Origin of the sequence: Rathayibacter sp. AY2B3 (assembly GCF_002931755.1) — a bacterium.
Taxonomy (GTDB): Bacteria; Actinomycetota; Actinomycetes; order Actinomycetales; family Microbacteriaceae; genus Rathayibacter.
In genome coordinates, this window is sequence record NZ_PSUG01000002.1 from 55609 (window position 1) to 111387 (window position 55779).

Sequence of the window (55779 nt, forward strand, 5' to 3'; positions counted from 1 at the left end):
GGACCGCGACATCGTCATGTACATCAACTCGCCCGGTGGATCCTTCACCGCGATGACGGCGATCTACGACACGATGCAGTACATCCGCCCGCACATCCAGACGGTCGTGCTCGGCCAGGCCGCCTCGGCCGCCGCCGTGCTCACCGCCGCGGGAACGCCCGGCAAGCGCCTCGCGCTGCCGAACGCGCGCATCCTCATCCACCAGCCCGCCGTGCAGCAGGGCGGAGGCCAGGCCTCGGACATCGAGATCCAGGCCGCCGAGATCATGCGCATGCGCGAGTGGCTCGAGGAGACGCTGTCGCACCACTCGAACCGCTCGGTCGAGCAGGTCAAGAAGGACATCGACCGCGACAAGATCCTCGGCGCGAGCGACGCGCTCGAGTACGGGCTGATCGACCAGGTGCTCACCAGCCGCAAGAGCCTGCCGGCTCTCACGGCGTAGGTGGTCCGGGAGGGGCCGGGTGGCGGAGCGATCCGCCGCCCAGCCCCTCTCTGCGTCCGCGGTTCCCGTAGCAAAGCGCCACCCGAGGCGCAAGGCACGGCGAATCCGGCCCGCCTGCCGAGCCCCCGCGGCTCAGCGGCTAGGCTCGGAGCAGTGCCAGGGGGTTCGTCCCGCTCGCACTCGCCGGAGCCCCGGGTTCCGGAGCACGACCCGACCGACGCACGACAGACGCACGACAAGGAAGTGGGGCATCCCCGTGGCACGTATTGGCGAAAGCGCCGACCTGCTGAAGTGCTCCTTCTGCGGCAAGAGCCAGAAGCAGGTCCAGCAGCTCATCGCGGGACCGGGCGTCTACATCTGCGACGAGTGCGTCGAGCTCTGCAACGAGATCATCGAGGAGCGCCTCTCCGAGTCGAGCGAGGAGACGAGCCACGAGTTCGACCTCCCGAAGCCGAAGGAGATCTTCGGCTTCCTCGAGGAGTACGTGATCGGGCAGGAGCAGGCGAAGAAGACGCTCGCCGTCGCCGTGTACAACCACTACAAGCGCGTGCGCGCCCGCAACACCATCACCGCCGCCGATGCGATCCACGACGAGGTCGAGATCGCCAAGAGCAACATCCTGCTCATCGGCCCCACGGGCTGCGGGAAGACCTACCTCGCCCAGACCCTCGCGAAGCGCCTCAACGTGCCGTTCGCGGTCGCGGACGCCACGGCCCTCACCGAGGCGGGCTACGTCGGCGAGGACGTGGAGAACATCCTCCTCAAGCTGATCCAGGCCGCCGACTACGACGTCAAGCGGGCCGAGACCGGCATCATCTACATCGACGAGGTCGACAAGATCGCGCGGAAGGCCGAGAACCCCTCGATCACGCGCGACGTCTCGGGCGAGGGTGTGCAGCAGGCGCTGCTCAAGATCCTCGAGGGCACCGTCGCCTCCGTGCCCCCGCAGGGCGGGCGGAAGCACCCGCACCAGGAGTTCATCCAGATCGACACGACGAACGTCCTCTTCATCGTCGCCGGCGCCTTCGCCGGACTCGAGGACATCATCTCGTCCCGGGCGGGCAAGCGCGGCATCGGCTTCGGCGCCCCGCTGCACAACAAAGAGGACGAGATCAACATCTTCAGCGAGGTCCTCCCGGAGGACCTGCACAAGTTCGGGCTGATCCCCGAGTTCATCGGGCGCCTCCCCGTCGTCACGACGGTCACCCAGCTCGACCAGGACGCGCTCATGCAGATCCTCACCGAGCCGCGCAACGCGCTCGTGAAGCAGTACCAGCGGATGTTCGAGATCGACGGCGTCGAGCTCGAGTTCGACCGGGGCGCTCTCGAGGCGATCGCGGACCTGGCGGTCCTGCGTCAGACCGGCGCCCGCGGACTGCGCGCGATCCTCGAGGAGGTGCTCGGCCCGATCATGTTCGAGGTGCCCTCCTCGGACGAGGTGGCCCGCGTCGTGGTCACCCGCGCTGCGGTGCTCGACAACGCGGCTCCGACGATCGTGCCCCACGCCCCCCGTCGCCAGGAGAAGAGCGCCTAGTCGCTCCCCGCCCCGCCGCGCCAGTTCACCGCGATTGGCCCGGCGGATCGTCGGGCGGGCCGCTCCGGCTTCCCTAACCTGGCGGAGCGCGCCGACGGTGCGTCCGGTCGCCTCAGTGCCGGTCGATCCTCCGGGAGGCTCCGCCATCGTCCAGCCGCTGCTCGCCGGGATCGTCGCCGCCCTGACCGGCTTCTCGAGCTCGTTCGCGATCGTTCTCGCCGGGGTGGTCGCGGTGGGCGCCACGGACGCGCAGGCCGCCTCGGGCCTCCTCGCCGTCTGCGTCCTGCAGGGCGTCCTCTGCATCGCGCTGAGCATCCGCTACCGCGTGCCGATGACCTTCGCCTGGAGCACGCCGGGCGCCGCCCTGCTGGCCGCGACCGCGACTCTTCCCGGCGGCTTCGACCGCGCGGTCGGCGCGTTCCTGGTCGCTTCCGCTCTGCTGGTGGTCACCGGGCTGTGGCCGGCGCTCGGGAGGCTCGTGGCGCGCATCCCGCGGCCGCTCGCGAACGCCATGCTCGCGGGCATCCTGTTCCCGCTCGTGCTGGCGCCGGTACGCGCGGCGGTGGAGATCCCCGCGCTCGCGCTGCCGGTGATCCTGCTCTGGCTGCTGCTCCTGCGGCTCCTGCCCCGCTGGGCGGTGCCGGCCGCGATCGCCCTGGCGATCGTGCTGCTGATCGTGACGGACGGCGCGGCTCTCGCCGGTGCCCCGCTGCTCCCCGTGCCGCAGTTCGTCGCGCCCGTGTTCGAGATCGGAGCGATGGTCGGGATCGGCCTGCCGCTGTACGTGGTCACCATGGCGGGGCAGAACATCCCGGGCATCGCGGTGCTGTCGAGCTTCGGCTACGCGGCGCACTCGCGACCCGGGATCGTCTCGACGGGCGCTCTCTCCGGGATCTCGGCGGTCTTCGGCGGAGTGCCGATCAACTACGCCGCGCTCAGCGCCGCGCTGACCGCGGGTCCCGAGGCGTCTCCGCGGCCGGAGCAGCGCTGGGTCGCCTCGGTCTCGGCGGGCGCCTCGTACCTGGTGCTGGGCGTGTTCGCCGGAGCGGCCGCCGCACTGGTGTCCTCCGCGAGCCCGCTGCTGATCGAGGCGGTCGCCGGGCTGGCGCTGCTGGGCGTGTTCGTGTCGGCGGTGCAGGCCGCCGTCGAGGACGCGCGGCTGCGGCTGCCGGCGGCGGCGACGCTCCTGGTCACCGCCTCCGGCACGACCATCGCGGGGATCGGCTCGGCCTTCTGGGGCCTGGTCGTGGGACTCGTCCTCCTCGCCTGGCTCGTCCCCCGGCGCCGCTAGAGGAGGCCGCGGCGCGCCAGCAGCGGCTCGGTCCGCGCATCCCGCCCGCGGAACGCGCGGTAGGCGTCGAGCGGATCCCGGGAGCCGCCGAGCTCGAGCACCCCGCGGCGGAAGCACTCGCCCGCCGAGCGGTCCAGGCCGCCGTTCTCCTCGAACCACTCGACCGTGTCCGCGTCGAGGATCTCGCTCCAGATGTAGGAGTAGTAGCCCGCGGAGTAGCCGCCGGAGAAGACGTGCGCGAAGTACGTGCTGCGGTAGCGGGGCGGCACGGCGCGGAGGAGGAGGCCGGCGGCGTCGAGCACGTCGCGCTCGAAGGCGGCCGCGTCGCGCGGCTCGACCGGGGCCGGCAGGGAGTGCCAGGCGAGATCGAGCAGGGCGGACGCCAGGTACTCGCTCGTCGCGAAGCCCTCGCCCCACAGCGCGGACGCCTCGAGGCGCTCGACGGTCCCCGCGGGCAGCGCCTCGCCGGTCTCGACGTGGCGGGCGTACTCGGCGAGGAGCCCGGGGTGAAGCACCCATGTCTCGTTCACCTGGCTCGGGAACTCGACGAAGTCCCGGAACACCGCGGTACCGGCGAAGCGCGGGTACCGCGTGCTCGCGAACAGGCCGTGCAGGGCGTGGCCGAACTCGTGGAAGAGCGTCTCCACCTCGTCGAGGCTGAGAAGGGCGGGCTCGCCCGGGCCCGGAGCCGAGAGGTTCAGGTTGTTCACGACGACGGCGGAGTCGCCGAGCAGCGAGGTGCGGCTGGAGAGCGAGTTCATCCACGCCCCGCCGCGCTTCGAGTCGCGGGTGAAGGGATCGAGCAGGAACAGGCCCAGCGGCGTCCCGTCCTCCTCGTGCACCTCGAACACGCGCACGTGCTCGCTGTAGCCGGCCAGGTCGCTCCGCTCCGAGAAGCGGATGCCGTACAGACCGGTGGCGGCGGCGAAGACGCCGTGCCGGAGCACCCGCTCCAGCTCGAAGAAGGGACGGAGCGCGCTGGAGTCGACGGAGTAGCTCGCCGACCGCACGCGCTCCTCGTAGTAGGCGCGGTCCCACGCCTCGATCGTGAAGCGCGGCGATCCGGCGGCGTCCTGCTCGGCATCGGCGGAGGCCTGCATCCGCTCGAGCTCGATCCTCGCGTTCCGGGCGGCGGGAGCGGCGAGCTCGTGCAGCAGCGACAGGACGCGCTCCGGCGAGCCCGCGGTCTGGCCCGAGATCACGAACTCGGCGTGCGAGGCCGCTCCCAGCAGGGCTGCGCGCTCGGCCCGCAGCGCGACGATCCGCTGCAGAGTCGCGGTGGTGTCGTGCTGCCCGCCCTCCGCACCGCGGCCGGTGGAGGCGCGCAGCACGCGCTCGCGGACGCCGCGGTCGCGCAGACGCGCCAGCCAGGGGTGGCCGGAGTAGAGGGGCAGGGTGATCAGCCAGCCGTCGACCCCGCGGTCGGCGGCGGCGCGCGCGGCGGCCGAGACGTCGGACTCGTCGAGGCCGTCGAGGCCGGCGACGTCGTCGAGGAGGACGGCCCGATCGTTCGACTCGGCGAGCAGGTCCTTCTCGAAGCGCGTGGTCAGGGTGGAGAGCTGCTCGTTCAGCTCGCCGAGCCGTGCCTTCCCCGCGTCGTCGAGGAGCGCGCCGGAGCGCTCGAACCCCGTGATCCTGCGTTCGAGGAGGTAGGCCGTCTCGGCGTCGAGATCGAGCTCCGGCGACTGCTCGGCGAGGGCTCGGAGCCGGGCGAACAGGCGCGGGTCGAGGCTGATCGCGTCGCTGTGGGCGGAGAGCAGCGGAGCGAGCTCGCCCTCCAGAGCGTCGGTGAGCGGGGTGCGGTCGGAGGCGGCGACGGTGAAGAAGACGGCGCTCACCCGGCGCAGCTCGCGACCAGCCCGCTCGAGGGCGACGAGGGTGTTCTCGACGGTCGGCGGCTCGGAGGCGCCGGCGATCGCGTCGATCTCGGCGCGGTGCCGGCGGAGGGCCTCGAGGAACGCCGGGCGGTAGGCCTCGGGGTCGACGGCGGCGAAGTCGGGGAGCCCGTGGGGGAGTCCGCTCGGATCGAGCAGGACGGCGACGGGATCGGGAGCGCTCATCCTGCGAGCCTAGAGCGCGAGCAGGGGAGAGGACTCCGGCCGAGGACCGCAGGACGCGCGCGCCGGGCTCGGCGACTGCGCCGCGAAGGGTCGTCAGCCCCAGTCGTCGTCGTCCTCGCCTTCCACGCGGCCCTGCGGCTGCGTGATGTAGGCAGCGTCCTCCTCCGGACGGTAGGTGATCGTCGTGCCGTCGTCGAGCTCGAGGACCGGCTTGCCCTCGAGCCAGGTGAGCGTCCAGCGCCAGTCGGCGGTCGCCGTGCCGGAGCCGGCGAGCTCGCCCTCGACGTCGCCGATCGCGGTCACGACGATCTCGGGGAGGGTCTGCGGCGGCACCTGGCCGACCGCCCAGCGGGTTCCGAGCTGCATGGGAGGGGTCCTCTCGACGGTGGGGAGGGAGGCGGGACGGTTCCCGCCTCCCGGGAGCGGCTCTACGCCTCGGTCTCGAGCTCGATGCTCACGGCGAGGGCGTCGCCCTCGGCGAAGTCGAGCGCCGCGATCCTGCCGACGGCCGCGAGGTCTCCCGCGGCGAGCCGGAGAGACGCGACGAGCTCGGTGGGCGCCGTCACCAGGGCGGCGCGGGCCGGCGTCTTCTGCGAGGCCTTCGCATCGGTCTTCGCGCGTCGGATCGCCGTGAGCACGGAGCTCGCCGCGGCCAGGACGGCGGGGTCGCCCCCCAGGCCCTCGACGGCCGGCCAGGGGCGCAGGTGCACCGAGTCGTCGTGCGACCACGACCAGGTCTCCTCCGTCGCGAACGGCAGGAACGGCGCGAAGAGGCGCTGGAGGACGTCGAGCGCGCGGTGCAGGGCGGCCGCGGCGGACGCGCCGTCCTCGCTGTAGGCGCGCTCCTTCACCAGCTCCAGGTAGTCGTCGCAGAACGTCCAGAAGAACGCCTCGGTCGTCTCGAGGGCGCGGGCGTGGTCGTAGTTCTCGAGCGCCGTCGTAGAGTCGGCGACCACGGTGTCGAGGGTGGCCAGCATGCTGAGGTCGAGCGGGTCGGTGACCTCGGCGCCCTCGGCGAGCGGGAAGCCGTGGATGAACTTCGCCGCGTTGAGGATCTTGATCGCCAGTCGGCGGCCGATCTTGATCTGCGTCGGGTTCTGCGGGTCGAAGGCCGCGTCGGTGCCCAGGCGCGAGGAGGCGGCCCAGTAGCGGACCGCGTCCGAGCCGTGCTGCTCGAGCATCGCGGCGGGAGTGACCACGTTGCCCTTCGACTTCGACATCTTCTTGCGGTCGGGGTCGACGATGAAGCCGGAGACGGTCGCCGTGCTCCACGGGGCGCGGCCGTCCTCGAGCTGCGAGCGCAGGAGGGTCGAGAAGAGCCAGGTGCGGATGATGTCCTGGCCCTGCGGGCGCAGGTCGTAGGGAGCGACCAGCTGCCAGAGCTCGTCGTCGCGCTCCCAGCCGCCCGCGAGCTGCGGGGTCAGCGAGGAGGTCGCCCAGGTGTCCATCACGTCGAGCTCGCCCTGGAAGCCGCCCGCCGCTCCGCGCTGGTCCTCCGTGTAGCCGGGGGCCGGGTCGCTGGAGGGATCCACCGGCAGCGCCGCCTCGTCCGGCACGATCGGGGAGTCGAAGACGGGGTTGCCGTCGCCGTCGAGCGGGTACCACACCGGGATCGGCACGCCGAAGAAGCGCTGGCGCGAGATCAGCCAGTCGCCGGAGAGGCCGTTCACCCAGTTCTCGTAGCGGACGCGCATGAACTCCGGCACGAAGCGCACGTCGCGGCCGAGCTCCAGCAGGCGCTCCTTGAGCACCGCGTCGCGAGCGCCGTTGCCGATGTACCACTGGCGGGTCGACACGATCTCGAGCGGCTTGTCGCCCTTCTCGAAGAACTTGACCTGGTGCGTGATGGGGCGCGGGTCGCCGACCATCTCGCCGGACTCCTTCAGCAGCGCCACGACGGCCTGCTTCGCGGAGAAGACGGTCTTGCCGGCGAGCTGCTCGTAGGCGGCGCGGCCCGCATCGCTCGTGATCGCGGCGGGAGCCTCCGAAATCAGGCGGCCGTCGAAGCCGATGATCGCGCGGTTGGGCAGGTCGAGCTCGCGCCACCAGACCACGTCCGTGATGTCGCCGAAGGTGCAGATCATCGCGATGCCCGAGCCCTTGTCCTTCTGCGCGAGGTGGTGCGCGAGCACCGGGACCTCGACGTCGAAGAGCGGCGTGCGGACGGTGGTGCCGAACAGCGCCTGGTAGCGCTCGTCGTCGGGGTGCGCGACGAGGGCGACGCAGGCCGGCAGCAGCTCGGGACGGGTCGTCTCGATGAAGACGTCCTCGCCGCCGTCGCGGTGGAAGCCGAGGCGGTGGTAGGCGCCGGGCTGGTCCTTGTCCTCGAGCTCCGCCTGGGCGACGGCGGTCCGGAAGGTGATGTCCCAGAGCGTCGGGGCCTGCGCCTGGTAGGCCTCGCCGCGGGCGAGGTTGCGGAGGAAGGCGCGCTGCGAGGCGGCCTGAGACTCGTCGCCGATGGTCCGGTAGCTCTGCGACCAGTCGACGGACAGGCCCAGGGCCCGCCACACGTCCTCGAACTGCTTCTCGTCCTCGACGGTGAGCCGCTCGCACAGCTCGACGAAGTTGCGGCGCGAGATCGGCTTCTGGTCGGCGGCCTTGCTGCTCTTGTTGTCGCCGCCCTCGAACGGAGGCGTGAAGCCGGGCTCGTAGGGGAGCGTCGGGTCGCAGCGCACCCCGTAGTAGTTCTGCACGCGGCGCTCGGTGGGCAGGCCGTTGTCGTCCCAGCCCATCGGGTAGAAGACGCTCTTGCCGCGCATCCGCTGGAACCGCGCGACGACGTCGGTGTGCGTGTAGGAGAAGACGTGCCCGATGTGCAGCGACCCGGACGCGGTGGGCGGCGGGGTGTCGATCGAGTAGACGTCGGCGCGGGTGAGGCCCGTGCGGTCGAACCGGTAGGTTCCGTCGGTCTGCCAGCGGAGGCCCCACGTGCCCTCCAGGCCCTCGAGGGCGGGCTTCGCGGGGAGGCGGTCGGCGAGGGTCATGATGCTCCGGTTCGCTATGGGCGGCACCGTGTCGGTGGTGATGGTGCCTGGATGGGGGCTCCGGGGCGAGTCGCCCGCCGGCCGCGACTATTCTACCGGAGCAGCGGGAGCCGGGTCAGTCGACGACAGGGGCGAAGCCGGCGCGGACGGGCGCGAGCGCCTCGTCGAGGTAGGGCACGAGCTCGCCGCGGGTCGGACCTGCCGCGGCCCAGGCCTGCACGGCCGCCACCGCGGCTCCGACGCTCGCGTAGGCGATCGCGCGGGAGAGGTGCGAGGGCAGCGGGCGCGCGCTCCGCTCCTCCACGAAGCGGGCGATCACGGCCGCCTGCCGGGCGAGGCGGCCGAGGGCCGACGCCTGCAGCTCGTGGACGCTGCCGATCATCTCGGACTGGGTGAGCACCCACGGCACCGTCGCGGGTCCGAAGCCGGAGCCGATCGCGAGCAGCGCGGCGCCGAGCGCGTCCATCACCGGCGCCTCGGCAGACGTCTCGGCCAGTGCCGCCGGGAGCTCGGCCAGCCGGTCGTCGACCAGGACCCAGAAGACGTCGCTCTTGGACTCGAAGTAGTTGAAGAAGGTGTTGCGCGAGACGCCCGCACGCTGGGCGATCTGCTCGATCGTCGTGCCCGCGTAGCTCTGCTCCACGAAGAGGTCCAGTGCGGCGTCCTCGAGCATGGAGCGCGACGACGCGCGGGGCCGTCCGCGCTGCACTCCTCGCACCATGACCCGCTCCTGCTCCGCTTCCCCCGACGCGCTAGGATAGCGCCGGACGACTTCGACCCGGCCATCACCGGTGAGTCTCCGGAAGAACGGCGCCGGCTCCGGCCTGCGCCCAGTAGACCCGGACGGGTGCGGCCCGTGACAGCCGATCGAGTGGGAACGCGTCAGCGGGCACTCCTCCGGGAGCGACCGGCCGACCGGTCCAAGCGAGGTGGTACCGCGACCCGGCCCGGGGTCTGAGATCCGGGCGGGCCGTCCTCGTGCAGACCAGCAGCACTGCCAGGAGACCGCACGTGACCTACCCCCTGACCCCGCCCACCCCGCACGGAGCCGAGCCCGCCGAGGGCTCCGCGTTCGGCCGGGGCGTGTCCCCGTCGCCGCGCTTCCCCGAGATCGAGGAGCGCGTGCTCGCGTACTGGAAGGCGGACGACACCTTCCAGGAGTCGATCCGGCAGCGCGAGGGAGCGCCGGAGTGGGTCTTCTACGACGGCCCGCCGTTCGCCAACGGCCTGCCGCACTACGGGCACCTCCTCACCGGCTACGCCAAGGACGTCTTCCCCCGCTTCGAGACGATGCGCGGACGCCAGGTGCACCGCCGCTTCGGCTGGGACACCCACGGCCTGCCCGCCGAGCTCGAGGCGGAGCGGCAGCTCGGCATCACCGACAAGTCCCAGATCGAGGAGATGGGCGTCGCGGCCTTCAACGCCGCCGCGAAGGAGTCGGTGCTGCGCTACACCGGGGAGTGGCAGGACTACGTCACCCGCCAGGCGCGCTGGGTCGACTTCGATGACGACTACAAGACGCTCGACCCCACCTTCATGGAGTCCGTGATCTGGGCGTTCAAGCAGCTCTACGACAAGGGTCTCGCCTACGAGGGCCACCGCGTGCTGCCCTACTGCTGGCGCGACCAGACCCCGCTCTCGAACCACGAGCTGCGGATGGACGACGACGTCTACAAGATGCGCCAGGACCAGACGGTCACCGTCACCTTCCCGCTGGTCGGCGAGACGGCGGAGGCGCTGCAGCTGACGGCGGTCCGCGCTCTCGCGTGGACGACGACGCCGTGGACGCTGCCGACGAACCTCGCGCTCGCCGTCGGGCCGGACATCGAGTACGCGGTCGTCCCCGCCGGTCCGAACGGCGCGGCCGACGGCAAGGGCGAGCCCGAGGAGCGCGAGCTCTCGGCCGAGTACCTGCTCGCCGTCGACCAGGTCGGCGCCTACGCGAAGGACCTCGGCTACCCGGACGCGGAGTCGGCCCTGGCCGCCGTCTCGCGCACCCACCGCGGCTCGGAGCTCGAGGGGATCAGCTACGACCGCCTCTGGGACCACTACGCGGACACCGAGGCGTGGGGCACGCAGAACGCGTGGCGCATCCTCGTCGCCGACTACGTCACCACCAGCGAGGGCACCGGCATCGTGCACCAGGCGCCCGCCTACGGCGAGGACGACCAGAAGGTCTGCGAGGCGGCGGGCATCCCCGTCATCATCTCGGTCGACGACGGCGGCCGCTTCCTGCCGCAGATCAGCGAGGTCGCCGGCCTCCAGGTCTTCGACGCGAACAAGCCCCTCACGCAGCTCCTGCGCGCGAGCCACCGCCTGCTCCGCCAGGCGAGCTACGAGCACTCGTACCCGCACTGCTGGCGCTGCCGCAACCCGCTGATCTACAAGGCGGTCTCGAGCTGGTTCGTCCGCGTCACCGCGATCCGCGACCGCATGGAGGAGCTCAACCAGGAGATCACCTGGGTCCCCGAGAACGTCAAGGACGGCCAGTTCGGCAAGTGGCTCTCGGGCGCGCGCGACTGGTCCATCAGCCGCAACCGCTACTTCGGCTCGCCGATCCCGGTGTGGAAGAGCGACGACCCGGAGTTCCCGCGCATCGACGTCTACGGCTCGCTGGACGAGCTGGAGCGCGACTTCGGCGTGCGGCCGGACGACCTGCACCGCCCGTTCATCGACGAGCTGACCCGCCCGAACCCCGACGACCCGACCGGGCGCTCGACGATGCGCCGGATCAGCGACGTCCTCGACGTCTGGTTCGACTCCGGATCGATGCCCTTCGCCCAGGTGCACTACCCGTTCGAGAACGCGGACTGGTTCGACACCCACAACCCGGCGGACTTCATCGTCGAGTACATCGGGCAGACGCGCGGCTGGTTCTACACGCTGCACGTGCTCTCCACCGCGCTCTTCGACCGCCCCGCGTTCCGCAACGTGGTCAGCCACGGCATCGTGCTGGGCAACGACGGTCAGAAGATGTCCAAGTCGCTGCGCAACTACCCGGACGTGGCCGAGGTCTTCGACCGCGACGGCTCCGACGCCATGCGCTGGTTCCTGATGTCGAGCCCGGTCCTCCGGGGCGGCAACCTCGTCGTGACGGAGGAGGGCATCCGCGAGGGCGTCCGCCAGGTGCTGCTGCCGCTGTGGAGCACCTGGTACTTCTTCTCCCTCTACGCCAACGCCTCGGCGGGCGGCGGCTACGAGGCGACCAGGAGCACCGGCTCCGAGGACGTCCTGGACCGCTACCTGCTGGCCAAGACCCGCGATCTGGTCGAGACCGTGACCGGCCGCCTCGAGGCGCTGGACTCCACGCTCGCGGCCGCCGCGCTCCGCGACTTCTCCGACGTGCTCACCAACTGGTACGTGCGCCGCTCCCGCGACCGCTTCTGGCAGGGCGTCGGCGAGGACGGCCGCGGATCCGAGGCGTTCGACACGCTCTACACGGTCCTCGAGACCGTGTGCCGCGTCGCCGCGCCGCTCCTCCCGCTCGTCACGGAGCAGATCTGGCAGGGCCTGACCGGCGGCCGCAGCGTCCACCTCACCGACTGGCCGGAGGCGGACGAGTTCCCCGCCGACCCGGCGCTCGTGCACGCGATGGACGCGGTCCGCGGCATCTCGTCCACTGCGCTCTCCCTCCGGAAGCAGGCCGGGCTCCGCGTCCGCCTGCCGCTCGCGCGCCTGACCGTAGTGGTCGCGGACGCCGACGAGCTCGCGCCGTTCGAGGCGATCCTCCGCGACGAGCTGAACGTGAAGGAGGTGTCGCTGGTGCCGCTCGTCGACTCCAGCGCCGCCGACTACGGCGTCACCTCCCGTCTCGCGGTCAACGCGCGCGCCGCCGGACCCCGGCTCGGCAAGGGCGTGCAGACCGTGATCAGGGCCGCCAAGGCCGGCGACTGGAGCGAGACGGACGGCGTCGTCACCGCCGGCGGAGTCGAGCTGGTCGAGGGCGAGTACGAGCTCACGCTCGAGGTCGGCGGCTCAGCAGGCGACGACCGCGCCATCGCCCTGCTCCCGCGCGGGGGCTTCGTGCTCCTCGACACGGCGACCACGCCCGAGCTCGAGGCGGAGGGGCTCGCCCGCGACCTCATCCGCGCCGTGCAGGACGCCCGGAAGGCCGCCGGCCTCGAGGTCAGCGACCGGATCGTCCTGGAGGTCGTGCTCGACGAGCCGAGCCTGCAGGCGCTCGAGCCGCACGCCCTCTGGATCGCGGAGGAGACCCTCGCGACCGGCTGCGCGTTCACTCCGCTCACCACGGCGCTCGAGGGCGGCGAGGGCGCGATCGCCGTCGGCCCCGCGGGCACCGCCATCATCCGCGTCGAGAAGGTCGAGGCCGCCGATGTCTGATCCGTTCGAGCCGGACGAGGCCGACCGCGCAGCCGCCGACGCCGTCTACGCGGCGCTGCTGGAGCGCCTGGGCGAGGCGAGCATCCGCCCGCGCCTCGCTCCGACCCGCCGCGCCGTCGAGATCCTCGGCGACCCGCAGCGCGCCTACCCCGTGATCCAGATCGCCGGCACCAACGGCAAGACCTCGACCAGCCGGATGATCGAGAGCCTGCTGCGCGCGCACGGGCTGCGGGTGGGCCTGTTCACCAGTCCGCACCTCGAGCGCTTCAACGAGCGGATCGTCATCGACGGCGAGCCGATCTCGGACCGGAGCCTCGCCGACAACTGGCAGGACGTCGAGCCGTACCTGCGGATGACCGACGCCGAGCTCGCCGAGCAGGGCGAGGCGCCGCTGTCCTTCTTCGAGGCGATCACCGTCCTGGCCTACGCGGCCTTCGCCGACGCGCCGGTCGATGTGGCCGTCGTCGAGGTGGGGATGGGCGGCGAGTGGGACTCGACGAACGTCGCCGACGCGCAGGTCGCCGTGTTCACGCCGATCGCCCTCGACCACACCGACCGCCTCGGCTCGACCATCGAGGAGATCGCGCGCACCAAGTCCGGCATCGTCAAGCCGCTCGCCTCGGTGGTCTCCGCGAGGCAGGTCCCGGAGGCGGAGGCGGTGCTGCGGCACGCGGCCGAGGCCACGGAGTCGACGATCGTCGTCGAGGGGGCGGAGTTCGACGTCGAGTCGACGACCGTCGCCGTCGGCGGCCAGGTCGTCACCGTCCGGGGCCTCGTCACCACCTACGAGCAGCTGCTGCTGCCGTTCTTCGGCGACCACCAGGCCGAGAACGCGGCCGTGGCGGTCGCCGCGGTCGAGACCTTCCTGGGAGGCGGGACCCAGGAGCTCACCGGCGACGTCCTCGACGAGGGCTTCGCCGCCGCGACCTCCCCGGGCCGCCTGCAGCTCGTCGGACTCGCCCCGCGCACCCTCGTCGACGCGGCGCACAACCCGCACGGCGCCGCGTCGCTCGCCGCCGCGCTCGGCCGCTACTTCGACTTCGACCGCGTGACGGCCGTCCTCGGCGTGCTGGCCGAGAAGGACGCCGAGGGGATCCTCCGGGAGCTCCGCCCGGTGGTGGACGAGCTGATCGTGACCACGGCGCCGAGCGAACGGGCGATGCCCGCCGAGGAGCTCGCCGCACTCGCCCGCACCGTGTTCCCGGAGGAGGCCGTGCGCGTCGCCGACGACCCGCTGGGTGCTCTCACGGCCGGTCGCGTCCTCGCGGCGCGCACCGACAAGGGCGCTCTGCTGGTCACCGGCTCGATCACCCTCGTCGGCCGCACGATCACCGCGGCCCGCGACGAGAACTGGCTGGGCGCGTGAGGGCCGGACGCCCGCGCCGCTCGCGGTCCGTGCGGGAGAGCCTCGGCTCGATCGTGCTCGGCTTCGAGGCGGTCATCGTCTTCCTCGCCACGCTGGTGGCCTTCGGGCTGAAGGCGGCCGACCCCGTGGTCGTGCTGGTCGGGGGAGCGGTGGTCTGCCTCGCACTCGTCGCCACTCTGGGCCTGCTGAACCGGACGGTCGGCTTCCGCATCGGCTGGGTGCTCCAGTTCGTTATCGTGGCCTCGGGCCTGCTGGTCCCGATCATGTACGTGATCGGCGCCGCGTTCGTGGCGCTGTGGACCTACTGCATGGTGACCGGCACCCGCCTCGACGCTCAGACGCGCCGGGCGGCGGAGCCCACCGACCCCACCGAAGGAGACCGCTGAACCATGGCCACCCAGGAGACCCTCGTCCTCGTCAAGCCCGACGGCGTCGCCCGCAACCTCACCGGCGAGATCCTCCGCCGCATCGAGGCGAAGGGCTACTCCCTCGTCGACGTGAAGCTCGTCGAGGCCGACCGCGAGCTGCTCGCCGCCCACTACGCGGAGCACGAGGGCAAGCCCTTCTACGAGCCGCTCGTCGAGTTCATGGAGAGCGGCCCGATCGTCGCCCTGCGCATCGCGGGCGACCGCGTGATCGAGGGCTTCCGCGCCCTCGCCGGCACCACCGACCCGACCACGGCCGCTCCCGGCACCATCCGCGGCGACCTCGGCCGCGACTGGGGCCTCAAGGTCCAGCAGAACCTCGTGCACGGCTCCGACTCCGAGGAGTCGGCCGCGCGCGAGCTCGGCCTCTGGTTCGCCTGAGCCGCTCGCCCGCCTGCCTCTGACGACGTCCGTCAGAGGTAGGCGAGCACGTTCAGCCTCACCTGCGCGATCACCGCGATCAGCAGGTAGCAGAGCAGCGTGATGAACGGGACCCAGCCGTAGGCGGCGCCGGCGAAGCGGCGCACCCCGGCGGGAACGGGGAGCACGCCCTCGCGGAGGTTGCGGAGCGTCACCAGCCAGAAGCCCGGGATGACGACGGCCCAGGTGAGGATGCACCAGGGGCAGAGCGTCCCGAGGGCGAAGACGCTCGTCGCGATGAGCCAGCCCACGAACACGAGGGCCAGCAGGAATCCGACGTTGAAGGCCGCCCAGAACCAGCGGTCGAAGCGGGCGCCCGCGAGCAGGCCCAGCCCCACGACGATCGGCGCGATCCAGGCCGCGAGGCCGATGAGCGGGTTCGGGAAGCCGAAGACGGCCCCCTGCGCCGAGTTCAGGTTCGCACTGCACTGCACCAGCAGGCTGAAGTCGCAGCCGAGGCCCGCATCGGGGTTCTCGAGAGCGGCGAACTTGTCGTTCGTGAGGGCGAAGGCGGCGGTCCAGCCGATCACGCCGAGGACGATCAGCAGGACGGCGAAGAGGACGGGGCGCTGCTGGGTGGGGGCGTCGCGCACCCCGGGATCGCTGGACACCGGGGGATTATGGCACGGGCCGGATCGGCGCCTCTGGGAATGCGTGCGATAATCGGAGCCGTCGGTCCGGGGGATCCCGCATCGACGCGAAGAAGGTTTACCGGGCGAGTACCGGGCCACAGGAGATCGACAGCGTTCCGCGAATGGACGCGCCGGATCTCCGCTCCGTCGGGAGTCGACCGCAGGTCGCACCGCGGGGGAGCGCGTGTCGGATAGTCAGTTCCGAGAGTGCAGCTGCAACCGGAGTCCCGCGCCACGAGCGCGACGGGACCGGGGGAGCGGAAGGATTCGCGTCGGGCCGAGGCCCCTCGCACGAGAGAAGCATCCGGGAAGACGACGCGGCGGACGACCCGGCCGAGGAGTGCACCAGGAATGGTGGAAGACAACAGTACGAGCGGATCCGATCCGGACCGCGACGAGCCCCGCAGCGGGGCCAGGAAGATCAGCCGCCTCTTCGGTGGCCGCCGGGCGACCCGGCGGACCGAGTCGAGCGCGCCAGCGACAGGGGAGACGATCATCGACAGCAACGAGACCGACCGGACCGGAGCCGAGGGCACCGAGCTGCCCGAGACCGGGAGCACCGCCGAGGCGGCCGAGCCGTCGACGTCGACGGGCGCGGTGTTCTTCAACGCCCTCCCGCAGACTCCGGGCGCCGAGCAGGAGGAGCCGCGACGGCCCGCGCTGCCGAGCCCGTCGCTGCTGTTCCAGGCGCCGATCCTGCCCGACTACGTCGAGCTGGCTCCGCTGCCTCCCCGCGGTGCGCCGCTGGGGGTCCAGGAGGAGCGCGAGAGCCCGGCCGAGGAGCAGGGCAGCGTCCGCCGCCGCTCGCGACGCCGCAGCGGCGAGAGCGAGAGGTCCGGCTCCGACGACCCCGAGAACACCGTCGTCCGGGTCCGCCAGCCGCGCGAGCAGCGCGAGCCCCGCGAGCCCGAGCTCATCACCGAGCCGCAGCGCATCAAGGGCTCCACCCGGCTCGAGGCCAAGAAGCAGCGCCGCCGCGACGGCCGCGACGCCGGCCGGCGCCGGACCGTCGTCACCGAGTCCGAGTTCCTCGCCCGCCGGGAGGCCGTCGACCGCGTCATGGTCGTCCGCTCGAAGGAGGACAGCATCCGCATCGGCGTGCTGGAGGACGGCGTGCTCGCCGAGCACTACGTCGCCCGCTCGCAGGAGGCGTCGCTCATCGGCAACGTCTACCTCGGCCGCGTGCAGAACGTCCTGCCGAGCATGGAGGCCGCCTTCGTCGACATCGGACGCGGCCGCAACGCCGTGCTCTACTCCGGCGAGGTCGACTGGGACGCCGCGAACAACGCCGGCGGCCCCCGCCGGATCGAGCTCGCGCTCAAGCCCGGCGACCGGGTCCTCGTCCAGGTCACGAAGGACCCCGTCGGCCACAAGGGAGCCCGGCTCACGAGCCAGATCTCGCTCCCCGGCCGCTACCTCGTCTACGTGCCCAACGGCTCGATGAACGGCATCTCGCGCAAGCTCCCGGACACCGAGCGCGCGCGCCTGAAGAAGATCCTCAAGGAGGTGCTGCCCGAGAACGTGGGCGTCATCGTCCGCACCGCGGCCGAGGGCGCCACGGAGGAGCAGCTGACCGTCGACGTCGAGCGCCTGACCGCGCAGTGGACGGCTCTCAGCGCGAAGGCCGCGACCGGGCAGGCTCCCGCTCTCCTGCACAGCGAGCCGGACCTGCTGATCAAGATCGTCCGCGACGTCTTCAACGAGGACTTCGAGAAGATGGTCATCGCCGGCGACGACGCGCGGGAGACCATCGAGCTCTACCTCAGCCAGGTCGCCCCCGACCTGCTCGAGCGCGTCGAGGTCTACACCGGCGAGAAGGACGCGTTCGACGAGTTCCGCATCACGGAGCAGATCGAGAAGGCGCTGGAGCGCAAGGTCTGGCTGCCCAGCGGCGGCTCGCTCGTGATCGACCGCACCGAGGCGATGACGGTGGTCGATGTCAACACCGGCAAGTTCGTCGGCTCGGGGGGCAACCTCGAGGAGACGGTCACGAAGAACAACCTGGAGGCGGCCGAGGAGATCGTCCGCCAGCTGCGCCTGCGCGACATCGGCGGCATCATCGTCGTCGACTTCATCGACATGGTGCTCGAGTCCAACCGCGACCTCGTGCTCCGCCGCCTGGTCGAGTGCCTGAGCCGCGACCGGACCAAGCACCAGGTCGCCGAGGTCACCTCGCTCGGCCTCGTGCAGATGACCCGCAAGAAGCTGGGCCTGGGCCTGCTCGAGACCTTCAGCGAGAACTGCGAGATCTGCGCCGGGCGCGGCGTCATCGTCCACCACGACCCCGTGCTCAAGCACCGCTCGACCGCCGCTCCCCAGCAGGAGCAGCGCCGCCGGGGCAAGGGCGGCGAGCAGCAGCCCGCCGCCTCCGGCCGCTCGAACGGCGGGCAGAACGGGCCGGGGGCGCCGGCGGCCAAGCCGGTCAGCACCCACGCCATCACGGACGACGCGAAGAACGCGCTCGCGCAGATCGCGGCCAGCACCATCCACCCCCAGGCCGTGCGCCAGGCGGCGGAGGAAGCGGCCGCGCTCGTCGAGGACGCCGCCGAGACCGTCGAGGCCCAGGCGCCGGAGGAGGCCGACACGGCACCCGAGGAGCAGCCGTCCGAGCCGAGCCGTCGCGGCGAGCGTCCCGCCCGGGGCGAGCGCCGCCGTCGCAGCCGCGACCGCGAGCCGCGCCAGGAGGCCGTCGAGTCGGCGCCCGTCGAGTCGGCGCCCGTCGAGAGCCCGGTCGAGAAGGAGGCCGAGCCGGCCGCAGCCGCTCCGATCCTCGACATCCCGATCGCGCCGGTCACGCCTCCGCGCCGCGTCCGCAGCGAGGTCGCCGAGCACCTGCTCGACTCCGTGCTCGACGCCCTGCCGGCCCCGAAGCAGCCCGGCCAGGGCCGCGCGAAGAGCCGCCGCGTCACGACGGCGGCGCTCACCGGAGTGGCGGTCATCCCCGAGCAGACGCCGCGCCGCGCCGACCAGTAGCGCGACCGAGGTGTCAGGAGGGCCCGGTGCCCGGCGAGAGCCGGCGCCGGGCCCTCTCGGCGTCCCGGTCGCGTCCGCGGACGCGCAGACCGCTCCGTCTCAGCCGCTCGACCAGCTCCCGCGCGCCGACGGGGACCGCGCCCGCCGCGACCAGCTCGTCGATCCGCTCCTCGGGCACGTCGTAGTGGTCCAGGTCGAAGCCGCGCTCGGGCACGCCGAGGCGGCGCGCGAAGTCGTGGAGCTCCTCGAGCGAGACGTCGCTCACGAGGTGCGCCCAGAGCCGGCCGTGCGCCGGCCAGCGCGCGGCGTCGACGAGGATGGCCATTCCCCGATCGTAGGCGGCGCGCCGTCCGTCCACGCGCCTCCTCCTCGACTATCGTGACGGGGTCGCCGGTCGGGCGGACACGGCTTCGCGGTCGTGTGCGTTTGACCGTGGAGCGCGGATCCCGTACTCTTGACCGTTGGTGTGGCGCGATCCATGTGCTCACGCAGATTTCCGTTGTCGCTCCGCCCCTCACGGGGCGCGGGCCGCGGTGCCGGTTCCCTCGTGTCGTGAGGAGACGGGTACGAACCGGAAGACCGGGGCTCAGCCCCGTCCCTACAAGCCCCGGACGAGGCCTCCGCTCCGTCCAGACGAGAAACAGGTACGAGAAGTGGTTTACGCAGTTGTGCGCGCCGGCGGTCGGCAGGAGAAGGTCGAGGTCGGCACCATCGTGACGATGGACCGTGTCAAGGCCGACGAGAACGGCACCGTGCAGCTTCCTGCCGTGCTGCTCGTCGACGGTGAGTCGATCACCTGGGACGCGGCGACCCTCGCGGGCGTCACCGTCACCGCCGAGGTGCTCGAGGACCTCCGCGGTCCGAAGATCATCATCCAGAAGTTCAAGAACAAGACCGGTTACAAGAAGCGCCAGGGGCACCGTCAGGACCTCACGCGCGTCAAGGTCACTGGCATCAAGTAGTCCTGCAAAGGAATTGAGCTGACCTGCGGAGCGAGCCATCGCCCTGCAGGGCAACAGCACGGGGCTGCGGCCCCCCGGTCTCGAGGAGATGAGAAATGGCACACAAGAAGGGCGCGAGCTCCACTCGCAACGGTCGCGACTCGAACGCGCAGCGTCTCGGCGTCAAGCGCTTCGGCGGCCAGGTCGTGAACGCGGGCGAGATCATCGTCCGCCAGCGCGGCACGCACTTCCACCCCGGCGCGAACGTCGGCCGCGGTGGCGACGACACTCTGTTCGCCCTCTCGGCGGGCGCTGTCGAGTTCGGCAGCAAGGGCGGCCGCAAGGTCGTCAACATCGTGGCGGCCGCCCAGTAGGGTCGACCTCCTCGGCCGTACAGGCACAGGACGCAAGGGGCGGGCTTCGGCTCGCCCCTTGCGCGTTTACCGGGGCACAGCCCCCCGGCGCCGGCATCCCGGCGCCGCACGCACTCACGGACGGATTCACACCATGGTCACCTTCGTCGACAACGTCACGCTGCATCTGCGTGCCGGCCACGGCGGCAACGGCTGCGTCTCCGTCCGTCGCGAGAAGTTCAAGCCGCTCGCCGGCCCCGACGGCGGCAACGGCGGGCACGGGGGCGACATCGTCCTCGTCGCCGATCCGCAGACGACGACGCTGCTCGCCTACCACCGCCACCCGCACCGCAGCTCCGAGAACGGCGGTCCCGGCATGGGCGACCACCGCGCGGGCGGGAACGGCGAGCTCATGGAGCTCCCCGTCCCGGTCGGCACGGTCGTCAAGTCGCCCGACGGCGACCAGCTGATCGACATGGACGAGCCGGGCCTCCGCTTCGTCATCGCTCCGGGCGGCCAGGGCGGGCTCGGCAACGCCTCGCTCGCCACCACGAAGCGCAAGGCGCCCGGCTTCGCGCTGCTCGGCACGCCGGGCTGGGAGGGCGACGTCGTCCTCGAGCTGAAGACCGTCGCCGACGTCGCGCTCGTCGGGTTCCCCTCGGCCGGCAAGTCGAGCCTCGTCGCCGCGATCTCGGCGGCCAAGCCGAAGATCGCGGACTACCCGTTCACGACCCTCGCGCCCAACCTCGGCGTCGTGCAGGCGGGGGAGTCGCGGTTCACCGTCGCCGACGTCCCCGGTCTCATCGAGGGCGCGAGCGAGGGCAAGGGCCTGGGCCTGGAGTTCCTCCGCCACGTCGAGCGCTGCACCGCGCTCGTCCACGTGCTCGACTGCGCCACGCTCGAGCCCGGCCGCGACCCGCTGACCGACCTCGACATCATCCTCGGAGAGCTGGCGGCGTACCCCGTCGGCGACGGGCAGGTGCCTCTGATCGAGCGGCCGCAGCTGATCGCCCTGAACAAGGTCGACGTGCCCGAGGCCCAGGAGCTGGCGGACTTCGTCCGAGCCGACCTGGAAGGCCGCGGCTACCGCGTCTTCGAGATCTCGACGGTCAGCCACTCCGGACTGCGCCAGCTGACCTTCGCCCTCGCCGAGATCGTCGAGAAGCACCGCCTCGAGCTCGCCGCCGTGCCGCGGGTGGAGCGCATCACCATCCGCCCGCGCGCCGTGGACGAGAAGGACTTCGAGATCCGGGTCGAGGGCGGCTCGTACGGCAACGTCTACCGGGTCCTGGGCACCAAGCCCGTGCGCTGGGTCGCGCAGACCGACTTCACGAACGACGAGGCCGTCGGCTTCCTCGCCGACCGCCTGGCGAAGCTCGGCGTCGAGAACGGCCTGTTCTCGGCAGGGGCGATCGCCGGCTCCACCGTCGTCATCGGTCCGGGCGACGGCGTCGTCTTCGACTGGGAGCCGACCCTCACCTCGACGGCCGAGCTCATCACCGCACCCCGTGGAACGGACCTCCGCCTCGAGGACAACCGGCGCAAGACCCGCAACGAGCGTCGCGAGGACTACTTCGAGCGGATGGACGCCAAGGCGGAGGCCCGCGCGGAGCTCGAGCGCGAGCGCCAGGGCGGCGTCTGGCGGGTCGCCGACGAGGACGACGGCACGGAGGTCGGCGAGCAGGGCTGACTCCCGCCACCGGGGTCGTCTGCCTCTACACTGGCCGGATGCCGCAGACGACCCCCGACAGCAGTGCGCTGAACGCGCGTTTCGCCGCCTCCCGTGCCGCGTCGCGCTCCCTCCGCAGTGCGACCACCGACCTCAAGAACCGGGCTCTGCTCGCCATCGCCGACGCGGTGCGTTCGAGCGCCGAGCGGGTCGTCCCGGCGAACGAGGTCGATCTCCAGCGGGGTCGCGAGAGCGGGATGAGCGCGGGCCTGCAGGACCGCCTCCGCCTCGACGCGGCGCGCCTGGGGTCCCTCGCGGACGCCGTCGTCGCGGTCGTCGGGCTCACGGATCCGGTTGGGCAGACGGTGCGGGGATCGAATCTGCCCAACGGCGCGTCCCTCACCCAGGTGCGGGTCCCGTTCGGCGTGGTCGGAGCGATCTACGAGGCACGGCCCAACGTCACCATCGACATCGCGGCGCTCGCCCTCAAGAGCGGGAACGCCGTGATCCTGCGCGGAGGCACGGCCGCGGAGAACACGAACCGCGTCCTGGTGGAGCTGCTGCAGGAGGCCGTCGCCTCCGTCGGCCTTCCCGCCGAGCTGGTGCAGACGGTCGACGACCACGGCCGGGAGGGCGCGAAGGCCCTCATGCGAGCGCGCGGCTACGTCGACGTCCTGGTGCCGCGGGGGAGTGCAGGCCTCATCGAGTCGGTCGTGACGGAGTCGACGGTCCCCGTGATCGAGACGGGCGCCGGTGTCGTCCACGTCTTCCTCGACGCCAGTGCCGACGAGCAGTGGGCCGTGGACATCGTCCACAACGCCAAGGTGCAGCGTCCGAGCACCTGCAACGCCCTCGAGACCCTCCTGGTCCACCGCGATGCGGCCGAGCGCCTGCTCCCTCCCGTCCTCGGCCGGCTCGCGGCCGCGGGAGTGACCGTGCACGGCGACGAGCGCGTCACGGCGCTCTGGCCCGACGCGGTGCCCGCCACCGACGAGGACTGGTCCGCCGAGTACTACTCGCTCGACGTCGCCGTCGCGGTCGTCGACGACCTCGACGCCGCGATGGCCCACATCGACCGGTACTCCACCCACCACACCGAGTCGATCGTGACGAACGACCTCCGGAGCGCCGAGCGCTTCCTCGCCGAGGTCGACTCCGCGGTCGTGATGGTCAACGCCTCCACGCGCTTCACCGACGGCGGGGAGTTCGGATTCGGCGCCGAGGTCGGCATCTCGACGCAGAAGCTGCACGCTCGGGGTCCTATGGGCCTGCCCGAGCTGACCAGCACGAAGTGGCTGCTGCGCGGAGCGGGACAGGTCCGCGCCTAGCGCCCGGACCGGCGATCCGGCGTCGAGCGGCGTCCGGGTAGACTCGTCGGAGCCCCGCCGGGGCGACCACGACCTCCAAGGAGCACTGCATGTCCCTCGCGACGACCGTCCTCGCCGAAGCAGCGGCCCACACGGAGCTGCCGTTCCCCCCGATCGTCTTCGGCCTGATCGCCGCCGTCGCCTTCACGGCCCTCGGCTTCGTCACCTGGAGCTACCGCGACGTGGCGAACCGCCACTCGCACAAGACCGGCGCCGGCTCCCACGACCAGCACGGTCACGGACACTAGGCGGGGAGCCCAGCGATCGTGACGTCCGCCGCGAGCGGAGGCCCGCGGCGTCCGCGCATCGGCGTGATGGGCGGCACCTTCGATCCGATCCACCACGGTCACCTGGTCGCCGCCTCCGAGGTGGCCCAGTCGTTCGACCTGGACGAGGTCGTCTTCGTGCCCACCGGCCAGCCGTGGCACAAGAAGACCGTGACCTCGGCCGAGCACCGGTACCTGATGACGGTCATCGCGACGGCCTCGAATCCGCAGTTCACCGTGAGCCGCGTGGACGTCGACCGGATCGGGACGACCTACACGATCGACACCCTGCGGGACATCCACGCCGCGCACCCGGACGCCGAGCTGTTCTTCATCACCGGAGCGGACGCCGTCGCCCAGATCCTGAGCTGGAAGGACTACGACGAGCTGTGGGAGCTGGCCCACTTCGTCGCCGTCAGCCGGCCGGGGCACGTCCTCAACGTTTCGGGATTGCCGGCCCAGGACGTATCCTTGTTGGAGATTCCGGCACTGGCGATCTCCTCGACCGACTGTCGGAGCCGCGTCAACCGGGGTCATCCGGTCTGGTACCTGGTTCCCGACGGTGTCGTCCAGTACATCTCGAAGCACCACCTGTATCGGAGCACGCCATGACAGTTCAGCCCGAGGAGAAGCCGCTCACCCGGCGCGAGATCCGCGAGCGCGAGAGACGCGAGGCCGGTGCGGCCACGACCGCCGCCGTTCCGACGACGTCCCGCCGAGCTGCCACCGCGACCGCCACCACCGCCGGCGACATGCCCGTGCTGACCCCCACCCAGGCCCTGCGGATCACCCCCGTCGAGCCGAGCCCTGCGGGCGAGCCCGACCTGCGCACCTCCTCGATGGAGATCGTCGCCACCGAGAACGCCACGGGCCGCCAGCTGACCCGTCGGGAGCTGCGCGCACTGCTGGCGCAGCAGCAGGCGGAGAAGGTCGCCGCCGCCCCGGAGGCGGAGCCGCCCGCCGACGAGGAGCGGTCGGACGACGAGCGCTCCGACGACGTCGAGGGCGCCCTCGAGCGCGCCTCGGCGCTCCCGCCGACCGGGGCCGTCCCCGTGATCGAGGCGGCCGACGAGTCGCGCGATGCGGAGCCGGTGCCCGAGGAAGCTGCGGAGCAGGAGGCGGAGGGCGACGAGGACGTCGTCAGCGAGGACGCCCTCGAGGCGTCCGAGCAGGACGCGGACGAGTCCGCCGCCGATGCGAGCACGGACGCCGACGAGTCCGATGCGGCCGAGGTGCACGAGGCCGGGATCGAGAGCTCCTCCTCCGACGACGAGACGCCGTCCTCCGACGAGCGGAACGCGGACGACGAGCAGCCCGAGCAGCCGCATCTGAACACCGCGCTCTTCGCGTCGGTGGGCGGATCCCTCGACATCGCCGACGAGAAGGCCACCGAGATCACCGGGAGCTTCGAGCCGCCGATCGAGCACCTCGCCATCACCGAGGAGCTCGACAGCAAGTCGAAGGAGGAGGTGGACGCCTCGTTCGACTCCCTCATCGCGAGCGGAGTCGCCGCCACCGGTGCCGTCACCACCACCAACGCGCTGATCCTGCCGACCACGGGCCCCGGCGCGACCGTCGGCACCGACACGGGGGAGATCCTCGTCACCGGCTCGTTCGACCTCCCCCGCAGCCTCGGCTCCACGGGCCAGCACCCGAACCTCTACGACTCGCCCGATGTGGACCGCTACGTCGACCGCATCGACCGCGAGCAGCCCGCCGGCGAGTCCGAGCCGGTCCGGGCGTCCAGCGCCGTCTCCACGCACGCCGCCGGCACCTCGATGATCGCGCCCCAGAAGCGCGCCGGCGTGAGCGTCCCGGTGGTCCTCGCGATCACCGCGGCCGTCCTGCTGGTCGGCGCGATCGCGCTGTTCATCGGCGGCTTCGTGCTCAACATCTTCTGATCTCCACCACCGACACTGAAGGCTTCATGACTGCGACCGATTCCGCCCGCGCCCTGCTCCAGCTCGCGGCCACCGCCGCCGACTCCAAGGGCGGTGAAGACCTCGTCGCCCTCGACGTCTCGGGGCCGCTTCCGCTGGTCGACATCTTCCTCCTCGCCACCGGCCGCTCCGAGCGCAACGTGGTCGCGATCGCGAACGAGGTGGAGGACCGCCTGAACGACTCCGGCGCCAAGCTGCTGCGCCGCGAGGGCCGCGCGGAGGGCCGCTGGATCCTCCTCGACTTCGGCGACCTCGTCGTGCACGTCTTCCACGAGGAGGACCGCATGTACTACTCGCTCGAGCGCCTCTGGAAGGACTGCCCGACGGTGCCGTTCACCCTCGAGCAGCCGGTCGCCGTCGACTCGTCGACGTCCTCGAACTGACGAACACGCCCGGCGTGGGCGCTCGATTTCACTTCATGCGGTTCGTGTTGTAGTTTATTCGAGTTGCTTCCGCCGGGCGGAGGCAGAGCAAGACAGTACGACGCAAGGGTCCGTGGCGCAGCTGGTAGCGCACCTGCATGGCATGCAGGGGGTCAGGGGTTCGAATCCCCTCGGATCCACCGAACAGGTCCGCACTCCTCCGGGAGTGCGGACCTTCGTCGTTTCGGGCGCTGCAGGATCCGTCGCCGTCCTGACCGGCTCGGTCTTCTCCTGCTCGGGCCGGTCCGGCCCAGGCCTGTTCGTCTCAGGCCCGTCCTGCCCGTCCTTCCAGGCACGACCGTGCGAGTCCGGCCGCCGGGTCCCCAGGCTCGTCACGCACGGATCGGTCCGACCGGCTCGACATGGCCGCCGCACCCGGCGAGGAACCCGGAGAGCTCGCGCCACGCGTCCTCCTCGATCGTGGTGCCCGGGCGTCGTGCGAGATCGGCCAGGGCGTCCGTCAGCTCGTCGAGTCCCGTCATGATCCTCGTCCGCGCCGCTCCCGTCCCCTGCCATCCCGGCGCGTACGTCCTGACGTCGGGGTGGCTGTAGAGCACGGCCGTCTCGAACCACGGCGTCGGCAGACCCTGCAGGGCGAGGTGCTCCTTCAACCTCGCGGCCTGGATCCGGACCTGCCGGGCGGGGACGTGCTGCTCGACATGGGTGCGCACCGTCCACCGCGACGCCGTCCCCGGTGCGATCTGAACAGCGAAGGCCTCGGGCAGGGCGTCCTCGTCGACGAGGACGCCGTAGGAGGGGTGGACGGTACCGGGCCGCACGCCGTCGAAGACGACCCCCTGCCAGTACTTGGCCTCGATGATGAGCGCGCCGTATCGGGTGAGCAGCAGATGGTCGATCTGCGCGAGGAAGCGGCGCGTCGTGCGTGCCTCGACCGGTACGAAGACGACGTTCGTGGCGAGGACGCCGGACAATCCCGCCGAGGCGCACGCCTCCCGGATCAGAGTGTGCGAGACGGCCTCGCTCCTCCAGGTCCTGGCGAGCGCGTCCCGGGTCTGCTCGGCCTCCTCCTGCGCCGTCTCGAGCTCGGTCCGACCGAGGTCGCGCTCAGTCTCGTGCCTGCGCGTCAGTGCCTTCAGCGCCACCTCGTGGCTCCGGTCGCGCTCGGCGATCGTGCGCTGGTGCTCCTCCGAGGCCTCCTCCGCGGCCTGTTCCGCCGCCGCTCTCGCCGCGGCACGCCGTCGGCGGCCGGTGACGACAGTGATGAGGAGGGCCAGGAGCAGGGCGGCCGCGACGGCCCAGGGCAGGTGCTCGTTCATGGTCCCCAGGCAAGCACGGACCACCGACCGTGCGCCGCGACGGCTCCCGATCGCGCCGGTCCGGCAGACCGGCCGCGTGCCGACTTCCTCCACGCCGCGCGGTCTCGTCACCCGGTTCTCGATCGTGGACGCGCTGCTCGCCGGGCTCTTCGACGGAGTCGTGACCCGCCGCGAGGGGGATGCGCACGGCGATCTCGGACTCGGCTGCGGCGACCACACGGACGGCGAGCTCGTGATCCTCGACGGCGTGCACCGGCTCTTCCGGGGTGACGGCTCCGTGGCCGTCCTCGCGCCCGACGACGTCCTCGCCTTCGCGGAGGTCGCACGGTTCGAGCCCGACCACGTCCTCCCGGTCGAGGACCTCGTCTCCCTCGACGCTCTGCTGGCCGCGGTGCGCTCGCTCGTGCCCCGTCCGAACGTCTTCGTCGGCGTCCGCCTGCGCGAGCGGGCGGAGGCCCTGACTCTCCGCCGGCCGATCGCGCAGGCGAAGCCCTACCGCCGCCTGCGGACGCGATCCGCGATCAGCACGAGGTCCGCCTGACCGGCGTCGAGGGCACGCTGCTGGGCTTCGTCGGCCCGGAGCCGTTCCAGGGGATCAGTGTCGCCGGCCTGCACGCGCACGTCGTCGACACCACCGGCGGGATCGGCGGTCACGTGCTCGCCGTCTCCGGAGTCACCGGCCCTGCTCGAGATCGAGCAGTACGGCGGCACGACCGTCCGACTGCCCGAGTCGGTCGACTACCTGCGAGCCGACCTCGACACGGCGGCCGACGCCGACGCCGCGATCCGCGCCGTCGAGACCGACCCCCCGCGCTGAGCGGCCCTACCCTGGACGCATGCCCACACTGCGCGACGTCCACGCCGTCATCGACCGCCTCTGGCCCGAGGCGGCCGCCGAGAGCTGGGACGCGCCCGGCCTGGTCACCGGCGACCCCGACTCCGCGGTCGAGCGGATCCTGCTCACGGTCGACGTGGTCTCCGACACCGTCGCTGAGGCCGTCGACGGCGGATACCAGCTCCTGATCGCGCACCACCCGCTGCTGCTGCGCGGCGTCACCTCGATCGCCGAGGACGGCTACAAGGGCCGCCTGCTCGCGGACCTCATCCGGGGCGGCTGCGCACTGATCTCGGCCCACACGAACGCCGACATCGTGGCCGACGGGGTCTCGGACGTGATCGCCACCCGCCTGGGCCTGACCGGCACGACTCCGCTCGTCCCGGGCGCCGACGCGTCGGTCGGGCTCGGCCGGGTGGGCGACCTGCCCGAGGAGGTGACGCTCGGACGCCTGGCCGGAGCGGTGGCCGAGCTCCTGCCGGCCACCGCAGGGGGAGTGCGGGCCGCGGGCGGCTACGAGACGCCCGTGCGCCGCGTGTCGCTCTGCGGGGGAGCGGGGGACTCGCTCCTGGACGCCCCCGCGGTCCGCACGAGCGACGTCTTCATCACCGCCGACCTCCGGCACCACCCGGCGTCCGAGGCGCGCGAGAGAGCCCTGCACGGCACCGGGCCCGCCCTCATCGACGTCTCGCACTGGGCGAGCGAGTGGCTGTGGCTCGACGTCGCCGCGACCGCGCTGCGGGAGGCCCTGCCCACGGTCACCGTCGAGGTGAGCGAGACCCGCACCGACCCGTGGGATTTCGCGATCGTTCACTGACCCGCCGCGGGCGCGGGAGAATGGACGCGGCGCGCCCGTACTGCGTGCCGGGAACGAGGACCGCCACGTGAAAGCCAGCCCCGCACACCAGCGCGAACTCCTGACTCTGGCGAGTCTGGACACGAGGGGCGCGCAGCTGCGCCACGCCCTCGCGACGCTCCCGCAGATCGCGCGGATCCAGGCGATGCAGGCCCGCGACAACGAGACCCGCCGCTCCCTCGCCGAGCGCACCGGGCGCCTCGAGGACGTGCGCACCGAGCTCGGGCGCATCGAGTCCGACGTCAGCGTGGTCGAGAAGCGCCTCACCCGCGATCGCGACCGCCTGCAGACCGCGTCCGCGGCCAAGGACATCGCCGCGCTCGAGAGCGAGATCACGTCCCTCGTGAAGCGCCGGGGAGACCTCGAGGACATCGAGCTGACCCTGATGGAGCGGATCGAGGGCATCGAATCCGAAGTCGCCGCGGCCCAGGCCGAGCGCGACGAGGTCGTCGCCTCGCTCGGGACCCTCGCCGAGGAGCGCGACGCGCAGGCCGAGAAGCTCCGCGACAAGCAGGAGGCGCTAGGCCGGGACCGCGCCGATCTGGTGACGACCCTTCCGGAGGACCTGGTCGAGCTGTACGAGAAGCAGCGCGCCCGCTACGGGGTCGGTGCGGCCCTCCTCCGCGGGAAGGTGTCGGAGGGGAGCGGCGTGGCCCTCACCGAGTCGGACCTCTCCTGGATCCGCGCCTCCGCTCCGGACGAGGTCGTCCTCTGCCCCGACAGCGGCTGCATCCTGGTGCGCGGCGAGGAGTCCACCCTCGCCTGAGCCGTACACTGGACGGGCGAACGGGCCGGCAAGACGGTCGCGTCACCGCGGCGAGAGCCGTGGTGCCGAGGAACGTCCGGGCTCCGCAGAGCAGGGCGGTGGGCAACACCCACCCGGGGCGACCCGCGAGACAGTGCCACAGAGAACAGACCGCCGTCGGCTCCGGCCGGCGGTAAGGGTGAAACGGTGGTGTAAGAGACCACCAGGGGCCGGAGTGATCCGGTCCGCTCGGTAAACCTCGCCCGGAGCAAGGTCAGACAGAGGACGATGCGGCTGCTCGTCGGGTCCTCGGGTAGACCGCTGGAGGGTCACGGCGACGTGGCTCCGAGAGAGATGGCCGTCCAGCGCCCGCCGAGAGGCGCGGCGTGAACAGAACCCGGCGTATCAGCCGACCCCTTCGCCACGAGATGCCCCGCCCCGGCGGGGCATCTCGCGTCTCCGCCCGCCGCAGTCCTCGCGCTCCCGTCCGCGCTGGCAGCGCGACGGCGGGGCGCGGCGGCTCCGGGGTCTCGACACGCCGCTCCGCGGCTCCTCGACCAGCACGACGCGGCCGACGTCTCGCCCTGCACGGGCGGACGCAGGGGCTCCTCCAACGGCGCCCGGTAGGCGCCGGTCCGGCGGAGAGGTCTCCCTCAGCCGCTGTTCGGCTACTCGACCAGCACGGCCCCGGACGTGCGCGCCGCACCCCGTCGTCGCTGATCACTGAGACACGACCACTGAGCCTGCGCAGTCCGCCCACGTCCCTGCACCGCCGCGCCGCTCGCAAGGCGAACCGGTGGAACGCGTACCAGCGTTTCGCCGTAGCCGTCCGCACCCCGCTCCCCGGAACCCGCCACCTCCCTCAGCCGACCGCGCCGCGGCGGGCGGGGACCGCCGCGGAGAAGACTCAGTCCCGCCCTGCGAGCGCGGCCGCGCCGAGGATGCCGGCGTTGTTCCGGAGCGCCGCCGGGATGATCGGGGTGCGCAGGTCGAGCAGCGGCAGGAACTCGTCGTGGTGCTTGGAGATGCCGCCGCCGACGATGAAGAGGTCCGGCCAGAGCAGCGCCTCGAGGTGGGAGTAGTAGCGCTGCAGGCGCTTGGCCCAGTGCTTGTAGTCGAGGTCGTCGCGCTCCTTGGCGGCGAACGAGGCCTTCTTCTCGTAGTCGCCGCCGTGGATCTCGAGGTGGCCGAGCTCGGCGTTGGGGATGAGGATACCGTCGTGGATCTGCGCCGTCCCGATGCCGGTGCCGAGCGTGGTCATGATGACCAGGCCCTTCGTGTCCTTCGCCGCTCCGAAGCGCGACTCGGCGTAGCCCGCCGCGTCGGCGTCGTTGACGAAGAAGATGTTCCGGCCGATCGCGTCCTCGAACAGCTTCTCGGCCTCGAGGCCGATCCACTCGTCGGACACGTTCGCCGCCGACATCGTGCGCCCGTGGACGACGACGGCGGGGAAGCAGATGCCGACCGGGGTGTCCGAGGGCAGGTCCGGGATCTTCTCGAGGATCTGCTGGACGGTGGCGACGATGTCCTTCGGCGTGCCGCCCGGGGGAGTGGCGAGCTTCATCCGGTCGCTGAGCAGAGTGCCCGCGGCCAGGTCCACCGAGGCCCCCTTGATGCCCGTTCCCCCGATGTCGATCCCGATGGCGGTCGCCGCAGCAGTCATAGCGGCCATGCTAGCGAAGGGCGAGGGGTGCGGACCGACGCGGGCTGCGGCGTAGGATCGCGGCATGGCTGACGGCGACGCGAACTCCTGGTGGTACAACCTCAAGGCCGGCACGGTGGAGCAGGGATTCGTGTCCCCCTCCGTCGACCGGGTCGGGCCCTTCTCCTCGCGCGAGGAGGCGGAGCACGCCCTCGAGCGGCTGCACGAGAACAGCCGCAAGTGGGCCGAGGAGGACGCCGCCGAGGACCGCTGAGCCCAGCTACTCGTAGCTGTGCTCCGCGCCGGGGTAGGCGCCGGACTCGACGTCGTCCCGGTACGCGGTGACCGCTCCGGTGAGCACGCCGCGGAGGTCTGCGTACTGCTTCACGAAGCGGGGGATCCGGCCGGTGGTGAATCCGGCGAAGTCCGTCCACACGAGCAGCTGTCCGTCGACGTGCGGTCCCGCTCCGACTCCGATCGTGGGGATGCGCAGCTCCGCCGTCACCTGACGTGCCGCGTCGGCGGGCACCATCTCGAGGACGACGGCGAAGGCGCCGGCCTCCTGGACGGCGCGCGCGTCGGCGAGCAGCTGCTCGATCCCCTCGCCGCGTCCCTGGACCATGTGGCCGCCGAGCCCGTGCTCGCTCTGCGGCGTGAAGCCGATGTGCGCCATCACGGGGATGCCCGCCTCGACGATGCGCCGGATCTGCTCGGCGGAGCGGACTCCGCCCTCGAGCTTCACCGCGTGGGCGTGCGTCTCCTTCATGAAGCGGAACGCCGTGTGGAGCGCGTCGTCGGGGCCCGACTCGTAGGAGCCGAAGGGCATGTCCGCGACGACGAAAGCGCGATCGACGGCCCCGGCGACGGCCCGCGCCAGCGGGATGAGCTCGTCGACGGTGACGGGCAGAGTGGTGTCGTAGCCCAGCACCGTGTTGCCGGCCGAGTCGCCCACGAGGAGGAAGTCGATCCCGGCGTCGTCGAAGATCTTCGCCGTCAGCTGGTCGTAGCTGGTCAGCCCGGTGATGCGGACACCGGAGTCCTTCGCGTTCTGGAAGTGGCGGGTTCGAACGCGTTTCACGGGCTGCGCTGACATGGGCGCCAGTCTACGGCGCGCCTCGGGCGCCCCGCGGGCTCCGGCCGGAGGCAGTAGCCTGAGGGTCGAAACAGGAGGGGTCTGGATGGACAAGCAACGGGACTTCGTTCTTCGCACCATTGAAGAGCGAGGGATCAAATTCGTTCGCCTCTGGTTCACCGACGTCGTCGGCACGCTGAAGTCGGTCGCGATCGCGCCGGCCGAGGTCGAGGGCGCGTTCGCGGAGGGGCTCGGCTTCGACGGCTCCGCCATCGAGGGCCTCACCCGCTCCTTCGAGGCCGACGTCCTCGCCCACCCGGATCCGTCGACCTTCCAGATCCTCCCGTGGCGCGGGGAGATCGATCCGACGGCGCGGATGTTCTGCGACATCACCACGCCGGACGGCCAGCCCGCCGTCGCCGATCCCCGCAACGTCCTCAAGCGCACGCTGGCGAAGGCGGCCGAGCGGGGCTTCACCTTCTACACGCACCCGGAGATCGAGTTCTACCTCCTCAAGTCGTCGTCCTTCGGCGCCGAGGGTCCGGAGCCGGTCGACTCCGCCGGGTACTTCGACAACGTCCCCGGAGGCACGGCGCACGACTTCCGCCGCCGCTCCGTGCGCATGCTGGAGGATCTCGGCATCTCGGTGGAGTTCAGCCACCACGAGGCGGGCCCCGGCCAGAACGAGATCGACCTCCGCTACGCGGACGCGCTCACCACGGCCGATAACATCATGACCTTCCGCACCGTGATCAAGGAGGTGGCGATCGAGCAGGGCGTCTACGCGACGTTCATGCCGAAGCCGCTCTCCGGGCACCCCGGCTCGGGCATGCACACGCACCTCTCGCTCTTCGAGGGCGACGTCAACGTGTTCTACGAGCAGGGCGCCCAGTACCAGCTCTCGAAGCTCGGCCGCCAGTTCATCGCGGGCCTGCTCAAGCACGCGCCCGAGATCACCGCCGTGACGAACCAGTTCGTCAACTCCTACAAGCGGCTCTGGGGCGGCGACGAGGCGCCCAGCTACGTCTCGTGGGGCCACAACAACCGCTCCGCCCTCGTGCGCGTTCCGCTCTACAAGCCCAACAAGGGGCAGTCCTCGCGGATCGAGTACCGGGCGCTGGACTCCGCGGCGAACCCCTACCTGGCGTACTCGCTGCTCCTGGCGGCCGGGCTCAAGGGCATCGAGGAGGGCTACGAGCTCCCCGCCGAGGCCGAGGACAACGTCTGGGCGCTCTCGGACGCGGAGCGCCGGGCGCTCGGCTACGGCGCTCTGCCCGCCAGCCTCGACCGCGCCATCTCGCTGATGGAGGAGTCGGAGCTCGTCGCCGAGACGCTGGGCGAGCAGGTGTTCAACTTCGTGCTGCTGAACAAGCGCAAGGACTGGGCCGAGTACCGCGCCCAGGTCACGCCGTACGAGTTGCGCAGCAACCTCGAGATGCTCTGACCCTTCGGCCATGCCCCGCGAACGCTCCCTCCGCGATGTCGCACGCCTCGGCTTCGCCGCGCTCGGCGAGACCGGGTCGCGGTTGGCCGAGGCGGAGGAGCTGGCCGGGCGGCAGCTCGAGTCGGTGCTGCCCTCCTTCGCCCGCGTGGCGGACCCGGACGAGGCGCTGCTCGCTCTGATCGACCTGCTTCGGCGGCACCGCGACCGGATGGACGCGGTCCTCGCCGACGACGACGCCCTGACCCGGCTGCTGCTGGTGGTGGGGGCCTCGTCCGGCCTCGCCGACTTCCTGCAGCGCCGGCCGGACGAGCTGGCCAGCGTCCTCGAACCCGTCCGCACCCTCCCGGGGCGCGCCGAGATGAAGGCGGAGCTCCTCGAGTCGGTCGGCGCCGTCGACGGCTTCTCGTCGCTCCGGGAGGAGGCGGGCTGGACGGCGCTGCGCGTGCGGTACCGCCGCCTCCTCACCAGGATCGTCGTCCACGACCTGAGCCAGGCCGACCCCGTTGCGGCGATCGACCGGGTGACGAGGGCGCTGGCCGACCTCGCCGGAGCCGCGCTGGAGGCGTCCCTCGCCGTGGCGCGGACCGAGCTGGTCGAAGGCACGGGCCGCTTCGGCCGGGACGAGGTCGCCGCCACCCGCTTCGCCGTCATCGGCATGGGCAAGGCGGGAGCGTCCGAGCTCAACTACGTCAGCGACGTCGACGTGATCTTCGTCGCGGAGGGCGACCCGGAGAAGGAGCTGACGAACGCCCGCGCGATCGACGTCGCCACCCGGCTCGCCGTGCTCCTCATGCGCGGGACGTCCGCGCTGGCGATGGAACCGGAGCTCTGGGAGGTCGACCCGAACCTGCGCCCGGAGGGCAAGCAGGGTGCGCTCGTGCGCACTCTCGAGTCGCACATCACCTACTACGACCGGTGGGCGAAGAGCTGGGAGTTCCAGGCGCTCCTGAAGGCGCGTCCGCTCGCGGGCGACCCCGAGCTCGGGCGGGCGTACGTCGACGCGGTGGCGCCGAAGGTGTGGTCGAGCGCGTCCCGCGAGAACTTCGTCGAGTCGGTGCAGCGGATGCGGGAGCGGGTCACCGAGAACATCCCGCAGAACGACGTCCACTACCAGATCAAGCTCGGGCCCGGCGGTTTGCGCGACATCGAGTTCACCGTCCAGCTGCTCCAGCTCGTGCATGGGCAGACCGACGACGAGATCCACATGCCCGGTACGCTCCTCGCTCTGGGCGCCCTCGCCGACCGCGGGTACATCGGGCGCTCCGCTGCGGAGGAGTTCGCGCAGGACTACCGCGCGCTGCGGCTGCTCGAGCACCGCCTGCAGCTGCGACGCCTGCGCCGCACGCACCTGATGCCGCGGGACGAGCACGAGCTGCGCACCCTCGCCCGCTCCAGCGGCCTCGCCCGCACGGCGGAGGAGCTGCTGACGGTGTGGAACAGCATCAAGCACCGCGTCCGCGGTCTGCACGAGCGCCTGTTCTACCGGCCGCTGCTGTCCGCCGTCGCCGCGCTGTCCGACGGCGGCGCCGAGCTCTCGACCGGTCAGGCGGAGGCGCGCCTGGCCGCCATCGGCTTCGCCGACGCACGCGGGGCGCTCGGCCACATCGCGGCGATGACCTCCGGCGTCTCGCGGCGCGCGAGCATCCAACGCCATCTCGTGCCGGTGATGCTGCAGTGGTTCGCCGACGGTCCGGACCCCGACTACGGACTCCTCGCCTTCCGGCGGCTGAGCGACGCGCTCGGCGGGACGCCCTGGTTCCTGCGGATGCTCCGTGACTCCTCCGGCGCTGCGAAGCGGCTCACGACGGTGCTCTCGGGCTCGCGCTTCGTGGGCGAGCTGCTCGACCGCATCCCGGAGTCGGCGGCCTGGCTCGAGGACGACGACGCTCTCCGGCCCCGGAGCGCGGCGCAGCTCGCCGAGGAGGTCCGCGCCGTGCTCGCGCGGCACGAGACGTCTGACGCGGTCGCCTCGGTCCTCCGCTCGATGCGCCGGCGCGAGGTGCTGCGGACCGCCATGGGAGGCGTGCTCGGTCTCAGCTCGATCGAGGAGATCGCGACCAGCCTCACCGACATCATCAGCGCGCTGCTGGGCGGCGTGCTCGCCGCCGTCCGGCGCGGCAGTGCGACGCGGCCCGGCGCCGACGCGGAGTTCGCGATCATCGGCATGGGCCGCTACGGAGGGGCGGAGCTGGGCTTCGGGTCCGACGCCGACGTGATGTACGTCCAGCGCCCCGGCACGGCCGAGCCGCACCAGGCCCAGCTCTACTCGCAGTTCGTCGTCGCCGAGCTGGTCCGGCTCACGGAGGACTCCCGCCTGCCGCTCGACCTCGACGCCGACCTGCGGCCCGAGGGCAAGAACGGGCCGCTCGTGCGCTCCCTCGACTCCTACCGCGCCTACTACGCCCGCTGGTCCCTGACCTGGGAGGCGCAGGCGCTGCTCCGGGCGCGGGGAGTGGCGGGGGACCGGTCGCTCATCGAGGACTTCGAGGAGTTGGCCGACGGGGTCCGCTATCCGGGAGCGGTCTCCGACCGCGACATCCGCGAGGTGAAGCGGATCAAGGCACGGGTCGAGAGCGAGCGTCTGCCGCAGGGCGCCGACCCCCGCCGTCACCTCAAGCTCGGCCGTGGATCGCTGAGCGACGTCGAGTGGCTGGTGCAGCTCCTCCAGCTGCAGCACGCGCGGCGGACCGCGGCGCTGCGGACCACCTCGACCCTCACCGCCCTCGCGGTCGCGGAGGAGGAGGGCATGGTCGGCCCGCAGGACGCGGAGCGGCTGCGTGCCGCGTGGATCCTCGCCTCCCGTGTCCGCTCGGGCACCACGCTCTGGGGCAACCGCACCAGCGACGTCCTCCCGACCGACCGCCGGCAGCTCGAGGGCGTCGCGCGCCTGCTGGAGTACCCGGCCGGGTCCGCGACGGCGCTCGAGGACGACTACCTCGGCGTGACCCGCCGCTCCCGCGCGGTCTTCGAGCGCCTGTTCTACGGGCCGGCCGCGGGAGACGCTCCCTCCTACCGCTGACGCCCGCGCTCCGGGGACGGCGAAGGGCCGCCCCTCCGAGGAGGAACGGCCCTTCGGCAGTGCTGCGGGATCAGACCCCGTAGTACAGCTCGAACTTTCCACCGGTGGTTGAGGGTCGTGGTCTGATGTCGTGATTGGCGCCATTCCGGCGATCTGGTGGTGGTGGATGGTTGGCCGTCAGGGGGTGGAATCGGTGCTCTTGCGGACTGGCTGCGGACCGAGGGTGTGGATCCGATCCACCCCCTCAGTGAAGCTCTCCGCTCCGGGGGGGCAGCCGGAGACGCAAGGGTGTCGGTAGTGCCGACGCCCTTCTCGAGAGCACCTGTTGCAGCTGCAACACCTGGCGTATCTACGCCACCTGACACGGATGCCTCACCTGGCTAGTCCTGGCCACCTGTCGGGATTCCGACAGCTGTCCCATTTGGGACGCCCGCTTACTGACCACTTCTGGTCAGTACCGCTCAGCGCCCCTCTCGCGCGGTGGCCCCTCCGACCGTCCGGGAGTGCCTAGGCGCTGCGGAAGGCCGGGAGCGGCTCTGTCACCGGCTCCTGGCGTGCGTTGTAGTTCATGGCGCCCGGACGGCACGGGTTCGCGACGATCTTCCGGCGCAACCACTCGGTCAGGACGTCCTCTTCGATCTCCACGCGGTGCGTGCCGAGCCGACGATGAGGCATCCCCTCGCGCAGCCAGTTCTGAACCGTCGTTCGGGTCCGCTTCACCCGCCGAGCAGCTCCACGGACCGAGTACGCGGTCACGCTGCTCGCTCCCCGAAGCGCGACGCCCGCTGGTTCGTGATCTTCGTCCGCAGCCACAGCGTCAGGTCGTCCTCCCGTATCCGCACGTCGTACTCCGAGAGGCGCTCGTGAGGGAGTCCCTCGCGCAGCCACCGCTGGACCGTGACGCGATCGCGCTTGATGCGCCTCGCCGCCTGCCGGACGTTGAACACAGAAGAAGCCTCGACCATGCAGTGATTCTGCACGATCGAGGCCCCCCTCTGAAGGACTGCTACCCGATAGGACCCTACCAGCGGCCGCGACCCGCGTCCTGGTCCCGCCACTCGTTGCTGCTGCCGATCCGCCGGTCGGAGACATCCGCCATCCGCGCCTCGTGGTACTCGGCAGTCCACGGGTTCTGCACGTAGATCGCTGGCGGAGTGGCCGACTGCTGCGCGAGCTGCATCTGCATCTGCAGAGACGCGGCCAAATGCCGGTTGAGGAGTCCTGTGTCGACGACACTTTCAGCGCGGCCGGCTTCAGCGACGCGGACCACGGTGCCGCCTTCGCGGGGGTTGATCGTCGCGCCGTCGGCGAGCTCCGGAATGCCCGGGATCGAGATGTTGAGGCCGATCGCGGAGAGGCCGGAGAGCGCCGAGTTGATGCCGCTGATGCCCGAGTTCACGAAGCTGATGGCGGAGTTCACAAAGTCCCGCACGTTCGCCATCCCGTCGCCGACCATGCCGGCGAAGCCGTCGACGATGTCGCGGACGGTCTGCCCGAACTGCTGGCCGGCATCGAATGCGAACTGCATGAAGTCCCCGAACGGCCCGCCCACGGACTTGATGAAGCCCTGCAGATCGTTGAACGCGGTCGGGTCGCCGAGGACCTTCAGGAGCGCCGTCCACATGCCGATCCCGAACTCGACAACGTCGATGAGGAAGTCGAGCACAGGCTTCAGCTCGGAGACCGCGCGGATGACGTCGACGATCACGGGGACCGCGGCGATGAACAGGTCGACGAGCTTGGGCAGGAGTTCCGAGATGAGGGGAAGCACGACCGGAGCGAGGTCGCGGATGGCCTCGGTGAGGCCGTCTGCCAGGACGGGCAGAAGGGGCTGCACAGCGGTCAGGATGTCGGTGAAGAGCGGGGCGAGAACGGTGAGCAGCTCGCCGAGCAGAGGGCCGACGTTCGATGCGAGCTCACCCGCGAAGGACCCGAACGCGCCGAGGGCCTCCGCGACAGCGGGGAGCGCTGGGGCGATGCCGTCGATGCCGGCGAGCAGCCCGTCGAAGAACTCCGTCAGGCCGGTCGTGAACACCGGCTGCGAGAGCGCTTCTGCGACTTGCGAGAAGAGGCCGCCGATGCCAGCGCCGGCGCCGCTCATGATGTCCGCGAGGACCGGTGCGAGGACGCCGAAGAGGGACGCGATCGGGCCGAGGGCCGTCGCGAGACCGGTGGCACCCTCTGCCGCGCCGCCGAACAAGGTGCTCAGCGCCTCCTGAGCGCCCGAGGATGCGACAGCCTCAGCGATGCCGGCGAGGCCGCTTGCGAGGGTCGCCAGGCCGCCGCCACCGGCTGCCTGCGCGGCGTCAGCGATCGAGGAGATGATCGACCCGGCCGAGAACAGGACCGAGCCGAGCTCCTTCGCGGCCGTGATGCCGCCGTCGATCCAGCCCTTCAGACTCCCGTCCGCGGCGGCCGCGCCGACGAACTCGCCGAATCGGGTGGTGAGATCCGAGATCCACTGCGCGAGGCGCGGGAGGTAGTCAGAGCCGACGAGGCCCAGATCCACGAGGGCCGAGGTGAAAGCTCCCGTGCCGCCCGAGGCGATCGCGATGCTCTCGTTCAGCCGCCCGAACAGCTGCTCAAGGGCGGCGCCAGAGAGGGCGGACTGGAAGCCCTCCGCGAGCGAGGCAGTCCAGGATCCGAGAGCCGAGGCGGTGCCTTCGAGGCCGTCCCGGATGCCGGGGAAGATCGAGTCGGAGAGCTCGCGGAGAGGCTGCGCGGCCTGGTCCCAGAACCCGTCTCCGATGACGTCGCCGAGACCCTTCCAGCGTTCGATGACGTCGCCGAGCCTGTCGCCCATCTGCGACAGCGCGACCGCGAGGACAGCCACGGAGACGCCGGCGCCGACGATGAGGGCCGGCGCGAGGGCCGACACCGCGAGGATGGACGACAGGCTCGCTGCGAGGGTCGCGAGACCCCCGCCCGCGGAGATGCCCACGGCGGCGAGAGACGCGATCGACGACGCGACGGCCGCGATCTTCGGAAGCGCCCGGTCGAGGTTCGCCAGGCGCTCCCCGATGCCCTTGAAGAGGTCAGCGCCGAGACGAGCGCCGGACAGCGCTGCGAGAGCGGATCCGATCTTCGCGACCGATGTCGGCGCCAGCGAAGCGGTGACCGAGATGTTCCGAGGCCGGGTGAGAACCGCCATGCGAGTCGACGCGACGCCCGCGTCGACTGCGGCGTTCATCGTGATCGTCTGACCGTCCCAGTGGTCGATGAACCGCTTGATCGTCCTCTCGGCGGGACGCATGTCCGCGTCGACGTTGATCTTCAGGTGCGCCATCCGCTCGATGCGCTCGAGGGTCTTCTTCAGGTCTTCCCGGAAGCGTGATGCGTCCGGCAGGACCCGAATCGTGACGCGACCGACTGACTTGCTGCCTCCGAGCGCCATCAGCCGGCCACCTCCGACAGCTGGCGCTCGAGCCGCATCACCGCGAGATCCTCGCGAGCAGCCTCCCGCCACTCCTCCGCCGTGGGCAGCTGACTGCGCACTTCCGGGTAGTGCGGCCGGAGGACGTCGTACACCTGGCAGAGCGCGTCCGCCATCACGCCGGCCGCGTCGATCGCCGCCAGCGCCGCCTCCGCCTCCGAAAGCCCGAGCTCGTCGACCACCGCGGCGACGTCACGCACCCGCTGCATCGGAGTCGGGTCGGCGGCTAGGAGGGCGTACCGCACCATGTTGGCCGCGAGGGAGCGGCGGTCGAGGGTGGCTTCAGTCAAGGTCTTCTCCGTCGTCGGGGGTGGTCTGCGCTGTCGGCATGGCGGGCGTGAGCGAGCTACGCAGCTCGGCGACCGACGCGAGGAAGGCGCGGCGCCCCGCCACAGCCAGTGAGAGACGCGCTCCCGCGTCAGGACGCCACCGAGCGAGGTCTTCCCGGACGAAGGCAAGCGAACGCTCCACATCGCGACGCAGCGCGGCGAACTCGACGGCCACGCGGTCCTCGTCGACGCGCGTCCTGTTCACGACCAGCTCGATCGCCTTTCTCGACGGGTGAAGAGTCGGCCGGAGGACGAAACCGCCGATCAGGTGCTGCCGGGGGGTGAACCGGAACAGGTCAGTGGTGCCCGACACGGGAACGGTGACGGTGACAGCGAAGCCCGGAAGCGGCCCCTCCGGCGAGGCCATCCGCTGCTCGGCGACGGCGAAGCCCGGGACGTCCCAGTCCACGGCCGGCACGTCGAGCTCGGACAGCGCCAGCACCTTGGCCGCCTCGACCTCGAACGCTCGAGCCGACAGACGGGCGGCTTTGGCGAGGCCCTCGGTCAAGCGAGCGTCGAGCACGCCCGGGAGGGACGGGCCCGCGAAGAGCGGTGATCCAGGCATTCGCGGAACCCTTCAAAAGTGGTCGATTTCGTGTTCGGCGGAGCGGTCCCGGGACGACCCGAATCCGCGGGATTCCGGGGCAGAACAGCCCACGGGACCCCCTGAGAAAAAAACCCCCAGACTCATGCGCACCGCGTCCAGCAGAACGCGAAGCGGTCGGTCATGGACCGGGCCGGGGAGGGGTGGAGGCCCCCCTGTCGAGTGGAGGGTGACGGCCGCCGAGGCCAACGTGGAGAGAAGGAGGAGACACATGTACTGCGGCGGCCGTCGTGCTCGGCGCGTGTCGCAGCCGAGCGGTGGGGCGGGCACAGCAGGAGCGGCTGCCGTGCCCGAGCTTCTACTTGACCGAGCTGATCTTGACGATCGAGGTCGGGTCGGGGAACGCGAACGCGATGCGCATGATGGCGCGGATCGCGACCTTGTCGAACTCCAAGAATCGGGAGCGGTCGACCACGTAGTCGATGTTGGTGCGGATGATCGTGTAGCTGCGATCACTCGGGATGCCCCAGACGACGCCGGCCTCGACGCGGCTGGACACGTACAGCGGGATGCCGAGCACCTGGCGCTGGATCCCGTTGGTCGCGCCGGTCCCGAACAGAGGCAGCGCAGAGTCCTCGGAGACGGTGAGCTTCGCGAGCTGCGACGCGATCGCCGGGGTCGTGACCCACGCGGAGACGGTGGCGCCCTTCGACTCGGCGATCGCGAGCGCGTCGATGAACGGGGCGAGTCCCTCGGGTGCGGCGCCGAGCCACGAGTACTGGACGGACTCGAGGCCACGGGCGATGGGGCTGCCGTTCGCGGGCGCGTCGGGGGCGAAGAACGCGGCGTCTACCTTCTTCGCCATGTCGCGGGCGAGGCCCTGCTGGATGAGCTCGGCGGCCTCCGGGCTGGTGTCGTCGGCGAGCTCGGACGAGATGATCGACAGGCCGGCGAGCTTCGTAGGCGTGACGGTGATCGAGTCGGCGGCGGCCTGCGACGTGGGGATCTCTCCGCCCTCGGCGACCCACGCGGCGGTGGGGTCCTCGGTGATGAGGGGGAAGGTGTACGACGAGCCGGCGGTCGAGACGAGGGTCGTCAGCGCGAGCGCGAGGGACTCCTGCGCGAGGGGGCGGACAATGAGCGCGCCGGTCGCGGACTGGTCGAACTGGTGAAGGGTGGGGGAATCGGTAACCACGGTGTGCTCCAGGGGATGAGAGTGCCATCAACCGGACGAGCTGCTGCTACGAGTCCGGGCGGCCCCCTGGGCCAGTCGTGTCGGTGCTCCCGGGTTCCAGACCATGCGGAAAGCCCCGACCCGTCCAGTATCGCATGGACGAGCCGGGGCCGGGAGGGTGTGTGCTAGGTCGACGAGACCGACGCGGCGCCCTTCTCGCGCGACTCCTGCATCAGGCTCGTCAGCGGGTTCGACGCGTGGCTGTCCTGCGGGTGCTGCATCCGGCTGAGAACCGCCATCACCGGATTGAACGGCGCGGGCGGGCTGGACGCTGCGAACAGATACCCGCGCTCCCCGTGCAGCGCCAAAAGGGCGGCGGTGACCTTCTCCGCGTCGACGGCGCCCTCATCGGTCAGGAACTCGGCCAGGTCGTGGCCGGCGCTCCACACGTCCTCAGGGCGGTGAAGGGCGTGAAGCTGCATCGACTCCGGCCGGATCGTCGAGGGCGTGCTGGCGAGGCGTTCGACCTCCGCACGCTGCAACGCCGTGACGGTGCCCCTGAGCGTCTCCGTCTCCGCCTCCGCGTCACGGACACGCTGGCGCAGCTTCGCGAACTCCGACCGCGGCTCCTCCGGCGTCTCGGGCTCCTCGGCGGGCTCCTCCTGGTCCTCCTCGGCGAGATGCTCCGCGGACTGGTGCAGCGCCTCGTCGAGAGTCGCGAAACCCTCCGGCGTCTCCTCAGTGGTCTCGGTCTCGGGCTCCATCAGTGGTCCTCCTCGTTCTGGTCGGTCAGCGGGATGATCGGATCCACCAGGCTGTTGAACTGCATGTCAGTCCGGATCGCTCCGATGTCGTTCTCACTCCACGGGCCGTTGGGAGTGAGCGCCGATGCGAGGGTCAGGCCGACCAGGTACAGGGTGTCGACGATCCCCTGCCCGTTCAGTCCCCGCTCGTTCACGATCCGGATCGCGCTCTGCCGGCGCTTGAGGTTGTCGATGGTCGCGAGGTACTCAGCGATGATCTCGTCGGCGGCCTCGTTGATCCGTTCGAGGTAGTCGCGCTGGTCCTGCTCGGACCACTCGGGCTGTTTGCTCATAGTGTCTTCCTCTCGTCCTGGCTGCTCTTCTGTAGGTCTACGAGAGCGGCGCCTGTAGGTGGTCTCTTCTGAATCTCGAAGAGGGAATCGGACGCCCGCTTCCGGCAGGAAGTGGGCTTGGTATCTATGTCTCTGGTTACTTCGTGGTCTCTTACTGGTAGTAGGCAACGGTTTCCGGTTCGGACGGAAATGGTTTCCGGTTCGATCTGCACCAGTTGCACCTGGTCACGCAGCAGTTGCACACGGTGGACCGCGAACCGGAAACCGTTGCCTGTTCTCAGTGGTGCTCCAACCACGCATCGTCGGCGTCCCGCAGCTCATCCGGCACGGCCAGGATGTAGACGTTCCGGTACCACTTGCCGGATGAGCTGCGGCGCTTACCCACCGTGATGAGGTCCGCTAGCTCGAGCGTCTTGATGTGGGTGCTGACCGACCGGACGGTCTGCATCGTCTCCTCGGCGATCGTCTCCCGCGACGGGTACGCCCACCCTTCGCGGACGTTCTCCATGTCGCCGAGGAACAACAGGATCAGCTTCTCGCCAGGGAGTAGCCGGCGGCGCTCGCCCAGGTCCCACAGCTCCTTGACTGACCACGCCCACTTGCGTCCGGACAGGCTCATCCATCGCCGTCCCTCGAGTTCAAGCGCCGTGCCTCGTCGGCCGCGGCCGCCAGTGCGACCGACAGCGCTGCGGCCTCGTCGCCGATGTACTCGTCTTCGGCCAGGAGCTCGACGATCCACTCCGGCTCGTCATCCGCGCGCAGTACCTGCACCCGCCAGCGGTCGTCCTCGAGCTTGAGCGCGGTGTGCTGGTGCCACGGGCTGCCGTCCTCGTCGATGACGTGCGCGCCGCGGTAGTTCACGCACGCCGGCTCGCGGCACGGGATCAGGAGTCCGCCGAACGGCTTGGCGGAGAGCGTGACCACTCGGCGCCCGTCCGCGAGGTCGACCCACGGGAGGCGGGCGTACATGCCCCCGCGCACCTGCCGGAGGGTGAGCTGCATCTGCTGCAGGTCTCCGACGGTGGAGCCGGCGAACATCCGGATGATGAACCGCTTCGCGGCTGCGTCCTCGACGAGCCGGCCAGCGAACCGGTAGCCGTCCGCCTCGTAGACGGGCCGGGCTAACAACCGCACAACGGTCGCCCACCCTTCGAAGCGGGAGGCGTAGTCGACTTCCAGCGGGTTGAGCGGGGTGCGGTCGTCGATCACGGTCGTCCCGCTTGACGAAGCGGGAGGGGTGGGCGCTACTGTGGAAACGGACATGAGGTCTTCTTCTCCTTCGGGACGAGGTTGGTTCCGTAGCCCCTGGCATCAGTGATGCGGCGCCAGGGGCTTTTTCCTTGCCTGGGTGGTGTTGCGGGCCGTGAGCCGGACGATCGGGCCGCAGGCGGGCTCACAGCGGCTTGCCCTTCGCGGGGTGGTCCTCCCGGCTGCGCATCCGCTCGAGGGTCTCGGTGAGATCTCGGACGAGCGCCGGGAGGAGCTGTAATAAGGCCGCGGCGGTGATCGCCTTGTTGCGGGTCAACGCGACCGCCGAGACGGCCGTCGTGGAGCCCTCGATGACGAGCTGCACGCGCACTTCCCCGAGCTTCGCGCCGGCCACCTAGGACGCCTCCTGCTCGAACGCGGCCTCGATGAACGCCGCCACGTCGGACGCCCTCCACATCCGGCGGCCGCCAATAAGGGCAGAGCGCGGGGCGGTACCTCGGTGAAGCATCCACCGGAGCTGCGCTTCGGACTTACGCAGCTGCGCTGCGGTCTCCGGGAGCGTGAGCAGCGAGCTCACGTTCGCGGTCGGGTCTGGCGACATCAGGATTCCTTCCAAGTAGAGCGACTTGCGTTGCAAGGAACATACGGGCACCGCCGTTGTAAGTCAACTACTCTCGTCGTATGTCAACCGATCCCCGACCGAAGCAACGCGGCAACGATGTCGGCGCAACCGGCTTCGAGGTCGCCAGAAACCTCAAGCGGATCCGCCTCTACGCGGGCCTGACTCAAGCGGACGTGTCCGGCATGCTCGGGCGCATGGGCCGCCCGGTGCCGGTCGCGAGCATCGGCAAGATGGAGTCAGGCGATCGGCGCGTGGAGGTCGACGACCTTGTCGCCTTGGCCGTAGTCTTCGGCGTCACTCCACTCGCGCTCCTGATGCCCCACACGCGCTCGTCGAACGAAACGGTAGAGATCACCGGACACCGCGGGTCGGCGTTCGAAGCCTGGCACTGGGCAATCGGTGAGCTGCCGTTGAACCTCTCGACTGACTACGAAGATGCCGAGACGGACGTAGGCGTCTTCGTGCACGCTTCGCTCCCATGGTGGCTCCGAGTGCGTTCGGAAGAACGTGACGGCGAGATGGCTAAGCGGTTCGGTGAGCGGGCCTTCGACGAGGAAGCCGAGCACACGGCGGAGATCGGCGACTAGCGATGGCCAGCATCCAGAAGCGCCCTAACGGCACGTGGCGCGCGCGTTACCGCGACGCGGACGGCAAGGAGCACGCCCGCCACTTCCCGTTCAAAAACAACCCGAAGGCACCGGCGGAGTCCGCGCAGCACTGGCTCGACTCCGTGACGGCTTCCGTCGTCCGCGGCGACTACCTCGACCCCGAGACGGCTCGCATGACGGTGGGGGAGTGGTGTGAACGCTGGCTCGCCGGCTACGCGACGAAGCGCCCGTCGACGGTCCGCCAGGCGCGCACTCACCTGAAGCACATCCGCGCCGCGTTCGGCCCGCGGCCGCTGGCGAGCGTTCGGCCGTCCGAGGTGAAGATGTGGACCGCGGCGCTGAAGGAGCAGGGCCTCGCGGACTCGACGGTGTACGCCCTGCACGCTCGCCTGTCGCACCTGTTCTCGGATGCCGTGCACGACGGACTCGTACCGCGCTCCCCGGTCTCGAGGCGGACGTCTCCGGGCGCAGGGAAGCAGCGGCCCTACGTGGCGACGACCGAGCAGATCTGGGCGCTCTACGACGCGATGCCGGAGGGAATGAAGCCGGTCATCCTGCTCGGCGCGTTCGCGGGCCTGCGGGTCGCCGAGATCGCCGCGCTGCGGACCGTCGACGTCGACTTCATGCGCGGCATCATCACTCCGGCGATCCAGTACCCGGCCGAGCCGCTCAAGACGGAGATGTCGCGCACCCCGATCCCGATCCCGACCGAGCTCGCCCTCGAGCTGAACCGGGTGCCGGCGAAGTGGGGGAGCAGCACGCTCGTCGTCGGCGCCTACGGCCGGCCGGTCGCTCCGTACACGATCGAGACTCAGTTCCGAGCCGCGCGCGAGACGATCGACGGGCTGCCCGAGGGCTTCCGGATTCACGACTGCCGCCACTACTTCGCCTCGCTGCTGATCGCCTCGGGCCTCGACGTGAAGGTCGTGCAGGCCCGCCTGCGGCACTCGTCCGCGAAGACGACGCTCGACACGTACGGGCACATGTGGCCAGACAAAGACGAGTCCGCACGAGCGGCCGTTGCACAGGTGCTGGCCGCTCGTGCGGACTCGTTGCGGACTGACTCCGCTACTTCCGCGGGATCTAGCTAGACCCCGTAGTACAGCTCGAACTCGAACGGGTGAGGACGCTGCGCGAGGGGCTTGATCTCCTTCTCGCGCTTGTACTCGATCCAGGTGTCGATGAGCTCCTGAGTGAACACGCCGCCCTGGAGGAGGAAGTCGTGGTCGGCCTCGAGGGCGTCGAGCGCCTCGCCGAGGGTCGCGGGGACCTGCGGGATGAGCTTCGCCTCCTCGGGGGGCAGCTCGTAGAGGTCCTTGTCGACCGGCTCGTGCGGCTCGATGCGGTTCTTGATGCCGTCGAGGCCCGCCATCAGCTGCGCGGCGAACGCGAGGTACGGGTTGCCGGAGGCGTCGGGCGCGCGGAACTCGATGCGCTTGGCCTTCGGGTTGGTGCCCGTGATCGGGATGCGGATGGACGCGGAGCGGTTGCCGGCCGAGTACACCAGGTTGACCGGCGCCTCGAAGCCCGGGATCAGGCGGTGGTAGGAGTTGACCGTCGGGTTCGTGAACGCGAGGACGGCGGGGGCGTGCTTGAGCAGGCCGCCGATGTACCAGCGCGCGAGGTCCGAGAGACCGCCGTAGCCGTTCTCGTCGTAGAACAGCGGCGTGCCGTCGTTCCACAGCGACTGGTGGGTGTGCATGCCCGAGCCGTTGTCGCCGAAGAGCGGCTTCGGCATGAACGTGGCGGTCTTGCCCCACTGCTCCGCCGTGTTCTTGACGATGTACTTGAACTTCAGGATGTCGTCCGCCGCGTGGACCATCGTGTCGAAGCGGTAGTTGATCTCGGCCTGGCCGCCGGTGCCCACCTCGTGGTGGGAGCGCTCGAGGATGAGGCCGGCGTCGATCAGCTTGAGGCAGATGTCGTCGCGGAGGTCGGCCTGCTTGTCGACCGGGCTGACGGGGAAGTAGCCGCCCTTGTAGGGAGTCTTGTTGCCGAGGTTGCCGCCCTCCTCGACGCGTCCGGAGTTCCAGGCGCCCTCGACCGAGTCGACGGAGTGGAACGCGGAGTTCTGCGTGACCTCGTAGCGGACGTCGTCGAAGATGTAGAACTCCGCCTCGGGGGCGAAGAACGCGGTGTCGGCGATACCGGTCGACGCGAGGTACTTCTCGGCCTTCTTCGCGACCTGGCGGGGGTCCTTCGAGTAGATCTCGCCGTTGCGCGGGTTGTAGATGTCGAAGACGAGGATCAGCGTGCGCTCGACGCGGAACGGGTCCACGTAGGCGGTGGTCACGTCAGGGATCAGCTGCATGTCCGATTCGTGGATGTTCGCGAATCCGCGGATCGAGGACCCGTCGAAGAGCTGGCCGACGGAGAAGAACTCCTCGTCGACTGTCGAGGCGGGGATGTTGAAGTGCTGCTGGACACCGGGGAGATCGGTGAACCGGATGTCGAGGAACTTGACGTCCGTGTCCTTGATGAACGTGAGCACCTCGGAAGAATCTTTAAACATGCAAAGGTCTCCAATGGCGTAACGGGGTGCTGCAGAGCGCAGCCGTTCCAGGGTAGTGACGGGGGGTTTCCCCACCGTGTCCCTGTTGTTTCCGACATGTTACGGGGCCCGTCCGGGGTCGGGCTCCACGTCGCGGGCCGGACCGGCCGCACCTCGGGCCGCTCCGAGACGCCGCGGATAGGATCGGAGGATGCCAGCCGCCGACCGCAGGACCTTCGCCGACGCCGCCCCGAGCTCGTACCCGGGGGAGCGCCTCGGCCTCCCTCGAGAAGGCCGCCTCTCGGTCGGACGGTCCGGCCGCCGCATCGCCGCCCTGGCCGTCGACTTCGCCGTCGCCGCCCTCCTGTCGCTCGCGTTCTTCGACTACGACCGCTGGGCGAGCCTGCTGCTGTTCGTCCTGCTGCAGGTCGTCTTCATCCCCACCATCGGCGGCAGCATCGGGCACCGCCTGCTCGGGATGCGCGTCATCCGGCTCGGCGGTGGCTGGGTCGGCGTGTGGCGCCCGATCGTGCGCTCGGTGCTGCTGGCCGTGCTGGTGCCGGCGCTCGTCTGGGACTCGGATCAGCGCGGCTTCCACGACAAGGTGGCCGGGACGGTGCTCGTCCGCTACTGACGGTGACGCAGACGGAGCAGGCCGGTCGGGAGCGATCCCGACCGGCCTGTCGTGTCGTGCGTCAGCGCGAGCGCTGCGGGCGCACCTTGAAGGGGTCGACGCCCTTCGGGATGGGCAGCGACGTGTTGAGCGAGGAGAGCCGGTTCTTCACCGCGAGGACCTCGGCCTTGGTGAGGACCTTCTTCGTCTTCGAGAGGCGGCTCGGCACCTTGTGCAGCGGAGTCGCGTCCGCGTCGGAGCCGACGTGCACGAAGGTGACGGGGACGTTCGGCAGGATCCGCGACACCTTGCGCCGCTCGTCCTCGAGCATGCGCTTGGTGCGGGAGGCGGGGCCCTCCGCGATCAGCACGACGCCTCCGCGGCCGACAGCACGGTAGACCGCGTCCTGGGTCTTGCCGTTGACGGCGACGGGCATCTCCCCGCCGGTCCAGGTGCCGCGCAGGCCGCTGCGCAGAACGGCGCCGACCGCGCCGGGCTGCCCGGCGATCTGGCCGTAGGCGGCGCGCTCGGCGCGACGCGAGAGCACGGCGAGTCCGGCGACGAGTCCGGCCATCACGCCCACGACGATCCACAGCGCGATCACGAAGCCGTTGCCGTTGCCGAGCAGGACGCCGAGGAGCACGCCGAGCAGGATCGGGAGCAGGAGCGCGAGGAGGATGATCCAGACGGCGCTGCTGTCGTAGCGGCGGGTCATCTGGAACACCTGCCACATCTGCTTGAGACGTCCGGGTTCCTTGACCGCCTTCGTCGACGGTTCCGTGCTGCGTGCCATGACGTCAAGGATACCGAGCGGGAGCGCGGCGGCGGACCCCGGACGCGGATCCGGCTCCTCCACAGAGGGCGCGTGCGCCGATCCCTCCACTGATCAGGATCGGCGCGCGTCCTCCGCCGCGGTCCGCGGTCAGGCTCCCCTCATGACGAGCAGCGGGACGGTCCAGAGCCGGAGGAGCGGCGGAGTGCGGATGGGGAGGCGGCGGACGCCTGAGCCGGACGCCTCACCGGCGGTCGAGAGGACGATGCGGCCCCGGGACGGCGAGGCGCTGCAGGCCTCGCCGGTGGCTCGTCTCGCCGAGCACCGCCACCGCGAGCGCATCGTCCGAGTGGAGTCGTCTCCGAGGAGGTGCGTCGTCTCGACCGCTCCTCCCGTCGTCGCCACGCTCGAGAGGTTCCTGCGGGTCGAGCGGGGGATCGGACTCGGCGCCGCGGTCACCCTGCTCGCCCCCGTGGTCGGAGCCGTCCGCTCGGCCGCACTCGAGGGAGCCTGGCTGGGTCCGACGACGGACGACATCGGCCTGACGGAGGAGGGCCGGCCCCTGCTGCTGCTGACGACGTCCGCCGTCGACACCCCGCGTGCGGCGCGCGACGCGCTGCAGCGGGTCCTGGAGCGCCTCGGGATGCTCTGTCCGGAGCTGCCGGTCGCCGCACTCGCGCGGCACTGCGACCTGCTGGCGCTGGAGGGCGGCCTCTACGGACTCGCGGATCCGCAGGGGATCGGCGAGGCGGTCCGGGCGCTGCCGACGTCCGGAGCGGATGCACCTGGTCGGGAGGCGGTGCTCACTCCTGCTGCCCGGCATCGGCGCGTCCATCCGCTCGACGGATGGCAGGACCGCCTCCGGGTGTTCGTCGTCCGGCGTCGGGGACCGCTGTCCGTCGGGACGGCGATCGTGCTGGGAGCGGTGCTCGCCGGTTCGCTCGCGGGCGGGCCCGGTCGGCAGGTGCAGGACGCGGAGGCGTCCACCGGAGCCGCGCCCGTCCCGACACGGTCGACTCCGCGGGCGGAGGCGACGACCGCGGCATCGCCGGCTCCGGTCGCGTCGGCCTCGCTCGACGCCGAGCAGGCGGCGGAGGTGCTGATCGACGCGGTGCGCCTGTGCGGTGACCGGGAGTGCGCCCGCGGGCTGGTCACGGCGGACTCGCCGCTCGACGACGCGGCTGGCGGCCCCGCCTCCGCTGTCCCGACGACGGGAGAGGTCTCGGCGGTCCTCGTCGACGTGTACGGGGCGTCGGCCGTGGTGCACCTCCGGACGGCCCCGGGAACGACAGCGGCCTCCGTCCTGATCATCAGGACGGAGGCCGGCTGGCTCATCCGCGACGTCTACGCCGGAGCACCCTCGTGAGAGGCGCGCTCAGGAGGAGCGGCTCAGATGCCGAGGTCGTTCTCGAACGAGCCCTCCTCGAGGCGCTCCTTGATCGCGACCAGGAAGCGCGCCGCGTCGGCTCCGTCGACCGTGCGGTGGTCGTACGAGAGCGCGAGGAAGACGGTCGAGCGGATCGCGATGGCGTCAGCGCCGTCCACCTGCACGACGGCCGGCTTCTTGGTGACGATGCCGGTGCCGAGGATCGCGGTCTGCGGCAGGAACACGACGGGCGTGTCGAAGAGGGCTCCGCGCGAACCGGTGTTGGTCAGCGTGAAGGTGCCGCCGGCGAGCTCGTCCGGCTTGAGCTTGTTGTTGCGGGTGCGCTCGGCCAGGTCGCCGATGGTGGAGGCGATCTGCGCGAGGTTCAGCTCGGAGGCGTTCTTGAGGACCGGGGTCAGCAGGCCGCGCTCGGTGTCGACGGCGATGCTGATGTTCTCGTGGTCCGGGTAGACGATCGACTCGCCGTCGAGCGTCGAGTTGATCACCGGGTAGGCCTTGAGTGCCTCAGCCGCTGCGAGGGCGAAGAACGGGAGGAAGGACAGCTTGGCGCCGGTCTTCTCCTGGAAGCTCTTCTTGACCGAGTCGCGGAAGCGGGCGACCGCCGTGACGTCGACCTCGATGACCGAGGTGAGCTGAGCGCTCGTCTGCATGGACTCGACGGCGCGCTGAGCGAGGACCTTGCGCAGGCGCGACATCGGCTGCGTGGTGCCGCGGAGGGGCGAGGTCTCGAGCGGGGTGCGCGCGGCCTTCGCGGCTGCGGCGGCGGGCGCCGAGACCGGGGCGGCCGGAGCCGACTTGGCGGCCTCGACCGCGTCGAGGACGTCCTGCTTGCGGATGCGGCCACCGACTCCGGTTCCCGTGAGGGTGGAGAGGTCGATGCCGTTCTCGCCCGCGAGCTTGCGCACGAGCGGGGTGACGTAGCCGGGGTTGGAGTCGGTGGGCTCCGGGGAGGCGGCGGGCGCGGCGGCAGCGGGGGCCGGCGCGGCGGCGGCCGGCGCGGGAGCCGACGGAGCGGGGGCCGCGGCCTCGGGCGCGGCGGGCTTCTCGGCGGCCGGGGCGGGCTCGGGCTCGGCGGGGGCGGGAGCCTCGGCGTCGCTCTCGGCGTCGACCGACGGGGTCGCCTCGTCGGTGGGCTCGGTCTCGGCGGCCTGGACCTCGGGGGCCTCCTCGGCGGGAGCCTCGGGCTTGGACGCCGACGCCGCTCCGGAGCCGTCGCCGATGCGCACCAGCTCGGCGCCGACCTCGACGGTCTCGTCCTCCTGGACGAGGATCTCCTCGATCACGCCCGCGACGGGCGACGGGATCTCGGTGTCGACCTTGTCGGTCGAGACCTCGAGCAGGGGCTCGTCCACCTCGACGCGGTCCCCGACGTTCTTCAGCCAGCGGGTGACCGTTCCTTCCGTGACACTCTCTCCGAGTGCCGGGAGGCTGACGGATTCGCTCATGAGCCTGTCTCCTTAAGACGCTTGTGTTTCGATGTCCAGCTTACTGATGCGGAAGCGGCGGGTCGCCGCACCGCAGTGGTTCTACAGGGCGTGCAGCGGCTTCCCGGCCAGAGCGAGGTGCGCCTCGCCGAGCGCCTCGTTCTGAGTGGGGTGCGCGTGCACGAGGGGCGCGACGTCCTCGGGGTGCGCCTCCCAGTTCACGATGAGCTGAGCCTCGCCGATCAGCTCGCCGACGCGGGCTCCGACCATGTGCACGCCGACGACGGGGCCGTCGACCAGGCGCACGACCTTCACGGAGCCGGTGGTCCCGATGATCGTGCTCCGGGCGTTGCCGCCGAGGCCGTAGTCGTGCACGGCGACGCGCTCGGCGCCGTACTCGGCGATCGCCCGGGCCTCGCCGAGGCCGACGGAGGCCACTTCGGGGTCGCTGTAGGTCACCTTCGGGACGTTGACGTCCGAGACGACCTGCGGGCCCAGGCCGGCGATCTCCTCCGCGACGAAGATCCCCTGCTGGAAGCTCCGGTGCGCGAGCTGGAGTCCCGGCACGATGTCGCCCACGGCGTACACGCCGGGGACGGAGGTCTGCAGGCGCTCGTCGGTCAGCACGTAGCCGCGGTCGAGGCGGACCCCGGCCTCCTCGAGGCCGATGCCCGCGGTCACCGGGCCGCGGCCGACGGCGACCAGCAGGATCTCGCCCTCCGCCGTGGCGCCGCTCTCGAGCACCACGGAGACGCCGCCCTCGCTCTGCGAGACCGACGCGACGCGGGAGCCCAGCTGGAAGGCGATGCCCCGCTTGCGGAAGGCGCGCTCCAGCTGCTTGCTGACGCTCTCGTCCTCGTTGGGGACGAGGTGGGGGAGTGCCTCGACGATCGTGACCTCGGCGCCGAACGAGCGCCAGACGCTCGCGAACTCGACGCCGATCACGCCGCCGCCGAGGACGACGACGCTCGCGGGCACGTGGTCGAGCTCGAGAGCCTGGTCGCTCGTCAGGATGCGGCCGCCGATCTCGATCCCGGGGAGGGTGCGGGAGGCGGACCCGGTGGCGACGACGACCGATGCTCCGTGGAGCACGTGCTCGCCGACCGTCACCGTGCCGGGCGCGGTGAGGCGGCCCTCGCCCGCGACGACCGTGATGCCGCGCGAGGACACGAGGCTCTGCAGCCCCTTGTACTTGCCGGCGACCACTCCTTCGCGGTAGCGCGTGACGCCTGCCATGTCGATCCCGGCGAAGCTCGAGAGCACGCCGTACTTCTCTCCCTCACGGGCGCCGTCCGCCAGTTCGGCGGCGTGCAGGAGTGCCTTGGTGGGCACGCACCCGCGATGCAGGCAGGTGCCGCCGAGCTTGTCGCGCTCCACGAGCGCGACGCTCATCCCGAGCTGCGTCGCCCGGAGGGCCGCCGCGTACCCGCCGCTGCCACCTCCGAGCACGACCAGGTCGTAGCGCTCTTCCGACACCCAGTGACTCCCTCGCGACGTGCGGTCCCGCTTCCCGGCCGACCGGCTCCGGCGCTGGGCGCCGAGCGGATCGGGAGGGGGGACGAGGCGGGATCTCCCGCCCCGTCGACCCTACTACGCGCTCGCGAAGCCCTCGGCCAGAGCGATCAGGGCGCGCACCGAGACGCCCGTGGCGCCTGCTCCGGTGAAGCCGTGGCCGGCGCCGCCGTTGCTCGACGGACCGGCGATGTCGAGGTGCGCCCACGGGATCGTGGCGGCGTCCTCGCCCTCGCCGCGCTTCCCGACGAACTCGCGGAGGAAGTGGCCGGCGAGGAGCATGCCGCCGGCGGTGTTGCCCGGCTTGACGTTCGCGATGTCGGCGATGTCGGAGTTGAGCAGCGGCCGCAGCTCCGCGGGGAGGGGCATCTGCCAGAAGGGCTCTCCCGCCGCGCGGGCGGCGTCGAGGACGCGCGAGACCAGCTCGTCGTCGCCCAGGGCGCCGACGGTCCGGTTTCCCAGGGCGACCACGGAGGCGCCGGTCAGCGTCGCGACGTCGATGATCGCGTCGGGCTGCTCCTCGCTGGCGGCGACCAGGCCGTCGGCGAGCACCAGCCGGCCCTCGGCGTCGGTGTTCAGCACCTCCACCGTGGTCCCGCCGCGCACGGTCAGCACGTCGTCCGGGCGGATCGCGGTCCCGGAGGGGAGGTTCTCGGCGATGCAGAGCCAGGCGGTCGCGCGGAGCGGGAGGCCGAGCTCGGCGATGGCGCGCACCACGGCGAAGACGGTCGCCGCGCCCGCCATGTCGGTCTTCATCCCGATCATCGAGGCCGGCGGCTTGAGCGAGAGTCCGCCGCTGTCGAAGGTGATGCCCTTGCCGACCAGGGCGAGGTGGGTGCTCGCGCCCTCGGGCGCGTAGGCGACCTTCACGAGGCGGGGCGGACGGGAAGAGCCGCTGCCGACTCCGAGGATGCCCCCGAACCCCTCCTCCGCGAGGGCCTTCTCGTCCCAGACGGTGACCTCGAGGGGCAGGCCCTCTGCGCCGGTCTGCACGGCCTCGGCCAGCGTCTGCGGGTAGAGGTGCGACGGGGGAGTGTTGACGAGGTCCTTCACCGTGCCGACCGCGCGGCCGAGCACGAGCGCGCGGTCCAGGACGGCGGGGTCGGCCGACTCGCCGCCGCCCAGCAGGACGACGTGCTCGACGGGCGCCTTCGCGGCGGCGGCGGTGCTGCCGCGGAAGGCGGTGAAGGAGTAGGAGCCGAGCGCGGCGCCCTCGGCGACCGCGGCGAGCGTGCCGTCGGAGCCGGCGGGGAGGGAGAGGGCCACGGAGGCGGACCCCGCGAGCAGGCGGACGGCGGCGCCCGCGGCGTTCCGCAGCGCGGCGTCGTCGGGCTCCGCCGAGCCGAGGCCGACGAGGACGATCACTCCGGCACGGACCGAGGACGGCACGCGCACGAGCGTCTCGGCTGCGCCGGTCGCGCCGAGCGCGCTCAGCGCGGGGGCCAGCTCCTCGAAGCCCTCCGCGCCGACGAGCCGGGGACCGTCGGGTCCCGGTGCGACGCCGAGGACGAGGGCGTCGGTGTCGATGTCGGAGGCGGGAACGGTCGAGTACTCGAGAGAGGAGAGGGGCATGGCGGCAATGCTAGGCGCTGTTCGCTGAGGGCTCAGCGGACCCGGCCGGGGCGCCGGGACCCCCGTTTAGACTGGACGCATGCTGGATCCGGAAGACCTGTTCGAGATCGAGGGCGACCTCTCCGAGATCCCGCGCGGGCTGCACCTCGTCGCGGGCCTCACCGGCTCGGCCGACGCCGGCGGAGCCGTGGGGCAGCTGGGCGAGTACCTCTTCGAGACGCTCGAGCACCGCGACGTCGCGGTCTTCGACCAGGATCAGCTGCTCGACTACCGGGCCCGCCGCCCCATCATCACGTTCGACCAGGACCACCTGACGGACTACCGTCCGGCGATGCTCCGGCTCTCGCTCGCACACGACGAGCTGCACCAGCCGTTCCTCCTGCTCACCGGCTTCGAGCCCGACTTCCAGTGGGAGCGCTTCACCCGCGCGGTGGTCTCCCTCCTCGAGCGGCTCGATGTCGCTTCGACCACGTGGGTCCAGGCGATCCCGATGCCCGTGCCGCACACCCGGCCGGTCGGCGTCACCGTGAGCGGCAACCGCGAGGACCTGATCGAGGCGATGTCGGTCTGGAAGCCGCACACGCAGGTGCCCTCGAACGTCCTCCACCTGCTCGAGCTGCGCCTCTTCGAGCGCGGCCTGACCGTGGTCGGCTTCGCCCTGCTCATACCCCACTACC

Annotated in this window: 53 protein-coding genes, 1 tRNA gene, 1 other RNA gene and 1 pseudogene (2 of these 56 cut by a window edge); 30 read left to right on the forward strand and 26 right to left on the reverse strand. The window is 71.2% G+C overall.

Going from position 1 to position 55779, the window contains the following annotated elements:
* The 3 genes from C5C24_RS01530 to C5C24_RS01540 all read left to right on the forward strand — a co-directional run.
* On the forward strand, nt 1-442 hold the 3' portion of the coding sequence (locus C5C24_RS01530) for an ATP-dependent Clp protease proteolytic subunit (protein ID WP_104280549.1). 224 nt of this gene lie to the left of the window's left edge; 442 of the gene's 666 nt are visible here — the last part of the coding sequence; its start codon lies beyond the left edge, outside the window; it ends in the stop codon at nt 440-442.
* Nucleotides 443-698: 256 nt separating this feature from the next.
* On the forward strand, nt 699-1976 hold the full coding sequence (gene clpX / locus C5C24_RS01535; RefSeq protein WP_104276054.1) for an ATP-dependent Clp protease ATP-binding subunit ClpX: 1278 nt from the start codon (nt 699-701) through the stop codon (nt 1974-1976).
* A gap of 115 nt (nt 1977-2091) precedes the next feature.
* Nucleotides 2092-3267 (forward strand): benzoate/H(+) symporter BenE family transporter, encoded by a 1176-nt coding sequence (locus C5C24_RS01540; RefSeq protein ID WP_104276083.1) that lies wholly within the window; start codon nt 2092-2094, stop codon nt 3265-3267.
* Here the strand turns inward: C5C24_RS01540 and C5C24_RS01545 are convergent.
* The 4 genes from C5C24_RS01545 to C5C24_RS01560 all read right to left on the reverse strand — a co-directional run bounded on the left by C5C24_RS01545 (nt 3264) and on the right by C5C24_RS01560 (nt 9032).
* Nucleotides 3264-5327 carry a M3 family metallopeptidase gene (locus tag C5C24_RS01545; protein ID WP_104304125.1) on the reverse strand — a complete coding sequence of 688 codons (2064 nt, stop codon included), beginning with the start codon at nt 5325-5327 and terminating at the stop codon, nt 3264-3266. The genes C5C24_RS01540 and C5C24_RS01545 overlap by 4 nt on opposite strands.
* A gap of 93 nt (nt 5328-5420) precedes the next feature.
* Nucleotides 5421-5693, reverse strand: a complete 273-nt coding sequence (locus C5C24_RS01550; protein WP_104276056.1) for a hypothetical protein — start codon at nt 5691-5693, stop codon at nt 5421-5423.
* A gap of 62 nt (nt 5694-5755) precedes the next feature.
* A complete protein-coding gene (gene valS, locus C5C24_RS01555; protein ID WP_104304126.1) occupies nt 5756-8311 on the reverse strand; it encodes a valine--tRNA ligase in 2556 nt (851 codons plus the stop codon).
* Nucleotides 8312-8426: 115 nt separating this feature from the next.
* Entirely contained in the window at nt 8427-9032 is a 606-nt protein-coding gene (locus tag C5C24_RS01560) for a TetR/AcrR family transcriptional regulator (protein ID WP_104304127.1), read from the reverse strand.
* Between the two features lie 290 nt (nt 9033-9322).
* On the opposite strand from C5C24_RS01560, the gene ileS reads away from it, so the two are divergent.
* Genes ileS through ndk form a run of 4 tightly spaced genes read left to right on the forward strand, consistent with a single transcriptional unit; the run spans nt 9323 to nt 14824 of the window.
* Complete coding sequence (ileS, locus tag C5C24_RS01565) at nt 9323-12652, forward strand: isoleucine--tRNA ligase (RefSeq protein ID WP_374953946.1); 3330 nt, start codon at nt 9323-9325, stop codon at nt 12650-12652.
* The gene (locus tag C5C24_RS01570) at nt 12645-14018 is read left to right on the forward strand and encodes a folylpolyglutamate synthase/dihydrofolate synthase family protein (protein WP_104276058.1); all 1374 of its coding nucleotides are present in this window, start codon (nt 12645-12647) and stop codon (nt 14016-14018) included. Before ileS ends, C5C24_RS01570 begins: the two co-directional genes overlap by 8 nt.
* Entirely contained in the window at nt 14015-14404 is a 390-nt protein-coding gene (locus C5C24_RS01575; protein ID WP_258065004.1) for a DUF4233 domain-containing protein, read from the forward strand. The genes C5C24_RS01570 and C5C24_RS01575 overlap by 4 nt, the downstream gene beginning before the upstream one ends.
* A 3-nt stretch (nt 14405-14407) precedes the next feature.
* Entirely contained in the window at nt 14408-14824 is a 417-nt protein-coding gene (ndk, locus tag C5C24_RS01580) for a nucleoside-diphosphate kinase (protein ID WP_104223686.1), read from the forward strand.
* Nucleotides 14825-14856: 32 nt separating this feature from the next.
* Here ndk and C5C24_RS01585 read toward each other — a convergent pair whose 3' ends face one another.
* Complete coding sequence (locus C5C24_RS01585) at nt 14857-15474, reverse strand: vitamin K epoxide reductase family protein (protein ID WP_258065005.1); 618 nt, start codon at nt 15472-15474, stop codon at nt 14857-14859.
* A 372-nt stretch (nt 15475-15846) separates the two neighbouring features.
* On the opposite strand from C5C24_RS01585, the gene C5C24_RS01590 reads away from it, so the two are divergent.
* Nucleotides 15847-18468 (forward strand): Rne/Rng family ribonuclease, encoded by a 2622-nt coding sequence (locus C5C24_RS01590; RefSeq protein WP_104280555.1) that lies wholly within the window; start codon nt 15847-15849, stop codon nt 18466-18468.
* Between the two features lie 13 nt (nt 18469-18481).
* Here the strand turns inward: C5C24_RS01590 and C5C24_RS01595 are convergent, their stop codons facing one another.
* Nucleotides 18482-18793: a DUF4031 domain-containing protein gene (locus C5C24_RS01595; RefSeq protein ID WP_104226718.1), complete on the reverse strand. Its 312-nt coding sequence runs from the start codon at nt 18791-18793 to the stop codon at nt 18482-18484.
* Nucleotides 18794-19121: 328 nt separating this feature from the next.
* Between C5C24_RS01595 and rplU the strand changes: the two genes are divergently transcribed.
* The 9 genes from rplU to C5C24_RS01640 all read left to right on the forward strand — a co-directional run bounded on the left by rplU (nt 19122) and on the right by C5C24_RS01640 (nt 25566).
* Nucleotides 19122-19430 (forward strand): 50S ribosomal protein L21, encoded by a 309-nt coding sequence (gene rplU, locus C5C24_RS01600; RefSeq protein WP_104304128.1) that lies wholly within the window; start codon nt 19122-19124, stop codon nt 19428-19430.
* 95 nt (nt 19431-19525) lie between these two features.
* Entirely contained in the window at nt 19526-19783 is a 258-nt protein-coding gene (gene rpmA, locus C5C24_RS01605) for a 50S ribosomal protein L27 (RefSeq protein WP_068209107.1), read from the forward strand.
* 133 nt (nt 19784-19916) lie between these two features.
* Nucleotides 19917-21452 (forward strand): GTPase ObgE, encoded by a 1536-nt coding sequence (gene obgE / locus C5C24_RS01610; RefSeq protein WP_104276061.1) that lies wholly within the window; start codon nt 19917-19919, stop codon nt 21450-21452.
* 38 nt (nt 21453-21490) lie between these two features.
* Nucleotides 21491-22759, forward strand: a complete 1269-nt coding sequence (locus C5C24_RS01615; protein WP_104276062.1) for a glutamate-5-semialdehyde dehydrogenase — start codon at nt 21491-21493, stop codon at nt 22757-22759.
* An 89-nt stretch (nt 22760-22848) separates the two neighbouring features.
* On the forward strand, nt 22849-23046 hold the full coding sequence (locus C5C24_RS01620) for a hypothetical protein (protein ID WP_104223679.1): 198 nt from the start codon (nt 22849-22851) through the stop codon (nt 23044-23046).
* An 18-nt stretch (nt 23047-23064) separates the two neighbouring features.
* On the forward strand, nt 23065-23676 hold the full coding sequence (nadD, locus tag C5C24_RS01625) for a nicotinate-nucleotide adenylyltransferase (protein ID WP_104276063.1): 612 nt from the start codon (nt 23065-23067) through the stop codon (nt 23674-23676).
* Entirely contained in the window at nt 23673-24965 is a 1293-nt protein-coding gene (locus C5C24_RS01630) for a hypothetical protein (protein ID WP_104304129.1), read from the forward strand. Before nadD ends, C5C24_RS01630 begins: the two co-directional genes overlap by 4 nt.
* A gap of 26 nt (nt 24966-24991) precedes the next feature.
* Complete coding sequence (rsfS, locus tag C5C24_RS01635; RefSeq protein WP_104223676.1) at nt 24992-25387, forward strand: ribosome silencing factor; 396 nt, start codon at nt 24992-24994, stop codon at nt 25385-25387.
* Nucleotides 25388-25493: 106 nt separating this feature from the next.
* A tRNA-Ala gene (locus C5C24_RS01640) sits at nt 25494-25566 on the forward strand.
* A gap of 192 nt (nt 25567-25758) precedes the next feature.
* Here C5C24_RS01640 and C5C24_RS01645 read toward each other — a convergent pair.
* Nucleotides 25759-26703: a nuclease-related domain-containing protein gene (locus C5C24_RS01645; RefSeq protein WP_104304130.1), complete on the reverse strand. Its 945-nt coding sequence runs from the start codon at nt 26701-26703 to the stop codon at nt 25759-25761.
* Here C5C24_RS01645 and C5C24_RS01650 point away from each other — a divergent pair.
* From C5C24_RS01650 to rnpB, 5 genes and pseudogenes are all read left to right on the forward strand, one after another.
* A pseudogene (locus C5C24_RS01650) lies at nt 26702-27312 on the forward strand (acetolactate decarboxylase); the annotation flags it as partial. The gene C5C24_RS01645 and the pseudogene C5C24_RS01650 overlap by 2 nt on opposite strands.
* The gene (locus C5C24_RS01660) at nt 27302-27520 is read left to right on the forward strand and encodes a hypothetical protein (protein ID WP_104304132.1); all 219 of its coding nucleotides are present in this window, start codon (nt 27302-27304) and stop codon (nt 27518-27520) included. The pseudogene C5C24_RS01650 and the gene C5C24_RS01660, both read left to right, overlap by 11 nt.
* 19 nt (nt 27521-27539) lie before the next feature.
* Complete coding sequence (locus C5C24_RS01665) at nt 27540-28355, forward strand: Nif3-like dinuclear metal center hexameric protein (RefSeq protein WP_104276068.1); 816 nt, start codon at nt 27540-27542, stop codon at nt 28353-28355.
* 67 nt (nt 28356-28422) lie between these two features.
* Entirely contained in the window at nt 28423-29160 is a 738-nt protein-coding gene (locus C5C24_RS01670; RefSeq protein WP_104276069.1) for a zinc ribbon domain-containing protein, read from the forward strand.
* Between the two features lie 21 nt (nt 29161-29181).
* An RNA gene (rnpB, locus tag C5C24_RS01675) (RNase P RNA component class A) lies at nt 29182-29560 on the forward strand.
* Nucleotides 29561-30046: 486 nt separating this feature from the next.
* Here the strand turns inward: rnpB and ppgK are convergent.
* Nucleotides 30047-30802, reverse strand: coding sequence for a polyphosphate--glucose phosphotransferase (gene ppgK, locus C5C24_RS01680; RefSeq protein WP_104276070.1), 756 nt, complete (start codon nt 30800-30802; stop codon nt 30047-30049).
* A gap of 64 nt (nt 30803-30866) precedes the next feature.
* Between ppgK and C5C24_RS01685 the strand changes: the two genes are divergently transcribed.
* Nucleotides 30867-31055 (forward strand): SPOR domain-containing protein, encoded by a 189-nt coding sequence (locus C5C24_RS01685; RefSeq protein ID WP_104223671.1) that lies wholly within the window; start codon nt 30867-30869, stop codon nt 31053-31055.
* Between the two features lie 6 nt (nt 31056-31061).
* Here the strand turns inward: C5C24_RS01685 and panB are convergent, their stop codons facing one another.
* The gene (panB, locus tag C5C24_RS01690) at nt 31062-31874 is read right to left on the reverse strand and encodes a 3-methyl-2-oxobutanoate hydroxymethyltransferase (RefSeq protein WP_104276071.1); all 813 of its coding nucleotides are present in this window, start codon (nt 31872-31874) and stop codon (nt 31062-31064) included.
* Between the two features lie 85 nt (nt 31875-31959).
* On the opposite strand from panB, the gene C5C24_RS01695 reads away from it, so the two are divergent.
* Nucleotides 31960-33297: a glutamine synthetase family protein gene (locus C5C24_RS01695; RefSeq protein WP_068253236.1), complete on the forward strand. Its 1338-nt coding sequence runs from the start codon at nt 31960-31962 to the stop codon at nt 33295-33297.
* A 10-nt stretch (nt 33298-33307) separates the two neighbouring features.
* Nucleotides 33308-36316, forward strand: a complete 3009-nt coding sequence (locus tag C5C24_RS01700) for a bifunctional [glutamine synthetase] adenylyltransferase/[glutamine synthetase]-adenylyl-L-tyrosine phosphorylase (protein WP_104304133.1) — start codon at nt 33308-33310, stop codon at nt 36314-36316.
* Between the two features lie 507 nt (nt 36317-36823).
* On the opposite strand, the gene C5C24_RS17510 is transcribed toward C5C24_RS01700, so the two are convergent.
* From C5C24_RS17510 to C5C24_RS18605, 12 genes are all read right to left on the reverse strand, one after another.
* A complete protein-coding gene (locus C5C24_RS17510; protein ID WP_146082491.1) occupies nt 36824-37036 on the reverse strand; it encodes a hypothetical protein in 213 nt (70 codons plus the stop codon).
* A gap of 32 nt (nt 37037-37068) precedes the next feature.
* Nucleotides 37069-37281: a hypothetical protein gene (locus C5C24_RS01705; RefSeq protein ID WP_146082492.1), complete on the reverse strand. Its 213-nt coding sequence runs from the start codon at nt 37279-37281 to the stop codon at nt 37069-37071.
* 56 nt (nt 37282-37337) lie between these two features.
* Nucleotides 37338-39602, reverse strand: coding sequence for a hypothetical protein (locus tag C5C24_RS01710; protein WP_146082493.1), 2265 nt, complete (start codon nt 39600-39602; stop codon nt 37338-37340).
* A 107-nt stretch (nt 39603-39709) separates the two neighbouring features.
* Nucleotides 39710-40039, reverse strand: coding sequence for a hypothetical protein (locus C5C24_RS01715; protein WP_104304136.1), 330 nt, complete (start codon nt 40037-40039; stop codon nt 39710-39712).
* The gene (locus tag C5C24_RS01720) at nt 40032-40601 is read right to left on the reverse strand and encodes a hypothetical protein (protein WP_104304137.1); all 570 of its coding nucleotides are present in this window, start codon (nt 40599-40601) and stop codon (nt 40032-40034) included. Before C5C24_RS01720 ends, C5C24_RS01715 begins: the two co-directional genes overlap by 8 nt.
* Before the next feature lie 379 nt (nt 40602-40980).
* A complete protein-coding gene (locus C5C24_RS01725) occupies nt 40981-41817 on the reverse strand; it encodes a phage major capsid protein (RefSeq protein WP_181135454.1) in 837 nt (278 codons plus the stop codon).
* Between the two features lie 164 nt (nt 41818-41981).
* Nucleotides 41982-42560 carry a hypothetical protein gene (locus C5C24_RS01730; protein WP_104304139.1) on the reverse strand — a complete coding sequence of 193 codons (579 nt, stop codon included), beginning with the start codon at nt 42558-42560 and terminating at the stop codon, nt 41982-41984.
* Nucleotides 42560-42892, reverse strand: coding sequence for a hypothetical protein (locus C5C24_RS01735; RefSeq protein ID WP_104304140.1), 333 nt, complete (start codon nt 42890-42892; stop codon nt 42560-42562). Before C5C24_RS01735 ends, C5C24_RS01730 begins: the two co-directional genes overlap by 1 nt.
* 277 nt (nt 42893-43169) lie before the next feature.
* Entirely contained in the window at nt 43170-43511 is a 342-nt protein-coding gene (locus C5C24_RS01740) for a helix-turn-helix domain-containing protein (protein ID WP_104304141.1), read from the reverse strand.
* Nucleotides 43508-44101: a hypothetical protein gene (locus C5C24_RS01745; RefSeq protein WP_104304142.1), complete on the reverse strand. Its 594-nt coding sequence runs from the start codon at nt 44099-44101 to the stop codon at nt 43508-43510. Before C5C24_RS01745 ends, C5C24_RS01740 begins: the two co-directional genes overlap by 4 nt.
* Before the next feature lie 184 nt (nt 44102-44285).
* On the reverse strand, nt 44286-44495 hold the full coding sequence (locus tag C5C24_RS01750; RefSeq protein WP_104304143.1) for a hypothetical protein: 210 nt from the start codon (nt 44493-44495) through the stop codon (nt 44286-44288).
* A complete protein-coding gene (locus C5C24_RS18605; RefSeq protein ID WP_104304144.1) occupies nt 44496-44702 on the reverse strand; it encodes an AlpA family transcriptional regulator in 207 nt (68 codons plus the stop codon). It abuts the gene before it with no gap.
* 80 nt (nt 44703-44782) lie between these two features.
* Here C5C24_RS18605 and C5C24_RS01760 point away from each other — a divergent pair, with 80 nt between their 5' ends.
* Together C5C24_RS01760 and C5C24_RS01765 are read left to right on the forward strand one after the other, a co-directional pair.
* A complete protein-coding gene (locus tag C5C24_RS01760) occupies nt 44783-45310 on the forward strand; it encodes a helix-turn-helix domain-containing protein (RefSeq protein ID WP_104304145.1) in 528 nt (175 codons plus the stop codon).
* Nucleotides 45311-45312: 2 nt separating this feature from the next.
* Nucleotides 45313-46422, forward strand: coding sequence for a site-specific integrase (locus C5C24_RS01765; protein ID WP_104304146.1), 1110 nt, complete (start codon nt 45313-45315; stop codon nt 46420-46422).
* On the opposite strand, the gene glnA is transcribed toward C5C24_RS01765, so the two are convergent.
* Nucleotides 46419-47843, reverse strand: coding sequence for a type I glutamate--ammonia ligase (glnA, locus tag C5C24_RS01770; protein WP_104276073.1), 1425 nt, complete (start codon nt 47841-47843; stop codon nt 46419-46421). The two genes, C5C24_RS01765 and glnA, sit on opposite strands and share 4 nt — an antisense overlap.
* A 190-nt stretch (nt 47844-48033) precedes the next feature.
* Here glnA and C5C24_RS01775 point away from each other — a divergent pair, with 190 nt between their 5' ends.
* Entirely contained in the window at nt 48034-48456 is a 423-nt protein-coding gene (locus C5C24_RS01775) for an RDD family protein (protein WP_104223667.1), read from the forward strand.
* 61 nt (nt 48457-48517) lie between these two features.
* Here C5C24_RS01775 and C5C24_RS01780 read toward each other — a convergent pair whose 3' ends face one another.
* Nucleotides 48518-49228, reverse strand: a complete 711-nt coding sequence (locus C5C24_RS01780; RefSeq protein WP_104276086.1) for a DUF4191 domain-containing protein — start codon at nt 49226-49228, stop codon at nt 48518-48520.
* A gap of 244 nt (nt 49229-49472) precedes the next feature.
* Between C5C24_RS01780 and C5C24_RS01785 the strand changes: the two genes are divergently transcribed.
* The gene (locus C5C24_RS01785) at nt 49473-50573 is read left to right on the forward strand and encodes a hypothetical protein (protein ID WP_104304147.1); all 1101 of its coding nucleotides are present in this window, start codon (nt 49473-49475) and stop codon (nt 50571-50573) included.
* Nucleotides 50574-50596: 23 nt separating this feature from the next.
* Here C5C24_RS01785 and sucB read toward each other — a convergent pair whose 3' ends face one another.
* The 3 genes from sucB to C5C24_RS01800 all read right to left on the reverse strand — a co-directional run bounded on the left by sucB (nt 50597) and on the right by C5C24_RS01800 (nt 55102).
* A complete protein-coding gene (gene sucB, locus C5C24_RS01790) occupies nt 50597-52039 on the reverse strand; it encodes a 2-oxoglutarate dehydrogenase, E2 component, dihydrolipoamide succinyltransferase (protein WP_104304148.1) in 1443 nt (480 codons plus the stop codon).
* 81 nt (nt 52040-52120) lie between these two features.
* Complete coding sequence (lpdA, locus tag C5C24_RS01795; RefSeq protein WP_104304149.1) at nt 52121-53494, reverse strand: dihydrolipoyl dehydrogenase; 1374 nt, start codon at nt 53492-53494, stop codon at nt 52121-52123.
* Nucleotides 53495-53608: 114 nt separating this feature from the next.
* A complete protein-coding gene (locus C5C24_RS01800) occupies nt 53609-55102 on the reverse strand; it encodes a leucyl aminopeptidase (protein ID WP_104275690.1) in 1494 nt (497 codons plus the stop codon).
* A gap of 79 nt (nt 55103-55181) precedes the next feature.
* Between C5C24_RS01800 and C5C24_RS01805 the strand changes: the two genes are divergently transcribed.
* Nucleotides 55182-55779 carry the 5' portion of a proteasome assembly chaperone family protein gene (locus C5C24_RS01805; protein WP_104275689.1) on the forward strand. 326 nt of this gene lie beyond the right edge of the window, so the window shows 598 of its 924 coding nt (coding positions 1-598); its start codon is at nt 55182-55184; its stop codon lies off the right edge, out of view.

What these genes read in the sequence shown, in the direction of transcription:
- C5C24_RS01595 (WP_104226718.1), bottom strand. Translation starts at nt 18,793, where the DNA reads ATGGCCATCCTCGTCGACGCCGCGCGCTGGCCGGCGCACGGCCGGCTC.
- C5C24_RS01695 (WP_068253236.1), top strand. Translation starts at nt 31,960, where the DNA reads ATGGACAAGCAACGGGACTTCGTTCTTCGCACCATTGAAGAGCGAGGG.
- C5C24_RS01760 (WP_104304145.1), top strand. Translation starts at nt 44,783, where the DNA reads ATGTCAACCGATCCCCGACCGAAGCAACGCGGCAACGATGTCGGCGCA.
- C5C24_RS01775 (WP_104223667.1), top strand. Translation starts at nt 48,034, where the DNA reads ATGCCAGCCGCCGACCGCAGGACCTTCGCCGACGCCGCCCCGAGCTCG.
- C5C24_RS01545 (WP_104304125.1), bottom strand. Translation starts at nt 5,327, where the DNA reads ATGAGCGCTCCCGATCCCGTCGCCGTCCTGCTCGATCCGAGCGGACTC.
- C5C24_RS01560 (WP_104304127.1), bottom strand. Translation starts at nt 9,032, where the DNA reads ATGGTGCGAGGAGTGCAGCGCGGACGGCCCCGCGCGTCGTCGCGCTCC.
- C5C24_RS01615 (WP_104276062.1), top strand. Translation starts at nt 21,491, where the DNA reads ATGCCGCAGACGACCCCCGACAGCAGTGCGCTGAACGCGCGTTTCGCC.
- C5C24_RS01590 (WP_104280555.1), top strand. Translation starts at nt 15,847, where the DNA reads ATGGTGGAAGACAACAGTACGAGCGGATCCGATCCGGACCGCGACGAG.
- C5C24_RS01780 (WP_104276086.1), bottom strand. Translation starts at nt 49,228, where the DNA reads ATGGCACGCAGCACGGAACCGTCGACGAAGGCGGTCAAGGAACCCGGA.
- C5C24_RS01800 (WP_104275690.1), bottom strand. Translation starts at nt 55,102, where the DNA reads ATGCCCCTCTCCTCTCTCGAGTACTCGACCGTTCCCGCCTCCGACATC.
- C5C24_RS01765 (WP_104304146.1), top strand. Translation starts at nt 45,313, where the DNA reads ATGGCCAGCATCCAGAAGCGCCCTAACGGCACGTGGCGCGCGCGTTAC.
- rsfS (WP_104223676.1), top strand. Translation starts at nt 24,992, where the DNA reads ATGACTGCGACCGATTCCGCCCGCGCCCTGCTCCAGCTCGCGGCCACC.
- C5C24_RS01550 (WP_104276056.1), bottom strand. Translation starts at nt 5,693, where the DNA reads ATGCAGCTCGGAACCCGCTGGGCGGTCGGCCAGGTGCCGCCGCAGACC.
- C5C24_RS01630 (WP_104304129.1), top strand. Translation starts at nt 23,673, where the DNA reads ATGACAGTTCAGCCCGAGGAGAAGCCGCTCACCCGGCGCGAGATCCGC.
- sucB (WP_104304148.1), bottom strand. Translation starts at nt 52,039, where the DNA reads ATGAGCGAATCCGTCAGCCTCCCGGCACTCGGAGAGAGTGTCACGGAA.
- C5C24_RS01705 (WP_146082492.1), bottom strand. Translation starts at nt 37,281, where the DNA reads ATGGTCGAGGCTTCTTCTGTGTTCAACGTCCGGCAGGCGGCGAGGCGC.
- C5C24_RS01730 (WP_104304139.1), bottom strand. Translation starts at nt 42,560, where the DNA reads ATGGAGCCCGAGACCGAGACCACTGAGGAGACGCCGGAGGGTTTCGCG.
- C5C24_RS18605 (WP_104304144.1), bottom strand. Translation starts at nt 44,702, where the DNA reads ATGTCGCCAGACCCGACCGCGAACGTGAGCTCGCTGCTCACGCTCCCG.
- C5C24_RS01645 (WP_104304130.1), bottom strand. Translation starts at nt 26,703, where the DNA reads ATGAACGAGCACCTGCCCTGGGCCGTCGCGGCCGCCCTGCTCCTGGCC.
- panB (WP_104276071.1), bottom strand. Translation starts at nt 31,874, where the DNA reads ATGTCAGCGCAGCCCGTGAAACGCGTTCGAACCCGCCACTTCCAGAAC.
- ndk (WP_104223686.1), top strand. Translation starts at nt 14,408, where the DNA reads ATGGCCACCCAGGAGACCCTCGTCCTCGTCAAGCCCGACGGCGTCGCC.
- C5C24_RS01710 (WP_146082493.1), bottom strand. Translation starts at nt 39,602, where the DNA reads ATGGCGCACCTGAAGATCAACGTCGACGCGGACATGCGTCCCGCCGAG.
- C5C24_RS01740 (WP_104304141.1), bottom strand. Translation starts at nt 43,511, where the DNA reads ATGAGCCTGTCCGGACGCAAGTGGGCGTGGTCAGTCAAGGAGCTGTGG.
- glnA (WP_104276073.1), bottom strand. Translation starts at nt 47,843, where the DNA reads ATGTTTAAAGATTCTTCCGAGGTGCTCACGTTCATCAAGGACACGGAC.
- valS (WP_104304126.1), bottom strand. Translation starts at nt 8,311, where the DNA reads ATGACCCTCGCCGACCGCCTCCCCGCGAAGCCCGCCCTCGAGGGCCTG.
- C5C24_RS01665 (WP_104276068.1), top strand. Translation starts at nt 27,540, where the DNA reads ATGCCCACACTGCGCGACGTCCACGCCGTCATCGACCGCCTCTGGCCC.
- obgE (WP_104276061.1), top strand. Translation starts at nt 19,917, where the DNA reads ATGGTCACCTTCGTCGACAACGTCACGCTGCATCTGCGTGCCGGCCAC.
- C5C24_RS01735 (WP_104304140.1), bottom strand. Translation starts at nt 42,892, where the DNA reads ATGAGCAAACAGCCCGAGTGGTCCGAGCAGGACCAGCGCGACTACCTC.
- C5C24_RS01570 (WP_104276058.1), top strand. Translation starts at nt 12,645, where the DNA reads ATGTCTGATCCGTTCGAGCCGGACGAGGCCGACCGCGCAGCCGCCGAC.
- ppgK (WP_104276070.1), bottom strand. Translation starts at nt 30,802, where the DNA reads ATGACTGCTGCGGCGACCGCCATCGGGATCGACATCGGGGGAACGGGC.
- C5C24_RS01700 (WP_104304133.1), top strand. Translation starts at nt 33,308, where the DNA reads ATGCCCCGCGAACGCTCCCTCCGCGATGTCGCACGCCTCGGCTTCGCC.
- C5C24_RS01685 (WP_104223671.1), top strand. Translation starts at nt 30,867, where the DNA reads ATGGCTGACGGCGACGCGAACTCCTGGTGGTACAACCTCAAGGCCGGC.
- C5C24_RS01620 (WP_104223679.1), top strand. Translation starts at nt 22,849, where the DNA reads ATGTCCCTCGCGACGACCGTCCTCGCCGAAGCAGCGGCCCACACGGAG.
- C5C24_RS01785 (WP_104304147.1), top strand. Translation starts at nt 49,473, where the DNA reads ATGCGGCCCCGGGACGGCGAGGCGCTGCAGGCCTCGCCGGTGGCTCGT.
- rpmA (WP_068209107.1), top strand. Translation starts at nt 19,526, where the DNA reads ATGGCACACAAGAAGGGCGCGAGCTCCACTCGCAACGGTCGCGACTCG.